This is a genomic window from Methanomethylovorans sp., from assembly GCF_041447285.1.
In the GTDB taxonomy this organism is placed as follows: Archaea; Halobacteriota; Methanosarcinia; order Methanosarcinales; family Methanosarcinaceae; genus Methanomethylovorans.
The window spans coordinates 1-57671 of record NZ_JBGMEB010000026.1 but is presented as its reverse complement, the minus strand read 5'-3'; the positions used below and the strand labels follow the sequence as shown (position 1 = coordinate 57671).

Genomic DNA, 57671 nt, shown 5'->3' with positions numbered 1-57671 from the left:
GTAGAGGTTAACAGCAATTGTCCTGCCTGCCACTTCATATAGACCAGCACTGCTGTAAAGCACTTTCTTTGTTATTTCCTTTCCATTGGGGGTGGTTATTTCCTGCTCCTTTGCCAGAGTTGAAACAGCTCCTGTCTTCAGGTTGTATTCAGAAATATCTCCGGAACCTCCCAGCCAGCCTACAAGTTTGAACCAGAACACAGGGAAATCAGGCAGGTTATGGAAATTGTTCCAGGAATTTTCTCCAAGCTGGTCACTGAATCCCACATACACAACAGTTCCTTCACCCACTGTTCCGTATGCGAGTATGGGTACATCTCCTTTCTCTGATACAATCAGAGTTGTTGTGTCTAGCCTTGCGGTTGCATTCAGATACTTATATACTGCTATCTCATCCAGGTCAAGATCATCAGTGAGCCTTGTGGACTGGTTCACTTTCATGCCAAGACCCTTTTCTGTTTTTGTTACGTTGGATGTCCTTACGGGTAACAGTTTCTGAAGTTCCAGGTCAGTACCCTGCGCAGCGAGGCTGTCACTTGCAATGAACACCGCCTTACCGCCACTGTTAATATAAGATGAAAGTAGTGAGATCTCGCTTGATGAAAGGGATTGGTTGGCTTTAGCAACAACTACTACACTGAACTGTGTCAGGTCTTGTGGCACTCCAGTAGCTGAAGTTGTCTGAATACCTGGCATAAGGGACACTGATGTCATCGATGGTAACAATGACTGGTCTGATACGAACAGGACACGTTTGTTAGAAACCTTTGGTACCGATACGTAAGCAATATTGTCCGCAGGTAAACTATCATCCCTGTTTATTTTGATAGTGGTGGTGCCTGTACTAAGATTTTGTAAAACGAACTGTTCTGTGGATTTTGCCTTTACTGTCAGGTCTATGCTATTGGTTTCACTATTACCATCAGTGTTAGTGATCTCTACGGGAATGTTCTGGTCACTATCTCCGTAGTTCTTGATCACGCAATTGTAATTATAACCGTTCTCTGTGGTCTCAAGCCGGCCCTGGATAATGCCTATGTTATCTGTGGTTTTGCCTATCTGCACAAACTCCACTTTTATGCTGTTTGATTCTGCAAGGTTCTTTGCAGATACCGGGTCTTCTCCTTCCCAGTTGGTAAAATCCGAGATCACCACGAGTCTGCCTCCGCCTTCAGACAGCAGCATTCTCATGCCTGTACCCATGGCAGCAGAAATATCTGCTACTGTAGCACCTGCTTTAAGAGAGGAAAGAGCTTCTTTGGTAGTAGTTGCATCCTGTCCTTCAAGCAATATCACAGGAATATTATGAGCAAGAACTATGCTGTTCTCCTTGCTTACATAGTCCCCTGCTTTGCTGGTGGCTTCCTGGAAACGGCTTTCTGTCTGCATGCTGGCAGACATATCTATCACGAGTACCGTATGCTCGTCGCTTAAGGGCTCGTTTGTGATTATATAAGGAGCGGCTGCGGCCAGTGCCAATAGAATAAGCACCAGCAATTGTATGAGGAACAAAGGATCTTTAATAAGTTTTGTAATAGAAGTGAAGAAACGCTTTTTTTCTTCCACCTGCATGAGGAACATCACAGATGGAATCTTCACCAGCAGAGGCTTTGGCCTTAGCAGATACAATATGATAAGAGGTATAACGCTTACCAAAGCGAGCAGGGCCAGAGGGGTTTCAAAGGGCATATCAGCGTCTCCTGCCTATTGTGTAAAGGAAAGCTTCAAAGATGGGTACATCTGTAGTAAAAGCATAATATTCCGCTCCCACATGGTAGCATGTATCTTTAATGCTGTTCATGTGGTCCATTAATTTGCGCTGATAATTATCCTTGAAGTTGTTGCCTACATACGTTTTAAGATCTGCATCAGTCTCAAGATCCTTGAACTTTGTATGTCCATGCACCTGAAGCTGAGCTTCTGTCCTGTCCAGCACCTGCACAAGAATAAGGTCATGATCCGAAAAACGATATATTGCGGATCTTATAGAATCCAGATCATCCATGAAATCCGATATGATGATCACAAGAGACCGTGAATGTATAGCGCGGCTGTATCTTATGATGCATTCATGTATGTCGGTCTTACCCTGAAGCTTTGTTGTTTCAAGCCGGTCAAGTGTTTGAAAAAGATACTTTTTTCCCCTGCGTGGTTCAGCTATATCCACATCCTGAGAAAAGGTGGAAATGGCGAACTTATCATTATCTTTTGTCACCATGTATGCAAAGCCCATTGCAAGCATCAGGCCATATTCAAATTTAGTGGTGTTTTTTTCAGGATAGTCCATACTCTTGCTGGCATCCAGCAGTATGTGTGCTGTGAGGGATTTATCTTCCTCGAATTGCCGAACATACAGTTTTTCGGACCTGGCATATACTTTCCAGTCAATGGATCTGGGTTCATCTCCAGGGTAGTATTCCCTGAACCCTACGGTATCTATGCCTTTGCCGCTGTTGACAGAGCGTCGGCTACCGGCATATACGCTGGATACTCTTTTCCTTACCATAAAGGAAAAACTGTCAAGCTGCCGGAAGAAATCCGCATTAATAGTATGTTTCCCGGGGTTCATGTCCTCATGGCCTTATTTTTTATTTGACCTGCGAAAGGATTCCCTTGATCATCTGATCTGCAGTAATGCCTTTTCTTTCTGATTCAAATGAAAGACCTATCCTGTGGCGAAGTATCGGATAAGCCATAACCTCGATATCTTCCTCACTTACGTAATTTCTGCCGTTGATCAGGGCGCGTGCCTTTGCTGCCAGGATCAGGCCTATAGAGGCCCTGGGGGATGCACCGTATTCTATGTGCTCGCTGTTCTGCCTTGTAGCCATAACTATTTTTACAGCTCTGGATTTTAACTGATCGGATATAGGCACTTCAGTGGTCAGTTTTTGCAGGTCGAGCAGTGTGTTCTTGTTCATGACTTTTCTGACCTGCGGAGAATCCATCTTAGTGTACCTTTCCACAATGCTGAGTTCCTGTTCATATGTAGGATAATCCAGCAATATTTTCAGGAGGAACCTGTCTAATTGCGCTTCAGGCAATGGGAAAGTTCCTTCCATCTCAATGGGGTTCTGTGTGGCCAGGATAAAGAAAGGCTTGTCAAGCAGATAGGTATCATTGGCGACAGTGATCTGTTTTTCCTGCATTGCTTCAAGCATTGAAGATTGTGTTTTTGGGGATGCACGGTTGATTTCATCGGCTAACACTATGTTAGCAAAGATTGGTCCTGCCTGGAATTTGAATGACTTGACTCCACCGTGCTCTTCTATGATGTTCGTTCCTGTGATGTCCGCAGGCATCAGGTCCGGTGTACACTGGATCCTGCTAAAGCGCAGGTCCATGACCTTTGCTATAGTAGAAATGGTCAATGTTTTCCCAAGACCGGGATTGCTCTCAACCAATGCATGCCCATTGCAGAGCATAGCGATGATCATCTGTTCCACATACTCTTGCTGTCCGACTACGACCTTACCGATCTCTGCGAATAATGCATTGAACATATCGCTGGCAATCCGGTATGTCTGTGACAGATTTCCTGCACTCATTTCACTGGAGTTCATCTCTGGTCTCCCTTACTTTCATGATAAATAGAATGTTCTGCATGGCATTATTTTCCTGCCATTTCTTCAAAATACTGTTTGATTATGCTTTCGTACCCTTCCGGCAACTCTTCGGAATATATAGACGAAGACATTACACCAATGTCGTATGCAGAAGAGGGTGTGAAATCCTCAGGTGTATTATTGGCCTGCTCTCCCTGTGTAAACCCTGTTCCTGAACCAGGTGGAAGAGTCAGATCAACTTGTTTTCCTTCCACCACTACAATTGCAGTTTTGCCGGTCAGATTCTCCTTAGTATTATCTGAATTATTTGTTGTCTGTTCCATTACAGCCAGATCAGAGCCATCGCCTTCGTTATGGGGTAATAATGGGCCTATGATATCCTGTGGTGTTGAAGATATACGGTATTCGCTTATACTTACATACGTAAGTAAGGAAATAGCAATCAACAAAGATAGGAAGCCAATATACATTCTTTTCTTGTTAAGGAAAACTGAAGGAATGACATTGGCAGATGCTTTTGCTACGTTTTCCTGCAGGTCTGCTACTACTATATTGTCCACTTCACGGTTATCGTAAGCAGTACTGAGTCTTTCTCGCAGCACAGGATATTTTTCTTCAACGAGATCTATTGTGCTTCTTTTATCATCTCTGATATGCAATATGAAAGTTAACAAAACTCCGCAAGCTACCGATATAATGAATAGAAAGATGGCAGGGTACGAAATACTTGCACCAAGGATACTTATCGATGCTGTGGAATATACCTCAAGTGCTGGGAATATTTCAAAGACCATTTCCATGTTAGTGATAAGCAAAATAGAATACACTAGAAATGTTATTGAAATAACATCAAGCAGCTTGTATAGCTTTCTGTATTTTGCAATAACTGTACTTATATCCCTGATGAAGTCTTCAACCTTCATGGCAATGCACTTGTCCTGTATACTGCTAGTCTCCTACTATTACATCATGACATAGGAGCCAAGCACTTTCATCATCCCTGCTTTCGGCAGAACGTTATTTAAAGCATCTTTTATAATAGTATCGCTTATATTTCCTGCAAAGTCAATGTAAAATACATAATCTCCCAGGATACGTTTTGATGGTCTGGATTCTATCCGGGTGAGATTGATCTTCCTGGTAGCGAATTCTCCCAACAGGTCATACAATGCTCCGGGTCTGTCCCTGTCAAGGTAGACTATTATAGATGTTCTGTGGGGTAAACTTGTTTTATCATTCTGTTCGATTGTATTTTTATCTCTATTCTTCCAGATAATGTCATCAATTTCCTGTTTCTTCCTGAAGACAATGAAACGTGTATGATTGTTATTGCAGTCCTGTATATCACAGAGCAGCACGTTCAGACCATACATACCGGCTGATTCTCTGGATGCTATAGCTGCCATTTCTTCAAACTCAGTGGCAAGCTTGGCTGCATGAGATGTACTGCCTGTGGTCCGTATCTCCGCATGGGGAAAGTGGCTTTTGATGAACTGTCTGCACTGTCCAAGTGCCTGGGGATGGGATAATATCACTCTGATATCTTCAATCTCCCCTTTAGACAGTAAACAGTGTTCAATAGGCACAACAACCTCTCCTATGATCTGGATATCATGTTCCAGGAGCAGGTCCAGGGTAACACCCACTGATCCTTCGATAGAATTTTCCACAGGTACAATACCTATGTCAGCTTCATTGTTCACTACTGAATCAAAAGTGTCAATGAAGTCGCCACAATACTTAAGGGATACATCTTTTGAGAAAGGGTGCTCTCTAGTAAGCCATAGTTGGGTAGCTTTATCCGAATATGACCCTCTGGGCCCAAGCACACCGATAATCATAATTGGCTAAATACAACACATGTTATATAATTGTGTAGGGGTATTTTGATAGGTATTCAGTTCATTTTGCCTTCACGGATATGTGCTGTTTCTATTCTCTGAAGAAGCCTATTTTGTTTTTTTTCAAGTTCGTTTGATTGTGCCATCGTACTTTCTATGGTTTTAATGATCTTATCTTTTTCCTGATCCTCTATATCTGCAGTGAAATCTGGCAGCTTTTTCAGGTCTTCCACTCCATGTTTTAAATTTTCTTCCTCTTCTCTGAGTGCATCAATTTCCATCATGAGTCTTTGTTTTCTGTTACCATCCAGAATGGTCTTGACTTTTTCTTCCATTGCTTTGTTCCGGTCATGAATACTTTCCATCGTATTTTTTATCTTATCCAGGTTCTCTGCCTCGATGGCGCGGTCGAAGATTATCTGCTCTGTGGTTTTTTCCAGTACACTTTTCTGGATATCTGCTTCGTAGGTACTTTCTTCTTCCGCAAGCGGTATGAATAGGTTATTTTCTTGAATCTGTCTCTGATTCATAAAAGTTGGAGAAACGATCTCAATGCTATCTCCATGAAGTGCATCCACTACATATTTCTTGAAATCTGAACTTGAGGTTATGAGGCTTCCAACATCTTTCTGAAGCCCACCGACTTTATATTTTATAGAAAAATCTCCCAGTTCTGTAATATGCACAAAGGGATTCTCAAGTTTTGCTTTTTCTGCTGCAAGAAGGAGGTTCTTTTCGATCTTTTTGCGCGGTACATTATAGCCAAGGGAAAGTTCTGTGCTGATAATGGTTCCTGATGTGCGGATGGTTTTAAGAGGATGAGACACAAGGGCAATATTGGGTATAGTTACAAGGTCTCTTTCTTGGGATTGTATCTGAGTATGCAGAAAATTTATTTCTGTGACCCTCCCGAATGTATCGTTTATCTTTATGTAATCGCCTATTCTGAAAGGCTTGATAAGCCGAAGCATAATACCTGCCATAGCATTGGATATAAAGGTCGAAGATGAGAATGCAATAGCTGCACCACTTACTATACCTAAAAGTGTGATCAGCAAATTCTTTGTGTCTATATCTAGAGGTAAAGTAAAAATAATAAATATGAGACCTACTACAAATATTGCAATCAATATCAATTGTTGAAATATTTTTTCCCGGTAGAAGAGCTGTTTCTCTCGAAAGAGATAGCTGAACACGATCAGGAGCAAGATGGTGATGATCAGCGAGAGAAAACTTAGAGTATATATAGTAAGATCAGCCATGCCTTTCTCCTCCCTTTTCAACGAGTAGCCTTTATATTATGGCATTAATATATAAAACTCATCTATTTTTGAATTATAAATTTGCTCCCATTTTCAATATATCTGCTGCTGATTTATAAGTTTCTGCCTTAGTGGGCACTTGCTTATATATTGCATTTTTATACGATAATCAGCACAATATTTATATAATTATTATGTAATATCCGTGGCAACATAGTTAGACAGGACAGTATCCATGGACAAAAAACAGAAAAAAGGAATTAATGAACTCATTTATGACAATGAGGCTTATGTTCCTTTTGCAATTATTGGCATATTCATCCTGTTGTTCTCATTACTGATGGCGGCAAATCTCACACGCATAGACTATCAGCTTGCTGAGGTGGTGTATTCCACTGATGCGTCGGATCCTCAGCATGATATGCTGGACATGGCATGTGCGGATATATCGCGATGCCTTAATTATGCAGGTATGGAGGCGTTAGAGTGGCAGGGAGAACATCCGATCATCCAGGCAGAATCAACATCCTTGGAGGCATGGAGTAATGATGGTTTTGTTGCCCGTCCTTTAAATAAAGACCTTGAACCGGGAGATACTTTGCAGGTACAAGTGGAGCTTCCGTCCAATGCCATAGGTGCAATAATTTCTCTGTTCAGCGATCAGGAAAGGGTGCTTACTGTATACGATGGCACTGGAAGTTTCAATATGAACTTCAACTATAACGAATCCCATAGCTTATGGGGAAGTTCTTCATTTGTGCAGGAAGTAAAGATACCCGAGGATGCATCATATTGTTTCGGATATGTTGTACTGAAGGTTGGAAATGATGTAGAGGCTACTGACTGGTTCCATGTGGGTACAAACCCCATCAAGGATATCGTTGCAGCACGTTTCAATGAGTTCATGGAAAACAATTACAGGCACGATGTTCATAAGGCAGGCAGATACATTCTGAATGTGAACGGGGACATCAGTCCTGACCAGATAATCATCGATAAGGTGAACGGGAGTTTGAGGCGAAGTATATCTCAGAGCCACGATGGCTATACTATTTATTATACACTTACTGTAAAGGACCTGAACTATACGTTAACTGATATCGAAACAGGCATAACAAACAATGGAAGTATGGATGTTTTTACGCCAGTGGATTCAAGAGAACCGCTGCTTGAACAGCTCACTACTGAATACGAGCAGGAACTTAATACGGGTGTATCACCGGATATTGTTCTTGGGCTGTCCAATATACGCTCTTTTACTTACGGACCTTGGCAGCATTATGCAGGCGGGCCACTGAATATTCTTACAGGTCCCTCCATAGCAGGGTCTGTGAATGCAGGCACAGTGTATGCCCAGAAACGTGTTTTTGATGCTGTGGATCCCTGGTCTTTGATGTACACAGGCTACTACAATGGAAAGACTATGTACTCTGATATAAAAAGAGATACATCAGGTTATGATTTGGAGAATGGTAATATTTCATCTTTCTATGATCATCTTGCTCAGAACGGTTCTTTTAACATGGATGTAGAAGAAAGTATGAGCAGTTCAATGGCAGATGCCGGTACGAGCCTGCAGCAAGTGGAAGATAATGCTTCAGTGACCATGGCGGTTTCCAATTACACAGAAGTTGTAAAAAACGGATGGATCTTTAATGACAGGATGTGGAGCCATGAAGAGCCAGATCTGATTCATAACGTGGCCAGTACAATATACAGTGCCAAGGTAATGCCGGAAATAATAAGAACTGGAGTAAATGACAGGCCTGCAATAAGGGATGTGCAGGTTGAGACGTTTTTTGATCCTGATACTGTAAGGCTCAGCAAGAGCTTTTCTTATTATCATCTGACATGGGATGCTGAATATGTTGTTTCATTATGGCATGATGGGGCCATTGTTCCGGGATATGCATTCGAGAACACAAGCAGAATAACCTACAGTGAGAGAATAATGAAACCCAGTTCAATTACTGATCTGGATATTGCCAACTGGCAGATAACAAATGCCCGCCTTAATCACCTTTCCACATCTCTGGAAAACCTCAAGGTCACACCAGTGATGATGTACGCAGGAAATGATGTTCTTCTTAACATGGAAAGGGAAGATGGTTACCTTAACAGTGAATCTCATTCCTTTGACTGGGACATCGAATATCTTGTGGAATTTGATGTATGTTCTCAGTGGGAGCTGGACTATGATTATGCCTATACGTACACAGGCGTGATAGACAACGGACACGATAATGAAAGGCTGGATAAGTATGACTCTGTACAGCAGTCGCATAAGGAACTTGAAACAGAGAACATTACTCTCGTTTATCACAAATGCTTCAGGACCAATACTTATGAGGGTCTTGAAGAGTATGTCCAGCCTATAGATTATGATTTCAGAAATACATCCGTGATAGTTGACGGAGCGGAACTGGCAGATACATGTTGCAGTGATGCTGCCGATAAGTACAGAGAATCTTATGTCAATCTCGTGCAGATAGAAACTGATTATCAAGAGTATCATAACGGCAATCATCTGCCCAGGCGGACTGTTGCATGCGATGTGCCAGAATGGCTTCCTGGTCTTATGACAGAGGAATTGCTCTCCATGCTGGATGAAATGGATGATACAGGCCCCTCACGTAAAGTCTCTCTTATGGGTGATAACCTGGGACGCAATCCTGCGGATCTCTTTTATGAAGCTGCACAGGACATGTCCTTTGAAATGGAAAACGAAAGGGAGGAATATGTGCAGGCTCAGGGTCATTTCAGTGGGAATAATTTCACTACCTGCAGCGATGCGGCCCGTATGATCGTAAGGAACGAGGCTTATGAGAATACAGTGCAGGAACTTGTGGGTAGCAATGCAAGAGTAAGAGACTCTTTAGACGGATATGTAAACGATGCTTTCCAGGAGGAAAAGGGATCTATGCTTTCAGATCTTCTGGGTGGTCTTTCGCCTTCTGAATTGCTTTTTGATAATCCTGCTTTGTCCATGGCAACAAATTCCCTTGCGCAGGATATGGGTGTGATGGATACCATGGAAGTGGTCGGCTGGCCTCACAGCAAATACAGCTGGACTGAGAACCTGACTCTGCTGGTGGATCAGTATCCTGACTATCTATACCATGATGAAGGATTTGACCTGCAGGAGCAGTTCGTATGGGAAGACGAGGTTACAGGGAAAACGATCTATCCTCTGGCAGTGCGTAACACATGTGTATTTTCCGGGGATGTAAGCGGTGAGGTTGCAGATATTATGCAAGGGTGCACTGATCCGGTAAAAACTGCTGTCTCAGAGCAGATGAGCAGCAGTATCTGTGAAGTGAACTCACAGGTGGACGAAGTGCTCATGCAGATGCAGGCTGAGGCTGTGAATCTGACACAGGCTGGAGTAAGCACAGATACTGCTCTGCTTCGGGACAATCAGACAAGGCTTGTGAATACCTATGCTGATCAGCTTCGGGTAGATATTCCGGTGCAGATAAGCAGACAGGTGGCTGCTGATCCTGTGCTATCTACATGTATAGATCCTGACCTGGTGGAAATCCTGACACAACAGTACCTGAATTCTTTAAGTAATGAAGAGCTGGTAGCTATGACCTCGGACGACACTCTGGCAAAGGATCTCTTTGGTATGCTCAAGGCTAACATGGATTTGAATAGTGTCACAAATCGCGGAGAGGTTGATATTGCTATGCTGCGCCTTGAAGCTGACATGCAGATGGGCGTGTCGGATGGAGTGTGTGCAGCTATCGATGTGTGCCATGAGACCATTGATGAATGTTTCTCTAACATCGATAATGAATTGCAAACAAAACTTGATGATTCAGCTAATAAACTGACTGGCAAAGCCGCAGAGAAAGTTGCAAAAAGAATTGAAACAGCTATGAGGTACGTGCCTGCTGGCCTGCCCTTGCTCCCACCAAACTGGGTATGCACGATAAATCTATGGGAATATGATGTGAAGGGCCGATACAAAACATTCCAAATCAGTGACATAGACAACGAATGTATCGTTGATCCGTTCCTTGGACACAAGGCACAGGCGTATGTGAGAGACAACCAAAGGGTAAAACATCCTACGCAAAAAAACATAGATGGAAGTTCCATATTCTTGGGAAGAAACTCCCCAATTTATTTTTCATTTAATGGTTACGCTGCAACAGTTGTAGGACCTGGACCAAAAGGAGTTGGAGACAAGATTGGTGGAAGGGAAGAAAAATCTCCAGGTTATGACAATTTTGAGCTACAATTTTGAGGTTAAAAAATGAATAACAAATTCATAGTTTTATTTTACATTCTATGTCTCTTAATTTTGCCTATCGTGGGATCAGCAGAAAGTCCCTACGGTAAAATTGATGTATATTTCAATGGAAAATTATATCCTGGTTCAGAAACCCCAAAGCCAGTTTTGAAGATTGGAGAGCCTTTCAAAGTTCGATTTGATGTTACTCCATATCAAAGATGTGAAATCTCTGCAATGCTGACAACTATTGATGAAAAAGATTTCAAAATAATTAATGGATCTACAAGTGAAATGAACAAATATACCGGTGGAATTATAGAAAAGAATGAAACAAAAACCTATGAATGGACTGTAGTTCCTACAGAAAATTGGGCTGGTGGCAGTGTACCACTAGATTTTGTCTACCAATTCGATGATTTGGATTCTTTTGATACACTAATCAGCGGCGAATTCACCGCCGCCTATGTAACCGTCAGCGAGGAGTACTACGATGGCGATTCAGTTGAATCATCAGCAGCAACTCCCTCAGAAGAGCCTGCAAAGACTCCTGGGTTCATTCTGTCTGTAGCTATCGGGATGTTGTTATTGGCTGGGATATGCAGAAGACAACTATGATCTTCTGCTCATCAATTGAAAATATTGGAACGTGCCGCCTGCGGCGGGGTTGTTGTTCTGGATAGGGAATTTGGTTTTAATACATTTGTTTGTCTGGTTTGTTTTCCCATTCCTTGAGCAGTTCCTGGCAGGCTTCTCTTTCAATGGTCATGAATTCTATTTCGGAGGGCTGTTCGCCTTTGAGGATGCGGTAGATGTTGCTATCATTAAAGCCGATGCTTGCAACTTCTTCAGTGGTGGTGCCGTAGTGGATGCGTTTGATCCCGGCCCAGCAGATAGCTGCCAGACACATGGGGCATGGTTGTGAAGTGGTGTAGATCTCGCAATCTGAGAGGTCGAATTGTTTTAGTTCCTGTGATGCCCTGCGGATAGCCAGTATTTCAGCATGGGCTGTGGGGTCTTTACTGCTAAGCACTTCATTATGGGCTGTGGCTATTATTTCCCCGTCTTTTACTATAACGGCTCCGAAGGGCCCTCCGTGATTGTTCTGCATACCTCTGCGAGCTTCATCAATAGCGATATGGATTAATCGGAACATTTTATATGATCATACTCCTTCCAGGATTGCAGTATGTATTTTAATATGGTTTGTAGATACAAAAATATATTCTTTTTAATGTTTTGTCCTTTATAAATGGGCGATGATTTAATAGACATATTTTTATAATATCAACTGTATATGTGAAGTGTCTTCATCCGATCGATGGCAAGGCCCTCCTTGTACTTACTCTTGCCATCATTCCCAATTCTAAGTTTCTGCTATTTTCACTTACTTTCCTCATTATTTTTCTTTATTTTAAGTAATATTCGGCGATATTTATCAGCGAAACCTACATATATTTAGATTAATATATTTACCTTGATTCATCGACATTGAAAAAGTGCTACAGGAGCCCGACATGTTAGTGAAGAAAAACGTAAAAGCATTGTGCATGGCATTTTTGAAAAACCCTCAAATCCGAACTACAATTTCAATAACATCGGAATGTGCTGATAACAATCAGATTTAATGTTTATGGAGAGAATATAATGACGACTAATATTATTACACTAAGACCTGACTCAATAAAGAACCTCAGAGGACTGGATGCAGAAACCAGGGGTAAAATAAAAGAAGGCCTCGGGGTTATTGAGCATGAGTCAGATAACAATAGCTGTATAAGATACGTTTGAAGTGGAATTATTTTCTGCTTCATCCGTAGCTTTATTAAAGCAGCTAAGATACTTTTTATTTTCACTCTTTTGTCTCTACTTCTACTTCAAGACCACCTATCCAGTTAGCTATGATATTGTAAGGTATGGCCATGATTATTCCTGAAATGAAGCCCATGATGCCGTAAAATATGGGTACGGTTATGATGACTCCTAGTCCCATCAGAAGGCCTGAAACTCCTCCTGCATATCCCATCATAGAACTAGGAACTACCATGAACAGACTCATCAGGAGTCCAAGTATTAAGCCAAAGAATGCATAGAGAAGGCCTAATATCTTAGCCAGTGATAATACATCGATGTTTGTTATTTTTACCATTTGCTTCATAGAAAACCCCTCTTGTATATTTTTATACAATTCTCTGAACCAGTTGTGGATCAAGCATCAAAAATAATTAAAGTGTATGATGCTTGGAAATCTCTAAGCTCAGCTTAATAGTCGACTTCGCTTTCAGGGATCCGCCTTAGCAGATTGTAATCTTTCTCAGTGATAGGTATTGCATTGAGCAGGATATTTCCTTCAGATGCCAGGCTTTGTGCTATTTCTCCAAGACTGCCCTTCTCTTCCCGGTTTTCAATGACGGGCTGTCCGTCTTCTATTTTTATCAATACTAATAGCCAGTATTTATTTTCCATCCTCTCGCTCCTTTATATCTCACTTCCTTGCAAGTAAGATAATTGCTGTATAACCACAGAAATTTCTAAGTAAGTACTTATTGTCTTCTTAATTTATATACGTGCAGCCTGGAACATATCTTCGCCAACTGTGGCAATGTTCCAGTTATAGGATGCTTGCTTTTACAACAAAATCAAAAAAGAATAAAAATACCGGAATGGCCAATAAGCCATTATTCAAAAATATCATCAAACGTATGATATTTCTCCGGCTGCGAAATCAACCAGTATTTTGCGGATATCTTCCTCTGTCAGGAGGGCATAGAGTTTATTGTTTACAGAATACCTGTTGGCTGCACTCAGGATCACAGGCACGTTTGACACATGGGCTTCACCCATACTAATGTATGGAATGTAATGCTCTAGTGAGTATTCTCCGCGTTCCACGCATACGCGGGTCTCTATAGGGACCTTGTAATATTCACTGGGTTCAGGTATCTGTTTTCCGCATTTGCATTTGCCTCCGGGTTTGCGCCATTCGGCTCTGCCGCATTTCGGACATGCTATTTTATATGCAGGTGCCACTTTAATTTCTTCAAATCGCCTTTGTGCAGTCTGCATTACCTGCTTTATCTGCATCATTATCTCATTATCAATTACCTGAAGCTTCCTGATGCGCAGAAGCTGGGGGCCACGGACTTCAATGATACCGTTGGGCTCCTGAAAAACCGCATTACCGTCGTAAATATAATCTTCCGAAATCTCACTTCTCAGTGGGACATTAATATCAACTAACTGGAATTTACCGTTTTGTAATTTGACAAATTCTATTTCGAACATTGCGAAAACCTCAAAACGATCATAAAATCATATCTCAATTACAGCGCATTTCATTTCCGCGCCAGACCTTTCTATCTCTTTATGTGATTACCGGACACTTGTAAGAATCAGCTTGCTTTATGTTCATTCAACTGGTCCAAATTTAATAGTTGCATGTTTTTGCTTATATTTAAGTATTCTTTAATTATCGGAAAAGGAACAAGCGAAATTTTGGAGCATGTAGATTTACTTTCAGAGAATAAACTGACAGATTAATGAAATTATTCTATCCTTGTTTTACTGGATAATTCTATAAATATTGAAATTTGACTATATTTGGGTAGCAGAGCCACAGTTTCAATCCTTGTTATGATGGATCTTGCTCTCGAATGCAAAAGAACCTATCTTGGCCAGTATCAGCTTACTGCATTTCAATCCTTGTTTTAGTGGATCTTGATTTCGAATTCAGAACCGTGGTAACCACTGCCTTCGATGCTGTGCGGTTTCAATCCTTGTTTTAGTGGATCTTGATTTCGAATAGACACAATTACGTATTATTTATGGGAAGATACTGAGGTTTCAATCCTTGTTTTAGTGGATCTTGATTTCGAATTCTCCGGGCATTACTTCTTCACCTTCTTTATGGTTACGTTTCAATCCTTGTTTTAGTGGATCTTGATTTCGAATTCTACATCCCTCCATCTGCTAACTATCACAAAGTAGTTTCAATCCTTGTTTTAGTGGATCTTGATTTCGAATGAGTGAAGTGCTTCGCGCCGCCTTGGACATTGGACGTTTCAATCCTTGTTTTAGTGGATCTTGATTTCGAATAGGATTATAATTCCCTTCAATATTTTACCCATATATAGTTTCAATCCTTGTTTTAGTGGATCTTGATTTCGAATAATCAACAATAAGGCGTCTGATGTAAGCACATTGAAGTTTCAATCCTTGTTTTAGTGGATCTTGATTTCGAATTGTACTGCCCGGATCGTGAGCACTTATACTATGTGTTTCAATCCTTGTTTTAGTGGATCTTGATTTCGAATTGAAGGACAGAGTCAATGTGTCAATAGATCAGTATCTGTTTCAATCCTTGTTTTAGTGGATCTTGATTTCGAATCATATGCTGCAGGCATTCCCATAGGTAAGAATAAAGAGGGTTTCAATCCTTGTTTTAGTGGATCTTGATTTCGAATAAACCAACCGCATCCAGTCCTTGTGCAACTGTGAATGTTTCAATCCTTGTTTTAGTGGATCTTGATTTCGAATAAATACTGTCCTAACTGTAAGCAAAATGTACAGCCGTTTCAATCCTTGTTTTAGTGGATCTTGATTTCGAATAGGACTGCAGACTATCTGATCAGTCGAGGCAAACGAAGTTTCAATCCTTGTTTTAGTGGATCTTGATTTCGAATTTCACACGGTCTTTTCTTTGCACAACTGATGCCATAGTTTCAATCCTTGTTTTAGTGGATCTTGATTTCGAATTGTTTATGTTTTGAGGAAGGAGTAATCATGACAATTGAGTTTCAATCCTTGTTTTAGTGGATCTTGATTTCGAATCTTATTCTAATGGTCCTAGCCGGGATCGGTGCAGTAGGGTTTCAATCCTTGTTTTAGTGGATCTTGATTTCGAATCCTGAACGGTTGCAGCGCCTGCTGTTGCGTCAACGGTGGTTTCAATCCTTGTTTTAGTGGATCTTGATTTCGAATGCCCAACTGAGCTTTGATGCTTATCAAATGGCAAGGTTTCAATCCTTGTTTTAGTGGATCTTGATTTCGAATCTATACTGCTCTGAGTACTACTCCTATCCTTCCTTGTTTCAATCCTTGTTTTAGTGGATCTTGATTTCGAATTCTGTGCAGAGCAAATGGGAGCTTGACCAGGTTGCCAGTTTCAATCCTTGTTTTAGTGGATCTTGATTTCGAATTCGGGTCAAATCTAGCAATGGAGCTACAGACAATCTGTTTCAATCCTTGTTTTAGTGGATCTTGATTTCGAATACAAAATACAGGGAGAGTTAGTCAATCTGAGGTAGTTTCAATCCTTGTTTTAGTGGATCTTGATTTCGAATTATAGTGTATCTGGGCTTGTTGTAAGGGCCATACTGTTTCAATCCTTGTTTTAGTGGATCTTGATTTCGAATTTGCGGTCCTCATCTGACCGAGAGGACCAAAACAGGGTTTCAATCCTTGTTTTAGTGGATCTTGATTTCGAATTGCAAAGGAGAGAAAACACCTAGTCGGGGACAAAGGTTTCAATCCTTGTTTTAGTGGATCTTGATTTCGAATAGATTATCGACAAAGACAACCTTAGACTTGCTCATCGTTTCAATCCTTGTTTTAGTGGATCTTGATTTCGAATGAATGGAATTGTCGATTGATCCGGAGTTCAGGAACTGGAGTTTCAATCCTTGTTTTAGTGGATCTTGATTTCGAATAGATGGAAACAGACAAAGACCATGTACATCTTTTGATGTTTCAATCCTTGTTTTAGTGGATCTTGATTTCGAATCATTTGTTCGCACCACAACCATTTATTCGCAGTTATGGTTTCAATCCTTGTTTTAGTGGATCTTGATTTCGAATACTTATGAACGGTTCCATCTGTAGAGAACTTTACAGTTTCAATCCTTGTTTTAGTGGATCTTGATTTCGAATTTGAAGTTAGGGAAGAAAGGGTTGCACATACACAAGTTTCAATCCTTGTTTTAGTGGATCTTGATTTCGAATTGCTTGAATTCAATTTGAACCCCGCTCCGGTTCTGGAGTTTCAATCCTTGTTTTAGTGGATCTTGATTTCGAATTGTATAGTGCAGCAGCAAATGTAGTACAGCAGGCCAGTTTCAATCCTTGTTTTAGTGGATCTTGATTTCGAATACTTTCAGATGTAAGAGCACTGGATCCAAGGTTAGATGTTTCAATCCTTGTTTTAGTGGATCTTGATTTCGAATTTTTTTGATACTCTTCATATGACGCATATGATATCAGTTTCAATCCTTGTTTTAGTGGATCTTGATTTCGAATAATGAACGATGGTGAAACAGAAACAACTGTCTGTAGTTTCAATCCTTGTTTTAGTGGATCTTGATTTCGAATACATATTGCAAAAGCTGTAGCGCAGGCTGTAGTCAAGTTTCAATCCTTGTTTTAGTGGATCTTGATTTCGAATCGTGAAGGATCCGCAAACAAAGTCATCTACCTTCACAGTTTCAATCCTTGTTTTAGTGGATCTTGATTTCGAATTGTAAATGGCACATACAGCAATTATGGATTACTGCGTTTCAATCCTTGTTTTAGTGGATCTTGATTTCGAATACTGTTTTTTTCTTCATGATATTTCTTCCCCATGAGAGTTTCAATCCTTGTTTTAGTGGATCTTGATTTCGAATGCTCGTTGTCCAGATCAAAGCAGACACTGGGAATCGTTTCAATCCTTGTTTTAGTGGATCTTGATTTCGAATTGGATGCAAAAGCTACTCCAGCTGCCAAAGAATCAGCGTTTCAATCCTTGTTTTAGTGGATCTTGATTTCGAATTGTAAATGGCACATACAGCAATTATGGATTACTGCGTTTCAATCCTTGTTTTAGTGGATCTTGATTTCGAATAATTGAATTTTTGATGGAGGTGTAAAGATGGGATGGGAGTTTCAATCCTTGTTTTAGTGGATCTTGATTTCGAATACGCTAGCATGTTTCAAAGCCTCTGCAAGTGATTTAATGTTTCAATCCTTGTTTTAGTGGATCTTGATTTCGAATTCTATAGCCACTGACTGTGGGTGATAGTTTTGCTGTTTCAATCCTTGTTTTAGTGGATCTTGATTTCGAATATCAAATTTGTCCTCAACTCTGGAGATCCACCCCTGTTTCAATCCTTGTTTTAGTGGATCTTGATTTCGAATCTGAGAACGCAGAAAAGATAATCGTTCGATCATATAGTTTCAATCCTTGTTTTAGTGGATCTTGATTTCGAATCTAATATTGACCATTGTACCTCTTCAGTTACATTGGTTTCAATCCTTGTTTTAGTGGATCTTGATTTCGAATTCCACCATCTGAGTTTTGTACCGGATTCTTGGAACTGTTTCAATCCTTGTTTTAGTGGATCTTGATTTCGAATCTATATCAATCCTGCTTATACAAGTCAGACTTGTAGGTTTCAATCCTTGTTTTAGTGGATCTTGATTTCGAATCTTAGGTATTAGTTTATGGTTTATTATTATACAAAGTTTCAATCCTTGTTTTAGTGGATCTTGATTTCGAATTATATATGGCTGTCTTACATTCTGTACAGAATAGTTTGTTTCAATCCTTGTTTTAGTGGATCTTGATTTCGAATAGTTGGTCCACAAGACCACAGATGAGGCTACACTGACGTTTCAATCCTTGTTTTAGTGGATCTTGATTTCGAATCTCAGGCTGGCTATCGCGTGAGGTGATTAAGTGAAGGTGTTTCAATCCTTGTTTTAGTGGATCTTGATTTCGAATAAAATCATGTACTATGTGCCGAGTATTGCAAGATATGTTTCAATCCTTGTTTTAGTGGATCTTGATTTCGAATAGGACACTGCCTTTAGTCAAGGTATATCCATTATGGTTTCAATCCTTGTTTTAGTGGATCTTGATTTCGAATACGGCTATGAAATTCCAGATAATGCAACCGTAGGTACAGTTGGTTTCAATCCTTGTTTTAGTGGATCTTGATTTCGAATGGTTGCACGGTGATGAGATCGGCAACGAGGCGAAGCTGTTTCAATCCTTGTTTTAGTGGATCTTGATTTCGAATCGTATGTTGAAAAGGCGGAGGATAGAGCCGCACCAATTGGTTTCAATCCTTGTTTTAGTGGATCTTGATTTCGAATGCTACCACGATGAGCAGGGCACTTTCTACCCAGAGGGTTTCAATCCTTGTTTTAGTGGATCTTGATTTCGAATAGATGCTGTTATCTATATGTCCTTCAATCCCATTGAGTTTCAATCCTTGTTTTAGTGGATCTTGATTTCGAATTAACGCCTGCATTGGAAGAGAGGTTACCATAAATGGGTTTCAATCCTTGTTTTAGTGGATCTTGATTTCGAATGCTTAACTTGCATCAAATCTCTCCTCGGTTCTCTCTGGTTTCAATCCTTGTTTTAGTGGATCTTGATTTCGAATGCTCAACCTTGCCCGTCATGTGGAGTTGGCGAATGGTTTCAATCCTTGTTTTAGTGGATCTTGATTTCGAATACTGAGGGGTAGAGGCGTTGCAATTGTCCTATATCCGGTTTCAATCCTTGTTTTAGTGGATCTTGATTTCGAATTTTTCATATGGCAGTGAGCAGTCTATAGCATATTGGGTTTCAATCCTTGTTTTAGTGGATCTTGATTTCGAATCGAGTTTTCATGATTATGGCTCCTTTATCCAAGTATTGTTTCAATCCTTGTTTTAGTGGATCTTGATTTCGAATAGATGTTGTCAGATGACAATGTTCCAGTGAGTGCTCTGTTTCAATCCTTGTTTTAGTGGATCTTGATTTCGAATGATGATGTGAACGGAAGAACCAAACAGTTTATAGAGTTTCAATCCTTGTTTTAGTGGATCTTGATTTCGAATTATATCATATAGCGAAAGTTTGGAAGTGGATATTGTTTCAATCCTTGTTTTAGTGGATCTTGATTTCGAATTGGACAGTGGAAATATGGAAGAAATTGAGATCAGGAAAGTTTCAATCCTTGTTTTAGTGGATCTTGATTTCGAATATCCGAGGAGTTGGGATTCGCATGAGCGATGCTACGTTTCAATCCTTGTTTTAGTGGATCTTGATTTCGAATATTAGAAGAGAATTTCAACAGATGGTTACAAGGTGAAGTTTCAATCCTTGTTTTAGTGGATCTTGATTTCGAATTCCCGTGAAGAATGCAGCTAGACCGAGCTTGCCGGGTTTCAATCCTTGTTTTAGTGGATCTTGATTTCGAATGAGATAAGGGCTAAGAAGGCTACTGCCACAGCCAAGTTTCAATCCTTGTTTTAGTGGATCTTGATTTCGAATTCTAGTGCTGGTACTAAGGTATCTGTAATGATAGGAACGTTTCAATCCTTGTTTTAGTGGATCTTGATTTCGAATATTATATGAGAAAACACGATCTTAAAAGGGGTGTACCAGTTTCAATCCTTGTTTTAGTGGATCTTGATTTCGAATCTGTGATGGTGTGAGTACAAAGGAGGTATCGGCGTATATAGTTTCAATCCTTGTTTTAGTGGATCTTGATTTCGAATGTTTATATTTTGAAAAAGTAATAACATAACGTGCCAGTTTCAATCCTTGTTTTAGTGGATCTTGATTTCGAATAACTTTCACACGTTTCAGGACGAATGCGAAATCTACCCCTAGTTTCAATCCTTGTTTTAGTGGATCTTGATTTCGAATACTCACTCGTAAGCACCTCGTGGAGTCCTATTTCTGTGTTTCAATCCTTGTTTTAGTGGATCTTGATTTCGAATAGCGCAATTTTTTCCGATTTTTGGCTCAAAACTGGCTATAAAGTCTCCTTTTGCAGCACTTAGATTCTTGCTGCATAATTATCAAATGGTTTAAAAATATAAGAAAATAGTGGCTATACGCAGATATTCCTGTAGCAACAATCTATGCACTTGTTTCCGGATCTTGTTGCTTTCGGGTATTTGCCTTTCTCTATGATTTCCAGGATATCTTCAACGATCTCAATTGCTTTACTGTAGTCAGAATGGGTGATTTCCAATTCTTTCACCAGGCTATTGCTACGAGTATAACAAACATATCCTCTGTTCACTTCTTTACCGTAGTTCTCCTTTATTAATAACCCCTGCAAGACTATTTGGTACTTGTAAGTAGAAAAGAGTTTTTCCTTGTACTCCGCAAACTTGTATTCTAAAGGTGCTGCTGTGCCATCTTCCAAAAAAAGCACTTCGTCAACTATGCCTTTGATATGATGTGTTTTCGACACAAGGTATACTTCAGAATCCTTCTGAACGCAATGCAGTTTTTTCCTTACATATTCCTTATTTGTAAGTTTTCGTTCCTCATGCACTTCTCGGCCTTTAATAACTTTGAATCTTTTTTCTTCATGCTGCGGTATATCCAAGCAGTGCATGAAGTAAATGAATCTAGGGCAGAACTGGTACTCAAGGACATCCGATATCGTTATTATTGTAGAGCTCTCAGCTATCGTCTCTTCCATATGCTGCCTCAGAAGAAAGTTGTCAATACTTCATCACTTACAAGGTCTTTATCAAATGCTTGACCTATCAACTTGACTTTTTTAAAAGACTCATCATCCATAGGAAAAATGTAGACAGAATCAATCTCTATGTCGATTATTTCCTCACATTCGATAGCAAGGGAGTCTCTCTGGTTTGTATTGAGGTCACCGAGGAATACGCTTTTCTGCACCCTGTAAAGGCCGTAATCCTTACACCTGTCACTTACCTTTTTTCGCGTCGAGTTCTCTGCTATATCGTATATTACCCACACTAGCATAAATCAAACCTCATTTTATCAAGCTGTTAGCGATTTTGTGACAGTCGTGTTCCAATATGTTCCGGATCTTTACATTCCTTCCATTGTAATCCATACTCTGGTCCAGAGTTTCATTCAGTGACTGGATTAAGAGGGCTTTACCATCTTTATTCAGGCTCAAACCATTGGGTATGCTGTCAAAATACTCCTCCTTAACCTGCCGTTTGGAGAACAGGTTAACTACAGTCCTGTCTGCATGGATGCGATACATCTCTATGAGGTCAAAAACAAGTGACTTCTTGTTATAATTATCAGTGTGCATGAAACCCACGTAAGGGTCAAGTCCGGAGATGATGCAAGCCTTTTCCACCATGGAATATAGCACACCATAGCCGTAATTCAGAAGGCAATTGAATCCATCTACGGCAGGATTGCGGCTTCTGCTTTGGAATTTCCACTTTTCAGGCATGATAAAACTCAGTGCTTCAAAATAGTATCTGGAAGCCATGCCTTCTATACCCATAATAGAACCTCTTTTCTCTTCCAGTGTACCATCAAGTTCAAGAAGTTGAACTTTCATTCTTTCGATGTTTTCAATATATGCATCCAATTCAGCACGCTGCTCAGGCCTATTCTTCTTGAGATCTTTAAGGAAATCGATCTGATTGTTCATTTTGGTTTCTATCCAGCCTCTTGCCAGTTCAAATCCTTTCTTCTGTTCGGCGACCTCGAGCTGTCGTCTTCGAATAAGTGTAGTGCTTCCAAGCTTGGAATGCCATACTCTTCCATAAGGGTCGCCGAAATGATCCAGAAAAACTATATCGATATTGCTCTCCACTGCAAATTTGATAGCATCCGTGGTTATGGTTGCTGATGTGGTGATGAGAATGCTTTCAACTTTATCTGCGGATACCTCAAAAACTTTATCTTCGTTTTTGATCAGAAAGCAGTTGTGGTTCTTTTTAAGGAAAGAACCATGGGAGTTTATCACAAGCTGCATTTTTTCACCGTCCCAAAACCTCTCGATACGGATTTACCAAGGCCTAAATAATCAGGTATCTGGAAATTTGTAACAAAAGAACCGCGGAATACAATGATCTCATTTCCCTTCAGGCTCGAACTGCGCTCCTTCAGCTCAGTATGGCACTTTATCCTTTCAGGTACCTGATAATCCAGGGATTTAGACATGGATAACATGTTACCTACAAGATTCCTGTTGAGCAATTCTGCCTGTTGTTCTTTATCCAAAGAAAGATATTTTCTGTAGTTGTCCTGGTTAAGTGCAAACCACGGTGTCACAAACTCATATTTGATCAATTTCTCAGAGATTCCAAAATCTTCTTTTTTGTAAGTTATCCCTCGTTCCACTATCTCATACTCATTGCCATTGAGTGTAATCTTATCATATTCATCATATATTTCCTTTAAAACCTCAGCACCTTCATTTATTCCAATTACAGTAGGTGTTTTGTCTATCTTTTTATACTGGACCATTGGATAGCGATAAATGAACTTGTCAGCATTGTGCTGATGCAGAAGGTTGTATTCATTGAATTTTGTGGAAAAGAATCCTCTAAGCTGTGCACCGGATTCCTGAATGGGACGAGTGGAGGTGAGGGTTAAGGTGAAAACGAGAAGATTCATATTATCAAACTCGAAACTTCAGTGTTATTTCTAAATTGTGCACCGATTTCGAAATCATAATCCATTTCACAAAAGGTAATACCTCCGATTTCTTGTTTGTTTTTCAATACGTACCAGTAAGGCATTTTAATTTCAAATAAACGGCGTCTTGAAGGAGGAAGCTTTAATACTTCATTTTTGAAAAGAAGTGGGATTACAGGAATTTGCAAGTAGTCTATTTTTCTTGTAACTTCATTAGTTTCTTCCCTATTAGGATTATCAAAAACTCCAGATAACCTTTTTTGTGTTTGTTCATATTGATCACTTGCATCAAGGAAATTCTTTGAATCTTCTATCTTAATATGGGAATATACCTGTTCTACTATTCTAATGAGATCAGCTTCTGTTAAATTTTCGGGAGAACTTGAAAAAGACTGGAGCGAACTGGTCAATAACCCAGTTGAATCTGGGTCATAAATCCTTTTAGAGATGTCTGAAGCTTTAAATATGAATATTTGACTATCTGCTTTACTCCTTCTTCTATTTACTCTTCCAGCCCTTTGAACAATTGCATCTGGAGGCGCGCATTCACAGAACATAACATCAAAATCTATATCTAACGATACTTCAACGACTTGGGTAGCAATTAGGAGGTTGGTGTTTTCGATGAAACTTTCTTTTTTTATTCTGTCTTCTAATGTAAACTTGGAATGGTAACAAACCGGACTCAGAAAACTTAGTTTCTCATACAACTCTTGGCATTTTGCAACGTTATTAACCACAACAAGTGTTTTTTTCCCATCAATCACTGATTTTTCGATGTCTGCAATTGCATCATCAATGTATTTGTCAAATGTGGTATATCTATTTCTGCATGAATTAAGCAACAAATCGTCTTTTATTATTTTTACAGATGCAAATGCCTTCGACAAAATTTCTATTAGATAACTAGGCATGGTTGCACTCATCAACATGAACCTAGCTCCTAACTTAGAAAAATGTTCAATAGATTTTATGATGAGTCCCAATGTCCATGAATCATAAGAATGGATTTCATCAATTACTATTACAGCATTGGCGGCGTTTGCTTCAATAAGTGTCCATTTTCCATGATTGAATCCGGTTACAAGCAATTGATCAATTGTGGCTACAGTTGCAGGTTTAATGAAAGATTTATCGAAGAGCACATTTCTTCTTTCTTCTTGATTCTCTTCTTCATCCTGGAACATGAAAGAAGCTGTAGAATGTGTTAGTCCCACATTTCCCTTCCCAAAATAGTCTTCAAGTCGCAAAAATATGCTGTTTGCTGTAACCATCGTTGGCAATAAATAGAGTAACTTCCCTCCATCCATATTTTCTAGATTATTTAATGCCCACAATAGTGATGCTTCGGTTTTCCCACTACCTGTAGGTGCAATTGCAATCACATTATCTAAAGTGCTGGCACAGTTTTTCTGGAATTCTGTCAAACCGACAAAATGAATATTTTTCAGTTCACATCTCTTTTCAATTTCTGAAACCAACTCTAGAGACTTTGTTTGCAAATGATAATTAACATCTAAACCTGAAGAACCATGCCAGTCAGAATAATGTAATATCGCTTTTAAGAGTAGGTAAGTAGGCCTTATTGCTTCATTGTTGCTGTCTTCTTGATACATTTTGGCAACATAATTGTTTAAAAAGCTACAAGCTCTGTTATATGGATTATCTTTTATGATCAATTTCAAAAGATCATTTGGAAAAGTATATCCTTCTTCATCAAAAATTTGTTGTGCTAGAATCAACGCCTGTTTTATTCCATCTTCTATCAAAGATGGTATTTCATTTGTTCTTTCTTTTTCGAAAAATGACATGCTTGGATTGATTGCTTTATGGTGACCTAAAACAGCAAGAGCTTCAAGTGGAAGCTTTCCAACCAATGGACCTTCTTGTTGCATTAAAACAGCACTTCCATAAGCTGCATACATGAAAGATACAAGTTCATGTCTGTAATTTTCATGATAGTCAAAGTGCTCTCCTTTTTGCTTTGCAACCATCATTTTCTGAAAGATATCTGTACATTTTCCAATATCATGTAAAACTACACTTAAAAGAGAACTCATTAAAAAACGTCTTTCATCAAATCCGAATTCTTGACTGAATTTTCTTATCTGATTTCTTTTTGCTTCAATAGTCTGTTTCCATGCTCTATAAGAAGCAGTAATGTGTTCTTCATAGGATTGATCAGGTTTAGCCCAAATAACAGTGTTCATAGCAACACAACATTTTTTCCGTTTACAGTGTATCCATCCATCTCTTTTTTTAATTTAACAGGAGTGCTTATGAAGGTAAACTTCTGACGTTCACTTACTCTTCTTTCGTCTCCTTCAAAAATGAATTTTGTAGGCAAGAGAAATACTTGAGGTGTGTTTACGGTTTGAACTACTGGGATCTGGCTAAAATCAATGTCATTATTATAAAGTTCTGATAAATCTCCAGGTAGAACAGTATACTCAAACTTACTGAGTTTGCATTTTTCCTCTTTAATTATATCTCCAATTTTACATGTTTTAAACAAGTCGTCACTATTTCCTACTGTCAGTGGATATGTTGGTGATATAAATGCAGATCTTAATTGCTCTAATTTTTCCAGTTCATTTGATCCAAAATAGAATGTGAATTCATTTTCGAACAAATACTCTCTGATTAGGATACTATATTGCCTACGATTTTTAATATCATCAGCTGTGTATTTCTTTTCTTTACCCGTGAGTTTCCTATAATTCCAAAGGTCACGCATTAATCCTTTATTAAAACCATAAACTCCTACTAGGAAACCTTGGTCTGTAACGAATTTATGTACCTCTTCTAAACTCAATCCCAGAGCAGCCCCCATCATCCCAATTATTGTTGTTTTTGGGGGCAGTGGAAGTGTTTTATGAAATGTATGAGTTTCTGGAGATCGAAAAGAAGCAGTTATTGATACCCCTTCTATCGAAAAGATATACATAGTTATCACTGCTTATAATATTCATCTATCCATTTTTCCATCTCTTCAAATGCTTCTCCCAAAGGTTTCGCATTTTCAATTTCAGTAGTGAAGAATCCTTTTCTCATTCCAATTACTGAAGAAATTGTTTCAGGTTTATAATCCTTGAGAGTTTCTTCTATTATCGGAACATTAATTCCGTTTTCTTCAAGTTTCACACTTTCGAGAAAAATCGGGTTTTTTGTGCTAAGCATTGCTGCAACTACAAACTTTGGAGCAATGTCTGCAAGGAATCGTGTTTGTCTACCGGAAGCCCATAGATTTTTAATTGCTTTAAGTAGATCTTTAACTCTTGCTGCCTTTTCAGTGTTAGAAATCTCATTTTTGAATCCATCACCTTTTCCCACTCTATCAAGCTCGATTAATATGGTTCCTCTATAAAGGCCAGAATGGATCTCAGTTTCAAAGATATTGGGATCACCGCCAGCTTTTACACCCATGTAGTTAGTCCCAAAATCCAGATCTCCTTGATATGGATTCAATGCAATCAAAGGCGAAACCCTTACTACAGAAGTTCTTTTAGTAGACCCACCTTTGGTGTTTCCATCTCCACTTTCTGTTCCCATGTATCCAAATAGATCATCATCAATATATTTTTCCGGTTCTTGCTTTGTAGTCGCAGCTCCCTTTGCTTGAGAAGCAGCCACTCCTTCCGAGAGTTCTCTGCCTAGTACCTCAAGCTGATTTCTCAATGCTCTTCGAATGGCCTGAGATGAAACGTAAGGATATTGTTCGACACCTACTGATATTTTTTTAATATTAGACATATTGTCTGCTTCTTTGTCTGATCCATTCAGAGAAGCAAATGATACTGGTGTTAAGTATGTCAAAGTTAATGCTTTAGCTGATTTCATTTATTGTTCCTCCATTATGTTTATTAGATTAGTTTTGATTTTTTGCGTTAAATGTGTTAAGTGCAGCAATCATGCAAAACTGTTTGAACTCTAAGAAATTTTTCTCAAATTCTTCTCCATTTCCATACAAATCAGATGTAACCAAGGCCCCATATTTCATTTGAATGCGATTAATCTCATTTAAAAAATCTTCGGGTTTCCTTGTTTTTCGCAATCTGAAAAGATCACCTTTACCTTTGCGACCGGCAGAAGCAACACTAAATCCAATTGTCTTTCCCAAACTAACTGCTGTATCAATAATTGCTTGATCCACTTTGTCGTTACCCTCCTTTACTATTTTCTCGTATTGAATCACAAAATCGTGTATTGGCTTTATGTTTTGCTTTTTTGATTTATTAATGCGAAATACATGCTGTTCAATTAACTCAATTGTACTGCCTTTCTTCAGAATACGCTCACAAACTGCGTTTCTTATAATGGTTTTATTTTCATTTTTAGTTTGATCGTAGTCAATAAGATTTGCCATCACTTCTTTTATATCGATTTTATTTCTCTCTAACTTGTCAAATATTCTAAAAAGATATACTGAATCGTTAAAAGGCCAAATCATTTTTCCCATTTGGGTATCTCCCAAAGAAGTAGTATTGATAGTATAGAACTCTAAGGGAGCTTTTGAAATGACAACATCAAAGAGTTTCTCAAAATCGAGTTCATGGTGATCTCCATCAGTTGTTTTTTTGGATAAAACTGTCAAGTATAAAGAATAGAGAAATGTGAATAATTGTTCAAATGGACGCTGAAAGAAACCGCCCAGCCTGTTCTCAAAGTTTTTGAGGAGATTTGGATCATCAATTTTTAAAGCCTGAAAATCCTCATAAACTTCACTCATTTTTACCAAGCTTGAAGAGTATGGGAAATAGATATTGTAACTCTCATTGTTGTATACATAAAAGCCATTTGCTGGAACAAATTTTCCCAGGAAATCACATTTCCAACAAACCTTTTCAGGTTTTCCACCATTTGAATTGAAAGATAATACTCCAGATGATCCAGTAATCATTGGATAAACAGTACCGCCAATTTCTGTTAATGAATGGGATGCTTCACCGCAAATGAAGCACTTTCCCTTAATTTTACCTTTCTTTACTTTAATTTCAACTTGAGGTTGAATTGCATTTGGTCCACCAATTAGAAGATTATTACTAGATATTTTTAAGCCAGTTTCATTAAGAAAAATGTCCAATCTATTCTGTAAATGAGAATATTCCTTTGGTAGAACCTTTTTTGTAATTTTTTTACCAACTTCATTTACTTCAACAGTTTCATATTTAACTTGTTCTACTGTCATTCTTGGTGCTTTGTTAAAAATCAATCCTGCAATACCCATAGCTTTTACCTTAGGGAATCGTACAAATTTGTCTTCTTTGGAATCGTAATAGAAACCTGCATTTTCCTGTCTCTGTTTTTCAGTTGATTTACTGTAATACTGATCTAAAAGTGACTCATAAGCTTTATTGAACAATAAGGTCAAATTAGCTTCAGTTCCTTTGAAAACAACACCATCGTCACTTAGACGCATTTCTACTCCCATTTCCGATGGATGTTCTTCTTTTGCTATTTTGTATAAGCCAATTAATCCAGAATCCATCCAGAAATGGCTAAGTTTTGAAAACTGAACTTCGATCAAACTGGTGGTCATTTTATCATTTCATATAAATTTTAGTATATCTTCATGAAGTATTAATCTCAGTAACTCTTTTATCTATTTTTATATATCAAGTTATCGGAGTTCTATAATATTTTATTTATGTATTAATTTTAGTAAAGACTGATATCATGGTTTAAATGCACAAATAAATGTAAACAGTATAATCTTTCTTTTTAATCCATAATTCTTATCCCCTAAACATATTTATCCCATCGTGTGTTTCATTCATTTAAGAAGGTAGAAGAACATGGAGCTAAAAGTACAGCCAATTGACATCAAGGTCGGTAAATACAAGGTCATTCTGAACACCATCGATGCCAAGGAGCTTGGCGTGAATGAGGGCGACAGAGTAAGGATAAAGGACCACGTCACACTTACTGCTATTGTTGATTTCACTGAGGATATGATCTCTCCGGGTATGATCGGTCTCTATCATGAGGTGCAGGAGCAGCTTCAAAGGCAGTGGACCGAGACTGTGGAAGTTGAGGCTGCAGAGAAGCCCAAGTCCACACGCATCATAAGGAAGGTAATGGATGGCGAAAAATTAACAAAGGACGAGATCAAAGAGCTTGTAAAGGATATAACGGAAGAAACCCTCAGTGATATAGAAATTGCTGCTTTTCTCACAGCCTCCTATATCAAGGATATGACCGAGGAAGAAACCGAATGGCTGACAAGAGCCATGATAGAATCCGGGGAAAGGATCGAATTCGATGTTCACCCCATCATGGACAAACATTCTATCGGCGGTGTACCCGGAAACAAGATATCCCTGCTTGTAGTTCCTATAGTGGCTGCTAACGGCCTGCTCATTCCAAAAACCAGCTCCAGAGCAATAACAGGTGCAGGAGGAACTGCTGATCTCATGGAGATACTGGCACCTGTGGAATTCACTGCAGCCCAGATAAAAGATATGACCCAGAAAGTAGGAGGTGTCATCGTATGGGGAGGAGCCACTAACATCGCTCCTGCAGATGATAAGCTCATTAAGGTGGAATACCCGCTTTCCATAGACCCGCACTGCCAGCTTCTGGCCTCCATCATGGCCAAAAAAGGTGCTGTGGGAGCTGATAAAGTAGTCATTGACATTCCCACAGGCACTGGCACCAAAATACCTGATATCAAAGCCGGGCGTAAACTTGCACGCGATCTCATAAGTCTCGGAGAGCGTTTAGGCATGGATGTGGACTGTGCTCTTACCTACGGCTCATCACCTGTGGGAAGGACAGTAGGTCCTGCTCTGGAAGTAAAAGAAGCTCTTGAGGTGCTGGAAACTACGCAAGGTCCAAACAGCCTCATCGAAAAAAGCGCAGCTCTTGCAGGTATGCTTCTGGAAATGGGAGGTGCTGCAGCCCGGGGACAGGGACACGACCTTGCTCTTGAAACCCTGAAGAATGGTAATGCATTGGCAAAGCTTAAGGAAATCATAGCCATTCAGGGTGGCAATCCGGATGTCACCAGTAAAGACATAAAGGTCGGTGAATTCACTGCTGACCTTAAGGCGCCTCACAACGGATATATTATAGAGTTATACAACAAACGCCTGGTCCAGATAGCAAGGCTTGCCGGTGCTCCCAACGATAAAGGGGCAGGAGTCTATATTCACAAGAAAAGAGGCGAATCTGTAAAGCAGGGCGAAACTGTGCTCACCATATATGCAGAAAAGGAAGTAAAGCTTCAGGCGGCTCTCAAGAGTGCCAGACAGGATTCACCTATACTCGTGGAAGGCATGCTTCTGGAAAAAGTGGGAGATGTAAGAGAATTTTAATAACGGTGCTGAAAAAAATGGGAAGAATAGTTATTTTACGCATTGGTCACAGGGCCTTCAGGGATAAACGTATAACCACTCATGTAGGTCTCACAGCCAGAGCACTAGGTGCTGAAGGCATGCTGCTTGCTTCTGATGATCCCAGCATCAAGCAGAACATTGAAGATGTAGCCACCCGCTGGGGAGGCGACTTTTATGTTACCAATGATGTCAACTGGAAGCATGAAGTTAAAAAATGGAAAGACGCAGGCGGCAAGGTCTGCCACCTCTCCATGTATGGCGTAAACCTTCCGAATGCTGTGGATGATCTTAAGCAATGCGAACAGCTTATGATTGTTGTCGGTGCCGAGAAAGTCCCTCCGGAAATATATGATCTTGCCGACTGGAATATTGCAGTGGGTAATCAGCCCCATTCTGAAGTTGCGGCCATTGCTATAACTCTGGATCGTATAGCTACAGCTGATCCTTTAAGACAGTCATTACCAGGTGGACAATTAACTATAGTACCCATGGAAAAGGGAAAAAAGGTCATTGAAAGACAGTGATTCTCACCTCTTCTTTCCTTGTTTTCTTTTTTGTGCAAATAGTTGAAAACCATTCACAAATGGCATAGAACTGATTCCTGAAAAATCTGCAATGACAGATCGATCTTCCAATCGCTAAAGATCCTGTAGTAAAATAAGGACAGATAAAAAAAGTGAAAAGATGCAATAGAGATTGCATCTACCTGTTGTTGCAAATCTTTTGCTTGCAACAATGGTTTTAGTGATATATTTAGATTGTCTCGTTTACGGTTTCGTTGACAGCTGCTGCAGTTGCATTCACTGTTTCTTCAGCGCCAGCGACGACTACAGTAGAAACATTTTCGGTTGCATTGGTAACTGCCTGCTCTGTTGCATTCATAGCCTGGCCTGCAGTATCATTCATGGTGTCATTAGCCTGTTCTACAGCGTTGTCTGCACAACCGGAAATGGCTACTATACCCATAACCAGAAGTCCTAATATCAAGAAATTGAGCATTTTCTTCAAAGTAATCACCTAGCCTTTCGTACCTACTTATGAATTGTCGATTTAGAACTACTAGATTTATTTTCAGTGTGTTATCTGATATTCAAAAACCTACTAGCTGTAAATTCGAACATTTGACTATTTTCTATAGGGTATATAGTCCCTATATAGTCGATGATTAGCATAAGATCAATCTGCTATAAATCTTTCGTTTTTGTTATTGACCATTAATTCGATTTTCTTAAATTACATTTCTTTTTACGGTTATTTTTGAAAAATCTGACAAATGATAAATGTACTGAAATAATAGATAGTTTCTAAATATAATCATTTACAAGTACAGAAACATGAACAATACTTCACACTCCAACCTTATTATCCGCAATGCTGATGTTGAAGACGTGCCTTTGCTTTTAAATTTCGTAAAAGGAATTGCAGAATTTGAACATCTAAGTCATATGGTATCGGCTACCGAGGAGTCGCTTACAAAGGCTTTTTTTGGGGACAGGCCATATGCTGAAGCACTCATAGCTGAACTTGATGCTGAACCCGTGGGTTTTGTAGTATTTTTCCACAATTTTTCGACCTTTGTAGGAAAGCCCGGTCTTTACCTGGAAGACATATATGTGCTTCCTGAGCATCGTGGAAAAGGGATTGGAGCCGCTTTATTTAAAAAGTGTGTCCAGATAGCCAGGGAACGTGATTGCGGGCGTATGGAATGGAGTGCATTGCAGTGGAATCCTGCACGTAAGTTCTACGAAAGTTTCGGTGCTCACCTACTTGATGACTGGGTAATATACCGCCTGGATGAGAAAATGATTTCAGATATATGTTCTAAAATAGTTTAAAGAACTTTGCTCAGAAAAGCAATGGTTCTCTCGCTTTTTGCATGGCTGAATATGTCTTGAGGTGTCCCTTCTTCTACTATTCTGCCGTCGTCAATGAAAAGTACTCTGTCGCTGACTTCCCGCGCAAACCCTATTTCATGAGTGACTACTACCATCGTCATCCCCATCTTTGCCAGGTCTTTCATGACATTCAATACTTCCCCTACCATTTCAGGATCCAGGGCGGAAGTTGGTTCATCGAAAAGCATAACCTTCGGACGCATCGCTAAAGCACGTGCTATTGCCACGCGCTGTTTTTGTCCGCCGGAGAGGGCTGCAGGATATACATGAGCTTTATCTTCCAGTCCAACTTTTCTCAAAATCTCCAGTGCTCTTCTTTCAGCCTCTTCTTTAGGAAGCTTTCGGACTTTGATAAGAGCAAGAGATACATTCTCAAGTGTAGTTTTATGGGGAAAGAGATTGAAATGCTGGAAAACCATACCCGCTTCTTCCCTTATTTTATTGATATTTATCTGCGGATCTGTTATTTTCTCTCCATCGATCCAGATATCTCCTGAAGTAGGCGTTTCCAGAAGGTTGATGCAGCGCAGAAAAGTGCTCTTTCCGGACCCTGATGGCCCTATTACACACACCACCTCGCTATCCTTCACCTGAACTGATATGCCTTTGAGGACCTGGAGGTCTCCAAAGCTTTTATAGAGATCTTTAATTACTATCACTGACACCAAGCCTCCTCTCTGAATATGCAACAAGCCTGGATATTGCAATGGTCATTATAAGATACATAAGGGCTATAGCTATGTACACTGGAAAAGATGCAAAGGTCCTTGAAATGTAAAGTTGGCCATTCTTTAGTAATTCGTGTACTCCGATGACAGCTAAAAGAGATGAGTCCTTAAGAAGTGCTATAAATTCATTACCAAGAGGTGGCACTATTCTCCTGAATGCCTGAGGAAGAATGATCTCTTTCATAGCCATTCTTTCTGTCATTCCTAATGAGCGAGCTGCTTCCATCTGACCTCTGTCAATAGACTGAACACCTGCACGCACGATTTCTGCAATGTAGGCACCACTATTTATACTGCACACTATGATACCTGCAAGAATAGGATCAATAGACAGAGGTCTGCCTGTTACATTTGAGAAAAGTCCTGGAATGCCGTAGTAAAACAGCAGTATCTGTACCAGAAGAGGTGTTCCTCTGATAAAATCTACATAAGCAATAGATGGAAAACGTAAAAATTTGTTTCTGGATATTTTTCCAAGTCCTGCTATAGTTCCCAGTATCAGACCAAAAAATACGCCAAGGCTTGTGACCTCTATTGTCACCATAGATCCTAGAAGAAGGTCAGGGAAGACTTTTACGATGTGACTAAGATATGTATCCAACAGAGACAACTTTACTACCTCGGCATGTATTGGAAAATTATTGAAAAACTGCTTTTATAGCCAATACCTGGCTAAATATAAACATAGCGATGAAGGCTACTCAGATATACATTCAAACATCTCGTATTTGATAAAAACAATGACATGCAACATTTGTTGCATGCCACTAAGATGTTCAGAAGTATTTATCCATTATCTGATCATATGTTCCATCTTTCTTGACGTTCTCAAGACCCTGGTTCAACATGGTCAGAAGTTCAGTGTTACCAGTTTTCACAGCGAATCCATAGGCATCACTTGTAATTTCATCATCCACGATCTTTATGACACCAGGATTCTGACTCATATAAGCCTGGGTGACTGGCAGATCATTGATTGTAAAGTCTGCACGGCCGTTCTGGATGTTTAGAATTATATCATTCACATGTGCAAGGTAGATTATATCTCCGATCTTGCCTTCGGCTTTCAGTTTTTCAGCTTCCAGGGAACCGGTTGAACCTTGCTGTACAGCAGCTACCTTGCCTTTCAGATCATCAACACTTTTTATTTCCTCATTGTCAGCAGCTACTGCAAGGGCCAAACCTGCGTTGATATAAGGTTCTGTAAAGTCTACAGCGTCTTCACGTTCGGCTGTTATGGTCATACCTGAAACGATTATATCGATCTGGCCAGACTGCAGCGCTGGAATCAGAGCATCGAATTCAAGGTCTTTCCATTCTACCTTAAATCCCTGATCTGCAGCTATGGCGTTCATGAGGTCAACATCAAAACCAATTATCTCGCTGCTGACATTTGCATCAGCATATTCGAATGGTGGGAAATATGGTTCTGTTCCAATCACGTAAACTTTCTCATTAACTGTTCCGGCAGATGCTACTGCCTGTCCTGCAGTCTGGTTTGTGTTCTCATTTGCAGTTTTGTCGGCACATCCGGAAATCGCTACCAAAGACACGACGAGCAGTGCCAGTAATATAAAGTTGAATATTTTTTTCAAAATAGATCACCTAGCCTTTAGTTATGGATAAGTTAGCATAAATTCCAAACATTAAATAAGGCTTTCGTTTTTATAATAAGCAGCAATTTTTTGGAAGCTGTATACTGTTTTTCAGCAATCTATCTTTTATATATCTTTAAAATGAATATTATATCAAATGTGTGCTTCTATTTTACTCTCACATAATATTTGATTATGGTAGTGAGATGTGCAAATACTAATATTATCCATAATCATAATCTGAACTATGTGAACTCATGAATTATAAATGGATTAATGGAAAAGAAGGATTTGAAGAAGCCTTCAAAGTAAGGAAGGTAGTGTTTGTCGAGGAACAAAAGGTTCCAGGATCAATGGAAAGGGATGAATTCGACGAACAAGCACACCATTTACTGGTATTTGATAACAACATACCAATAGCTACGGGCAGGTTATTCTATAATGGAAAATACTTCAAACTGGGCAGAATATGCGTTCTTAAACAATACAGAGGAATGGATATTGGAAGATATTTGATGAAAAGGTTATTAGAAAAAGCTGAATCAGAGGGCATTAAAAGATTAGATCTTGATTCCCAGGTCAGTGCAATTGGATTCTATAGAATATTTGGGTTTAGTGAATTTGGTGATGTGTTTGATGGTGCAGGGATTGAACATGTTTCAATGGTAAAACTGTACGATTGATCACATTCTGATATGTTCTAAAATATCAATCCTGTTTTCTTCCATTCATTCTGTTTTCTCCATACGCACGTTCACTATAAAAAATGAAATCAAAGGGAAAGGTTTATGCTTTTTCATTTTCAATCTCCTTTGTTATTCGGTATAAGGAGTGTTATATATGCAGGAGTTTACAGTTGAAGAGATTGCCCGTTACAACGGAAAAGATGGAGAAAAGGCTTATGTCGTGTACAATGGAAAAGTATACGATGTAACTGAGAGTGTTTTCTGGTCAGAAGGAGAGCACATGGGATTGCATGAAGCTGGCAATGATCTCACTGAAGCTCTTGACACAGAAGCTCCACATGAGTCATTTGCCTTGGATGCATGCCCTGTTGTAGGCACAATCAAAAAATGAGTTTAATGCTTTTGTGTTTTTGACACATGCAAGACTTCACTTGCACGGAAGTTTACGCCGTTAACAAGTGGAAATCTATAAATAAAGACCCGATGGATATAACTTCGCTCTCTCAAGGGGGACATATATGCTGGAGATACAAGACCTTACCGTAGAAATTGGGGGCCGTCGAATCCTTAATGGTATTAACCTTAATGTCGAGGACGGCTATAAAAATGTACTTTTTGGACCGAACGGTGCAGGTAAATCAGCTTTGCTGATGACCCTGATGGGATTCTCAGGTTATAAAGTAGTTAAAGGAAAGATCATTTTCAAAGGTGAAGACATCACAAATATGTCCGTCTACGAACGGGCAAAAATGGGGCTTGGGATAATGACCCAGAGGCCGCCAAACATGAGCGGAGTAAAACTGCGTAGTCTTTTAGACGTAGTTTCTAAAAGTGGCAGTGAATATGATGAGATTGCTGAGACACTGGACATGGTGCGTTTCCTTGACAGGGACATAAATGTAGGTTTCTCAGGCGGAGAGATCAAAAGATCAGAGCTATTGCAGTTGTCAGTACAGAATCCTGATATGGTGTTGCTTGATGAGCCTGAATCCGGAGTAGATCTCGTGAGCATTGAGCAACTTGGCATCACTATCAAGAACCTTTTGAGTGGCCGTGGTAAATGTGCGGGAGAAAGATGTAAACATGGTAAATCGGCCCTTATCATCACCCATACCGGTCAGGTACTGGACTATGTGGAAGCAGATAGAGGATTTATACTATGCAATGGAACAGTGATGTGTTCCGGTAACCCGCACGAGATGCTGCAGGACATTAAATCACAGGGGTATGAGGAGTGTATCAAATGCAAGATGAACTTTCGCTGAAGAAAAAGGCAGAAGATGCGCTTAAGAAGAGTGCTGCCTATGGTGAGGATTTAAACCTTGATGATTATCAGCTAGCCAGCAAAGAGGTAGAGGTTACAGAGGATCTTCTGACTCTCAGTGCAGATGATCAGAAAACGCTCTTAAATGTGGGTGTTGTACCCAGTGAGGAAAACCGCAGTGGCACTTTCATCATGCTTAACAATGCAGTCTCGCATGCATCTGTCAAACAGGACGATGAAGTTGAGCTCATGTCCCTTCAGGACGCTATTAAGAAATACGACTGGGTGAAGGATTATTTCTGGAAGCTTGTGAAACCTGATGCAGACAAATATACTGCTATGACCTACTTGCAGGACGCAGATGGCTATTTTATCCGCGCTCCCGCAGGAAAAAAATCCAAAATGCCCGTCCAGACATGCCTGCTAATTGGTTCCAAACAAGTTTCGCAAACTGTGCATAATATAATAGTTGTAGAAGAAGGTGCACAGCTTGATGTAATTACGGGATGTTCCACCAGAAAGGGTGTGGAAAAGGGATTACATCTCGGAATTTCAGAAATGTATGTGAAAAAGGGAGCTACCCTTAACTTTACTATGATACATAACTGGGCTGAACAAATAGGTGTCAGACCCCGTACTGTGGTGCATGTTGAAGAAGGCGGCACTTACATCAACAATTATATTACTCTCAAACCGGTTAAGTCAGTCCAGATGTATCCGACAGTCCACCTTAAAGGAAAAGGAGCGTTTACACGACTGAACAGCATAGGTGTGGCTCACCCCGGCTCCGAGCTGGATCTCGGAAGCAGGGTAATATTTGATGCTCCTGATACGAAGGCAGAGCTGATCTCAAGGACTATCACCACCGGTGGAACAGTCATTGCAAGGGGTGAAATGATAGGCAATGCCGATGGAGCAAAAGGACACCTTGAATGTCATGGTCTTGTGCTTTCGAAGGAAGGTACTCAGAGGGCTATACCCATCCTAGAAGCAAATGTTGAAGATATTGAGCTTTCCCATGAAGCTGCTGTGGGCAGGATTGCCAGGGAGCAAATAGAATACCTTATGGCTCGTGGTCTTACTGAGGAAGAAGCTGTCGGAATGATTGTGAGAGGTTTCCTTGATGTGGGTATTCAGGGTATACCTGATGAACTGAAGGCAAGTATAGATGAGACAATTGCCAAGATTGGTGAGAAAGCTATTTAATTATATATGATGATGCGGAGAATCTAAATCTCTGCATACCTTTTTCTTTTCTGATATTTATGTATAAAATATTGTTAAGTAAAGGTTTTTATTATTTTATGCCATTAGATAAAGCCGAGAGGATAATGAATGAATAAACAGAGCGCTATTTCTATTTTTCTCGTTGTTATTATGTTAGGGTCTGTAGTTGCTGTCTTCGTTTCGGGTGAGTCCAAGAACAACAAAACTACTACAAGTGATACAACAGGTATTGAGGCACCTAGCATAGATACCATTGCCGGTGAACATATTGATCATCAGCTTGATTCCATTGCAGATGGAATTGCAATGAGTCCAGATGGTATTACATCTGCTCAATTTGTTGATTTTACTAAGGTTTACAATAGCCAGTTACAAATGTTCGAGCCAAATGCGACTCAAATGGCAGCAATATATAATGTATGGGTGACTAAAGAGTTCAGTGCTGTCGACAATAATATCGATAAAAGTTCGGATTCAGTATTCCAGCTTCACTCCATTTATCCGGAAGTTGTTAACTTCCAGTATGTACAATCAGCAGAACCATATAATGGATATTATTTGCTGTCAAGGGGCAATAATTATTCTAACGTAGTTGGTTCACCAATGTTATTAGGTAGTGAAACAAGGGTCAAGACTGTACTGGATGTCCTTTCCGGTAATGCTGAGGCTTCGCATGATTTCGACTACTTGCTTAGTAAAACCGAGCCAGGAGCAGCGATCCAGATCATAAGTTCTGACAAGAAGCTGACTGCTGATCAATACTACCTAGAGTTTAAAGCTATAGATAACGAAACATATGCCAGGGAAACTATCTACCTGGACCTGAACCAAAGCGTTCTGACAAAACTCAATTCGCTTGCAGAGAACAGTTCAAGCCGTGGACTTGATTATGATATTGCAGAAGATGGTAATATCACCACCGTGGTTGTAAAGGCAAATGAATCTAATCTTTTAGGCCTTGCATTTGAGCCTTTCGTCTAAGGCTCTTTTTCATTTTTCGACGGAAAGGCTTTTGTTCTAATAAATCCTTCTGCGCAGGCTACGTTAGTATTTTGCCGTAAGGTATATAAATAAATGCAACGATTGATAGCCAACGCTTGATGTAAGTTTCTTTAAAGGCACTAACGCAGGCAGTTGAAGATCATTAAGCCAATCTGTTCCGGCTTGATTTATTCCGGAGCTACAATGAATGATGAAAGACTATGAAATATATTCATGGTTTTGAAGGAGATAAATAACATGGCAAAAAAATTCGATATTCCAGTAGAGCTCGCTGACAAAGCCCTCGAGAGCGTTGAACTTGCAAGAGACACAGGTAAACTCAAGAAAGGTACCAACGAAGTAACAAAAGCAATTGAGAGAGGTATCGTAAAGCTTGCAGTCATCGCAGAGGACATTCAGCCAGAAGAGATCATTGCTCACATCCCTGTTCTATGTGAAGAGAAGAATGCACCATATATCTTTGTAAAGCAGCAGAAGGAACTTGGAGCTGCATGCGGTATTGGCGTAAACTGTGCAACAGTGGCCATCATAGATGCAGGAAAGGGTGCAGAGCTTATTGACGACATAGTCCAGAAGGTTAACGCCCTGAAGTAATCCCCTTGGGAGGTATAGACAATGGCAGATGATGATACAGGATATGCGGCAGAGGTCATCGATGTTATCGGAAATACCGGTATGCACGGTGAAGCCAGCCAGATCCAGTGCAGAGTTCTGGAAGGCCGCGACAAAGGTCGTATAATTACCCGTAACAGTGTAGGCCCTGTAAGGATCGGGGACGTCTTCATGCTTATGGAGACCTCAAGGGAAGCAAAGAAGCTTACTACAAGGTGATGTAAAATGGAGCAGAGAAAGTGTTCTTTCTGCGGTGAGTTACTCGAGCCAGGTACTGGAAAGTTGTTCGCCAAGAAAGACGGATCTACATATTATTTCTGTTCATCCAAGTGCGAGAACAACTTTATGCTTGGAAGGCTTCCAAGGCGTACCATTTGGACAGAGCAGGGCAGAGTCTACCTCAAAAAAGCCTAAGTCGGTGTCAAAATGGAACAGACTTATGTGATGATAAAGCCAGACGCTGTACAGAGAGGTCTGATAGGCGAGGTCATCTTAAGGATTGAGAGAAAAGGGCTCAAGATAGCAGCCATGCGTATGAATGTCATGGATAAGGACAGTGCTAAGGAGCATTACAAGGAGCACTCCGAAAAGCCCTTCTTCCCTTCTCTTATAGATTATGTCACCTCCGGCCCATCTGTATCCATGGTCATCGAAGGTAAGAATTCCATCGCGATCATGAGGAGCATCAATGGAGCAACCAATCCGGTGAATGCATTGCCTGGTACTATCCGCGGCGATTTTGCAGTTGAGACCGGAAGGAACATTGTGCATGCTTCCGATTCACCTGAGGCCGCAAAGCGTGAGATCTCCATTCATTTTAAGGATAATGAGATCACAGGTTACAAGAAGATAGATGAAGCATGGTTATATGAGTAAGCTGGGATAGAATGGTTTTCACCTACAGGATCATTTTTGTGATCAGTATGGAGAATAACCTGCTCCCTATATTCCACACATCTTAAGAACAATAATCGAGGGGTTTCTCATGGTAGATAAAAAGAATTTACGAACTCCAATTGTATCTGTGATGGGGCACGTAGACCACGGGAAGACCACGCTGCTTGATAGGATACGGGGAAGTTCGGTAGCTGCCGGTGAAGCAGGCGCAATTACCCAGCATATTGGTGCTACTGAAGTGCCTATAGATGTAATTGTTGAGAAATGTGGTAATCCTTCCTTAAGGGAAAGGTTTCTAGTGCCGGGGTTGCTGTTCATCGATACGCCTGGTCATCACGCGTTCACATCTCTGCGCAGTCGCGGAGGAGCGCTCGCTGATCTTGCTATTGTTGTCGTTGACATCAATGAAGGTTTCAAGCCACAGACCATAGAAAGCCTGCAGATCCTAAAGCGCTTCAAAACTCCTTTTGTGGTCGTAGCCAATAAGATCGACAGGATACATGGTTGGAACTCCACACCAAATGCTCCTTTCCTTGTAAGCTATAATAAACAGGCTGAACATGTGAAAGGGTATCTTGACAATAAATTCTATGAGGTCATAGGTGAACTTTATAATGTCGGGTTCAATGCTGACCGTTATGACAGGATAAAGGATTTCCAGCGCACAATAGGCGTTATTCCTATTAGTGGCCAGACCGGAGAAGGAATAGCTGATGTATTGATGGTATTGCTTGGGCTTGCACAGAAATTCCTGGAAGCAAATCTGCAGTATGATGCAACTGGTCCTGGAGTAGGAACCGTACTTGAAGTGAAGGAAGAACGTGGTCTCGGTACCACTGTTGATCTGATACTTTATGACGGTATGCTGCAAAAAGGCGATACTATTGTAATTGGAAGCCTCGGTGAGCCGATACAGACAAAAGTGAGGGCTATCCTAAAGCCCAGGCCATTGTCTGAGATCAAATCCGAAGAAAAGTTCCAGCAGATCGATAAGGTAATTGCAGCTGCTGGTATAAAGATCTCGGCCCCTAATCTGGATGGAGCCCTTGCAGGTACTCCTTTAAGAGTTGCCACTCCGGAAACCCTTGACAAGATCGTTCAGGATATTAAGCAGGAAGTAGATGCGGTACACATTGACACCGATGCAATGGGTATCACTATCAAAGCCGATACCATTGGATCCCTCGAAGCTCTTGTTAATGAGCTTCAAAAAGAGGAGATCCCTATAAGGAAAGCTGATGTCGGCGACATTACGCATCGTGATATAGTTGAAGTCTCAGCTATAGAGGACCCGCAATACTCAGTGCTTGTGGGATTCAACGTAAAGATACTACCGGATGCCAGAGAAAAAGCTCAGCTGTCTAACATCAAGTTGTTTGTGAATGATGTTATATACAGGCTCATTGACGACTATAAGGATTGGATAGAAGAGCAGAAAGAACTCTCTGAAAAGAATATTTCAGAGACTATTATCAAACCCGCTGTCTTCCAGATAATGCGTGACTGTATTTTCAGACAGAGTAAGCCCGCAGTTGTCGGAGTAAAGATCAGATCTGGTATCGTGAGGACAAATGTTGACCTCACTAATGCTGATGGTGTGGTCATTGGCAAGGTCAAAGGTTTGCAATTAAGAGGCGAAAACATAGGTTCTGCAAGAACAGGAATGGAAGTAGCCATGGCAATTGAAGGACCTACGGTCGGACGCCAGATAAAAGAGGAAGATATTCTTTACGTGAATGTGCCTGAAAGGCATGCAAAGATACTCGAGCATGAAATATGTGATTCTCTTTCTGCGGATGAAGTGGAAGCTTTAGATGCATTCTTGGAGCTTAAGAGGAAAGAAAACCCATTTTGGGCAAAGTGAAGAACAGATATCATATTGCATAAATTACAAGGATTTATAACAATTCGGAGGAATAAAGTTGGCAGATTTTAAAGTAGTCGTTTCAGATCCAAAAACAAAGAGCTATCAATTCGATGTGAAGGGTCCTGAAGCAAATAAGTTCATCGGAAAGGCAATAGGCCAGGATATTGATGGCTCTGTAGTTGGTCTTGCAGGATACAAGCTCTTGATCACCGGTGGAAGTGACAAGAGTGGAATGGTCATGAGACCAGACCTTCCAGGACCAAAGAGAAAGAGAATTCTTGTTGCTACTGGTGTGGGTTATGTGCCTAAGGCCAATGGCATGCGCCGCAGAAAGATGATGCACGGAAAGGAAATCTCTCCTGATATCATCCAGATCAACACCAAGGTTGTTGAGTACGGCGAAAAGTCCATCGAAGAGATCGTCGGTGGCGGCAAGACCGAAGAGTGATCCTGCTAGGATCATTCACTTTTATATTTTCTATTTCTTATTCTTGATTCTATTCAAAGTTCATCCGTGATATCATTCTTGAAACTGTAGTTTCAATCCTTTTTTGATGCTGATATGGAAAGAGCATATTTGTGTTCTCCAAATCCTACATCCACAAGCGCTCCTGCCTTTAAAAGCTTCTTAAAATACTCTGCAGTGCTTTTCTGTTCCATTCCCAGTTCCTTTGAAGCTTCAACAATGCTTATAGCTCCATATTGTTCAAGTATTTCAAGAAGCTGGTCATACAATTTGGAAGTTTCCTTATCCATATTGTGCCAGAAAGCAAATCTTTCTGATTGTTTCAGCTCTTTGTTAAAACAAAAAACACCTGTTGCAAGATCATAAATGAAAAGCGACATTCGCAGATGAAAGAAAGATGCTGCCCATTTTATAATGTCTTCTGGCCACTCAACACCCACTACACAGAGGCTGAGATATTGCCCGGATGGTACCCTGTCCGCTTCTTTCTGCATGAACTCAGTTATTTGTTTAAGGCTCTCAAAAGGCTTGAATACAGTATAAAAAGTAATAGTTTTACTGAAAAGGCTATCGTATATGTATCCTCTTATGTATCTCTCCCCTTTTTCAAATTCCCATCTCTTGTCCCCAATGTACACATCATTTGCTGATATTTCAGGATGGTTGGTTGAATACTTCTGTTCCAGTAAGTTAAAATAACTATATAGGCTGGCAAGCAGATGAGGTGGAAGTTCTCTGCCATCCGGCTCTATAGTCACATTATATGAACTGCTGGCCATAGGTATGCCCATGCTCTGACCAGTAGGAGAAGTTCTTGTATCTATTGGTGTTTCCCTGTGGATGCCGAATATCTCCATAGTAGAGGGGCCTGAAGATATTTCTGCATTTGTTGGAACTTCTCTACAGATCCCGAAAGCTTTTACAGTAGCAGAGGTCTCTTTGACCGGCTCGCTAACAACACTGATGCCTGCCCTAATCTTGAAATCCTTTACCACGTCATCAGAAACAGGTATTATCTCCCTGAAATTTCTCTGTATTGCTGTGAGCAGCTGCTGCAATTTAAAAACATCTATGTCCTCAGAAGAGGAAGTTACAGTTTGGTAGAATCTTTCTGAACTCTCAATGAAGCGTTTCTCTGAAGCATAAAAATCGTCTAAGTTACCTTTCCTGCTGTGGAATGTATCAAGGCCGGAAGATCTGATCTCCGGAAGCAGGTTATTGATATTAGACCTCAGGTCCCTTAGAAGGGATGTTGTTTCCATATCATGCCTGCTATAACTTTTTCTGATCAATCCGTCTACAGCAGCATATGCTTGCTCCAGATGTTCCTGAACAGTTTTCCTGTTCCTTGCCTGTAGCTCCGCTGGCTCTTCAACTGCTGTCATATCTCCACTCCCCGTTTATCTTATTGTCTAATCTGATCTTTTAGTAACTATTCACCTTGCATCCAGTTCTCTTTTAAGAATATCCTCAAAAGCATCTGTTTCTCCGGTGTCCATGATCTGATCCTTTGCCTCAATGTACCAGCTGAGAATGGAAGGTTTCCTCTGCTTTATCGCCTGCAGGAAATCCTGCATCTTTATTTTGCGTGGTTTTCCTCCTCTTAATGCCTCACCCAGAGGAATATCCGCAGCTTCTTTGCAGATGGCAGAGATATCCGCACCTGAATAAGATCCTGTGACGCGTGCAAGTTCCTGCACGTTCACATCCTCTGCAATAGGACGCTTCTTAAGCTGTATGCCGAAAATAGCCATCCTTGCTTCCATATCAGGTTCGGGAATGAATACCAGTTTACTGAAGCGTCCCGGCCTTCGCAAAGCCGGATCTATAGCCCAGGGTTCGTTTGTCGCAGCAAGCACAAGCAGATTGTCATGTGAAGTATCCACTCCATCCATCTGCGCCAGCAACTCATTAACCACACGTTTTGCATAATCCTCACTTTCACTACGCCGCACTGCAATGGAATCTATCTCGTCGAAAAATATTATAGCTCTTTCACTGCCTCTGGCGGTATCAAATACCTGCTTTATATTCTTCTCTGAAGCTCCCACCCATTTGCTTACTATACTGCTGGTCTTGACACTTATGAAATCAGCACCACATTCTTTTGCAGCAGCCTTAGCCATCATGGTCTTTCCACAACCTGGAGGGCCATATAGTAATATGCCTTCTCCTGCCTTCTGCCCGTACAACTTGTACAGCTCTTTATGAGTGAAGGGATATATGATAGACTTTCTGATTTCTTCCTTTACGTTCTCCAGGCCGCCTATATCAGCAAAGCCCACATCCGGGATCTGTTTGAGAAAAAGGTCCTCTTTAGAGAGAGAACTTTCATCACCATTTCCTTTTCCTCTTTCTTTGCCAGAATGCTGTACTTCTGTCTGTCTTATAGACTGTGCTCTTTCCAGCAGATGTTCAGCCAGATCTCTCTGGATGTTTCTGTCTGTAGCATCATCTGTTGTTTTAGACGCTTCATTGTACAGCTTCGCAGCTTTGAGATACAAAGTACGTGCCCGTTCCAGCTCTCCGGAGTCTTCCAGCTCCTTTGCCACTCTGGCGTATCCCCGAGCCTCTGCCGCCATGGAACTTGATGCAGCCAAGTTAGCACCTCAAGTTAACAAAATAAATTTATTTGCTTTCAGATAGCTCCGACTCTATCTTCTTTGAAAGCTTATCCTCTGATGCCTTTTCACCACTAAGCTCTGCAAGGAGTTCAGACCGCAGAGCATCCTGCATTTCACTCAGTTCAGTATTTCCGCTCATCGCAACATCCATCGAAGAGGTCATCATGCTCGTAGCCGTGTTGACCTTTTCCATAGAGGTACGAATGTTCGTGATGGCACTTTCCATCTTATTCGTGTCAAATCCCAATTGTTTCTGCCATTTGCCCAGGTCCTGGCCGATCTCTACGACTTCTTTAAGACCAGTTTGCATTTCTATAACATCGGTCATGGACTGCGCCATTTCCACCATGCTGCCAATGGTATTTACCTGCCCGTCCACCAGAGAATAGCGCCTTGAAGCCACTCTGAATTCTCTGTCGTTGCCTTCAGAAAGTGCATTCTTTGCTTCTTCACGTGCTTTATTTTTCTTTTTGACCAGTTCTTTCTCTCTGGCTGAGAGCCTTTGTTCCGAAATGGCAAGTTTGGTTTTGAGCTCATCAGGTGACACTTTCTTGAAAGGGTTGTTGATCTCCACTTATATGACCTCCTCCATCTTCATCTGCTTGGCATATCTGATGCACAGCTTTACAGCCTCAGATTTATTGATAGCCTGTCCGGAATTCACCAGTTTTTCAAGATACTGGTTGATATCCTCAGAAACCCTCGCGCTCACAGGATATGATCTGTTCATGTTAACTCCCTTTGGAAGTTGTCATTTCCCACAAATGTTTACCATTTAATACTTTGGCAAAACCATATATATAATCTTTACCGATTAATAATTATAGAATAGTGTGGGGGAACACAAATGGCCTTCAAATGGAAAAGACAGCCAGATGAATTAGCTAGGGTAGTTCCAAAGAAGAACGTGGATGGGTTTTTCAGAAAATCTGTGATCCTCTCTCCAAACGAAAAAGGTGTGCTGATCAAGGAAGGGGAGATAGAGGAAGTTATCGAAAGTGGGAAACTAAGTGTGGGTGGTTTGCTAAGTCCCGGCACTATCCGCAAGGATGTGGATGTTGCCCTTATAGATACATCACCTAAAGACCTGCAATGGAAATGTTCAAAACTCTGGACAGCAGACAACCAGAGCTTATCGTGTAGTGGCGTGCTCAGGTTCAGGGTCATGGAGATAAAACGTTTGTTCCAGATGATCTTCGCCTACACGACATCTGATAAAGATGGAGAGCGGAGTTTAAGTGTGCAGGATGTCTACAAACGCCTGGAAAGCGAGGTCATCACGCTTGTACTTGAGCCGGAGGTCAGGACCGAGAACATAGAGAACATCTATGGTAATAGGGAACTGCGGATGCGTCTGGAGAACGAACTGGAAATGAAGCTGCGTTCTACGTTGGAAATGTGGGGGCTGGAAATGCTCAGGTATACAATACAATGGGACCTGGGATCATACGGCAGGGTTATGGAGGCAACTAACCAGTTCCAGACTGAAGAAGAACTTGCTGAGCTTAAGACACTTGGAGAAGAAGGAAAATACGAGCGCTTTGGGCGGGTAGATGTAGCACAGGTACGGGCATCACAAGCTCCAACAGCCGTAAGAAGTGAATTTGTCCGTGAGGAACGCCTGAAAGAAGAAGAAGCCCGGTTGGAACTTGAAAGGCTGCGCCATGAAACAGATATGAAAGAAGCCTTAGATGCCATAGCACTTAAAGATCAACTGCATATCTCAAAGGCAAAAGGAATGCGTGCGGAACTTGAAGTAGAACAGGATATGAAGGACCGGGAGCATTACAGGGACATGGATTACATCAGTGCTGTTACTAGTACCGGCGGTGCTGATGTTGCCAAGACCATAAGTGAAGGCAGAGAGTACGCAAAACTGTCATCAGAGCAGTTAGAAGCCCTTGCCAAAGTAAAACAGAGTGAGGTTATGGCAAAGGAAGATAAGGTTTCCTTTATGATGGATGTCGAAGACCGGGAGCGCGCTGATGCCTACAGAAGACATGAACTGGATGCGGGTTTGATGGGTGCTGCAAGTTCAAAAGGTGGCTCTGCTGTAAAGCGGTGTTCCGGGTGTGGCTCCACAATTCCTGCAGAGGCGAGTTTCTGCAGCCAGTGCGGAAAAAAGCTTGAGTGATTGGAAAGGATGTGGCATATGCTGATCCACAAGTCCTATACCTATGCATTATTTCTCTTGCTGTCTATATTTGCCATCCCCTTGGCAAGTTCAGCTGACGGTATAATTCCCCTCAGTGACTACACTTACTATGACGATAGCATTCCTCTGATGGAATACAGTTTCATTGAAGTGGACAATGGCTATTACTTGAATGTATACTCAGTGGACACTTACAGCAATACTGTGGAACTTTCGATTACTTATGGCTCAGTTGTGCTCATTGACCAGATTTACAGTCCCGGAACGCATTTCTCATACTATGATGACAAGATCAGTATTGATTTTGACATTGACAGCCTGTACACTGACGCTTATTATATTAATTATGTGTTGATCTCTAATGTAGAGGTTAGTTCAGAAGAAACGTACACTACTGATACTGCCTCTACCACATCTACTACTTCCACCACCTCCACTACTGGTTCCATTGCCATAACTACCACACCTCCGGGAGTGGAAGTATATCTGGATGGTTACTATATGGGTACGACCGGCTCTGACTATTTTTGGATATATGATGTGCAGGCAGGCACCCACACTATAGGACTCTCCAAAGTAGGATACCAGAGTCTGGAAGAGAGCGTCTATGTTTATGCCGGGGTGGTATACTATCATCCACGCACGCTTTCAACGATCACTGACATTTCCGGTACGGGATATAGTGACTCTACCCAGACTGATGATGCAATATATGGTGTCCTGGGCCTGTTAATGATTCTTGTTGTGGTGGTGTTCCTTCTGCTATTCTTAGTACTCCTTCTCAAAGGTAAGAAAAAGGGCACTAAGCAAAAAAAGACAGTGGAACCAGTTGTTATAAATAAAGTTAGCAAAGCTCCACCAGTAGTTGTTGAGTCCACTCCTGTAATGTCACCACCCCTGCCCACTGAAAAGCCACAGAAAAAGATAACTGAATCTGTTAATACACCTCCTGTAACCGGGAAGAACGGAATTCCTATTGTGGTAAAATCAGCATTCCAATATGCAGGTGCCTCTATCCAGTATAAGGTAAAAGTTGAGAACCTTTCCAAAGACCCGATAGGTGACATAAAAGTGGATTTGTTCGTTCCTGATGTATTCTATATGCAGGAGAAGGAAAAGACCATCTCCATGCTGGAACCAGGTGAAAGTAAAACAGCGACATTCGAGATACGTCCCACAGGCGAATGCGGTGATTGTGCGATCTCAGGTTCCATTACATATTATGACTATAGCCTGAGGAAAAGAAGAAAAGGCGATATTGTAAGCAAGATGGTAAGCATTATCTGCCCTGTGCTAAGAAGACGGGAAATCCATGAAGATGCCTGGAGGCAAAAGGTTAACAAGATGCTTGTGGCAGAAGAAGAAAGCCTTGACCTCGATATTCCTGCAGAGAATCTTTTTGATATCTCTTCAAGAGTGCTCAGGGACTTGAACCTGTACATGCTAAATCCGGAAACGACTTCTACGCCGCAGCTTTTCACAGGTGTTGCAAGGTTCTTCGCTGAAGGTGTTTCAGGTATGGAATATGCAGCCTATGTGGAAGTAGTTGGGAAACGTAAATCTCGCCTGATACTTAAAGCCTGGGCTCAGAAAGAAGAAGCACTTACAGGTTTCTATCATAAGATGCTTGAAGAGATCCAAAAAAGAACAGATGTAAATCTCTTTGTGGACACGGCCACTACTCAATACAACATTACCAGCACCACTACCATTCAGGATAGTGTTATACAGCGCTCGAATATCGGTGCAGGGAAGAAGAAATGTCCAAAATGCGGTAGAGATGCGGAAGAAGGAGAAAAATTCTGTATGCAATGTGGCGAAAAGCTTGAATGACAAACGTTTCTTTTTCTGTGTTTCTCTTTTTTCCTTTTCTTTTCCTTCTACGTAGAACTATAAAGTGCTATATGTGCAACTATTTATCATTATTTTTAGTTGTTATTTTAATAACAACAAAGTCGTATTTTTATAGGAAACTATAAATATAAGTCTCTTCTATAAGGCACATATCCTGACAAAAAGCTGTAACAGTTGAGGTGTGTAATTATAAAAGGCATATTTGAAAAACTTGGAGTCTTCATCGAGGACAACTCAGTAGCTATCGGACTGATTGCGCTGCTGTTAATAGTCCTCTCCCTGCAGGGAGCCCAGCTCATTGAAATGAAATCAGGGACTGATACTTTTGTTGAAAAGACCTCCAAGCTGTATCAGGATTTTGACCATCTTTATCTTAATCTTTTCAGCACCCAGTCAATAGTTGTGATGGTCGAGGGTCAGGATATCACAAATCCGGAACTTCTCAAAGCCTTGGACAGGGCCCAGCTTTCAGCTGCTAATATACCAGGTGTAATTGAAGTGACTTCTCCTTCCACCGTTATAAAAGAAGTTAACTACAAAATGACCGGGAATGCAGAAATACCCGATGATGAAGCAACTATAAAGGGTATAGTGGCTTCATACATGCCTTCTGCTCTTATGCCTGATGACACCCACGCTTTCATGTCTGTTGTAATAGAAGGAACTACCACGGACCAGATGCAGGAAGAGATATTGGAACAGACAGAGTCAGCTGTTGCGTTTGCCAAGTTTCCGCCGGACTACAATGTGATAGTAACCGGTGATCCTGCTTTTAATGTTGCACTTAACTACGAGATGAACTCAAGCATGGGGCCGTTGCTTGGGATATCAGCCATACTGATGCTAGTAGTACTTTATATGGTATTCAAGCATGTTCGGTGGAGACTACTTCCGTTACCAATTGTACTTCTGGGTATCATATTAACTTTCGGTGCAATGGGTTTCATGAACATACCCATGACAATGGTATCAATGGCCGCTTTTCCGGTACTTATCGGGCTTGGGATCGATTATGCTATCCAGTTCCATAACCGCATAGAGGAAGAACTTGCAAAAGGAGAAGATGCTGCTGAAGCAGTGGTGCAAACTATTAAGCACATCGGACCTGCAGTGCTTATAGCTCTGATCATCACAGCTCTGGGTTTCTTTTCTCTGTTTACATCTGCAGTGCCCATGATACAGGATTTTGGAAAACTTCTGCTCATAGGAATAGTCATGTGTTTTATTGTTTCCCTCTTTGTAGGTGTCACAGTCATCTATACTCTGCATCGCCTGGAGGATAGAAAGAACTCGAAAAAAGGTATCAATAAAAAGAATGATCATCCAAGCAACACAACACAACCTGATATATTAGATCGATTGATCGGGAAGATGACTTCTTTCACATTAAAATATCCATGGATTATCCTAATTATTGCAAGCTTGTCCTGTCTTGGTGGCATGTACGTGGATTCTATGGTTCCCCTGCAGACAGATGTCCAGACTTTTGTCCCACAGGACATGCCTGCTTTATTGGACCTCAAACATCTTGGAAGCATACTGGGTGGTACCGATCAGCTAAATCTTGTAATTAAAACAGACGACAATGCCAATCCTGACCTGCTTAAATGGATTGACGAGTTCTCACAGCACGAAGTTGAGGGCAGATCTCACATATATGGGTCCAATAGTATTGTGTCTCTTGTAAAAGAAATGAACCGCGGTGAGATCCCGGATACTGCCGAAGAAGTAGAACATATATATGCACAGATACCAGATAGCCAGAAACAATGGTACCTCCATGGCGGGAATATCATGGTGCTGAACCTTAACATCGGCAACGCTATGGGGGAACTTGGACTTGAAGGTATATCTGAACTTTCGGATACCGTCGAAGAAGACATTAAATGGTTTGTTCCGCCTCCTGGCACCACTGTTACTATCACCGGAAATTCTGTAGTTTTCTTTGAGGTGATCGGTGCGCTTACTTCAGGGCGTATGTTGATGACAATGCTTGGTATAGTCATGGTCTTCATAGGACTGATGGCAATTTACAGAGATCACCTTAAAGCTCTGACTCCTGTCATTACAATGCTGATAGTAGTAGGATGGTCCGGAGGTATCATGTATTATACAGGTCTCGAATACACTCCCATGACAGCAACTCTTGGTGCACTTATTCTTGGAGTGGGTTCCGAATATGCTATCCTTATGATGGAGAGATATTTCGAAGAGAAAGATAAAGGCGCCACGCCTGATGAGGCTATGCATGAGGCAGGTCTCAAGATGGGGAAAGCCATTATCAGTTCCGGACTTACTACCGTTTTTGGTTTTGCTGCATTGATCGCTTCTCCCTTTAGTATGACCAGCAATTTTGGCTTCATTACGGTAATTGATGTTACGTTGGCACTGTTTGCTACATTTGTAGTATTCCCTCCCGTGTTGGTCTTATTGGACAAGCACAGGGAACAAAGGATCTCGAAAAAGAAAATGAAAACCATGAATACTAACCATGCCAAGGCAACGGAGGTTAGCACCATATGAACAATAGATATTATAAACGAATTACAGCGTGCTTTTCCATCATTCTGGTAGTTGTGATTATGCTTAGCATGCTTTCAGCTGTGGGAGTATGTCCTGCTTCTGCAAAGGAGTTCTTGCCAGCTACATATCAGCAGACTACAAACTTTTACACAAGCTACGGAGAACCGGACCTTTATGCTTCAGTGCTTGGAGATGCTGAAGTTAAAAGAGGGGAAACAAGAGATCTAAAGATCGTTATTTCCAACAGGGGAGTGCTCTATGGGGCTAAGAGTGCACAAGGTGTCGGTACTTCTGAAACTAAACAGGCTCTTTCCATCAAAGAGCTGAACTATGAATCTCTCCGTACTGTTGCTTATGGTGTGAAAGCGACCTTGGTTACCAATTCAGAATATATAGATGTTGACCCGACCACTAACAGCCAGACCTTGGAAGAAGTTTTTCCGGGACAATTGCCCGATCCTCTTGTATTTACTCTGACAATCTCAGAAAATGCACCTGCTGGTGTCTATATGCTGGTTCTTCCTCTTGCATATGAATATCAAAAAGATATACGAATGACTGCGGGAAGCACAGCTGTTCAGGGTATGCCTTCAAAGGATCATGAAACCTTTTATCAGACAGCAAATAAAACCTTAACAATTCCGATAGTTATAGAGCCTGAGCCCAGGTTAGAAGTTACTGAAGTGTCGGGACAGCTTTCAGCAGGTAGCACTAGTACCATAAATGTCACCTATACTAACACCGGGGAGCTTCCGGCAACAGATGCTACTGCAAGGATCGTTGCAATGAAACCTCTCTCTTGTGGTGGGTCTACACAACCCCTTGGCACTATTGAACCGGGTTCAAGCAAAACTGCATCATTTGTGATCGCTTCAGAACGTACAGCTGTGGCGAAGACATATGGATTGGACAGTGAGATCAAATACATCGATACAGACGGTGAGATTGCATATTCAAGCAATATGAAAGTGGATGTCCCGGTCACACCTACTGAAGATAAATTGAATATCACCGGCATTGCCATCATCGGCATAATCATTACTTTGATAGTAATAATATCTAAGAACATATTGAGGAGCATGAACCAAAAGAACAGAGGGATTGAATGAACAGCCTGAAAAATGTGACTAATGTATTAGCATTCTTATTTCTGGTAATTTCCATTACAGCACCTGCATGTGCACAGTTACCTGAATTCTTTAACTTTGATGACAATTACTATTCCGTCTACGGAGGACCTAATGTAACTGCAACTTTGATCGGGGATAATGAGTATTCCCGTGGGGACACAGTAACAATAGACCTCAATCTGATGAACAAAGGTGTTATCAGCGGCTTTGAGGACGAAGCTGATAAAGACGACCTTGATGAACTTGAACAGAAGTTGCAGATGACAGAGATGAATTATGAAGCACAGAGAACTACTGCTATTGGTATTGTAGCTATTCTCAACTCTTCAAGTCCATACGTAATAGTCAAATCCGGACCACAAGAGGCTGGATCTCTTTCCTCCGGACAGCAAACTGAAGATCCTGTGCAGTTTAGCATAGAGATATCCAAGAATGCTCCCGCAGGCACTTATCCCTTGAACCTGCAACTGTATTATGGGTATCAGCAGGATGTTCAGATCAATGGTGATGATGAAACTGATCTGGGTATCACCAATATGGAAGTGGGACTGTGGTATGCTGTGGGTCAGCAGAACCAGACTATCAACATAAAGGTAGATAATGAGGCTGATTTTGAGGTGGTGAATGCTACAGGTACGCTATATGCAAATTCAGATGGGATGCTGCGTGTCACCTATAAGAACACAGGAGAGATGACGGCAAAAGACGCTACAGTCAGAATTAGCCCCGATGATCCTTTCAGTACTACGGACGATCAGGCTTTCTTAGGAACCTTGGAGCCAGGGCAGACAGCAGATGCTTTATTTAAGCTGAAAGTTGATGAAATGGCAGTGGCAAAGGCATATTCCATCAATAGTGAGATCAAATACGAGGATCAAGATGGGCATAGCCAGATATCAGATACTATTAAGATAAAGACTGAAACATTGCCTGCAAGGTCTTTTGGTGAGTCATTGTCAACTTATACTGGATTGTTTGCGATCATTTTAATAGTGATCGTTGCTGCAGGTGGTTTTTTCATCTACAATAAACAGAAAAAAGGATAGACGGGTAAAGAATAAACCCCTCTCTCCTTAATTTAAAGGAAAAAAGTTTCATGTTTTCACTTATTGATTCTCTTAAGAATTTAGGACTTACCGAGTATGAGGCCAAGGTCTTTGTGGCATTGAACAGGTATGGGAGCGGCACAGCCACAGACCTTCATATGTTCTCAGGCATACCAAGGCCTGCTGTATACGGAGTCCTAAAAAAGCTTGCTGAACGTGGTCTTATTGAAGTGCAGCATACAAAGCCCATGCGATACAAATGCATCTGCCCTCAGGAAGCCATTGAAAAGATCAAAAAGGATTTTGAGCAGGAAACTGAATTAGCTCTTGAAAAACTTGAAGAGGTATACTCAAGTGAGGATAATGAAATTCAGGAAGAGGTTGTCTGGACTATAAACGGCCTGAAAAATGTAACTGACAGGATAATCCAGGTTATTTGCAATGCAAGATCCGAAATAATTGCAGAAACCCCTCATCCAGGTTTCAGGGATCTTGAAAATATGTACCCGCTGGTAGAAAAGCACCATCAGGAACTTGCTGAGGTATTAAATCGCAAGATCAGCGAAGGTGTTAAAGTGCGTATAATCGTCTATTCGCCAGCGGAATTGCAGGATATAGCAAAACAAATTCCAGCAGCAGAACTTAGATTGTATACTCTCAAAGACGAAGAATTCAGAAAAGGTGGAGTTATTTTAGTAGATAGCTCTGAGGTGTTGATAAATCTCAGGAAAGATGCAGGTTCAAGAGAAGAGCTCGCAGCTATCTGGTCCAATGGAAAAGAGTTTGTTTTCTTTGTGAAACACTTACTTGAAGCCGAGTGGGAAGTTGCTCAAATTTATTTGGATTAAAAAAGGAATAATTCGGAGCAATTTCAGAGCAGCCTTTTGCCTGCATCAGGGCCTGATATGCACTCGTATACTTCTGTGATCTTCAATACCACAAGGCTTCTGGCTGGGAATCTGTCTCCCATGGACTTGACCATCTTGTACATCTTTTCGTAATCTTCACCACTTGTTTTGATCTCTATGGGGCCTTTTATCTGGAAACAGCCCTGTGTCTCAGGTCCCCATACATACAGGGCAACCATGGGATTTTCCTTGAGGTTTTCAAGTGTTTTCAGGAAAAAGTTATCGGCTATCCAGACCGTTTCATCGTCTTCCTGCAATTTACAGAAGCCGATGGGTATGACATTTGGAACGCCTTCTTTTGAAGCGGTTGCCAGTGGAAATATCCTCATTTTGGAAAATGCGTCTTTCATAGATGAATTAAGCTTTACCATTGCATCACCTGTTCGATAATAGATCTCAGATAGCATAGTATAAAAGATAAACCTTCATTATTCGTTTTCATTGAGTATCTTTATATACATGTTTTACATAATGTAAAGTAAACAGTACATTATGTTAATTTAAATTTACTTAATGTAGTTTATAATACATATGAGGCTCAATATGAAGAAAAATCAATTCAGCGTTTTCTCGTTTATTATTGTAGTGGCTGTCGGAGCAATTGTAGGATTTGCATCTTCTATAGGGAATCCGGTACTCGTAGGCGGGGGTATGTTTGCAGGCATGGTGGTGCTATATCTTGCCAAAAAAACAGTTAATGGGGTTGTGGAAGATGAAATGAACTTTCACATAGGTCATCTTGCTTCCACCCTCACAATTAAAATTGTTGCTATATGCTTTGCTGTAGTTGGCTCCATTCTCATATCAATGAGAAACATATATCCTCAATATATGGATCTTGGCTTTTTCCTTGCCTATGCAAGCTGTCTTATTATATTGCTTTATGCAATCCTTTACTCGTACTACAACAGGAAATACGAGGCATAGGATGAAGAACAAAATAAAAGTTCACAGAGCTATTCACGACCTTACCCAGGAAGCTCTGGCGGACAAACTGCATGTAACAAGGCAGACGATAAATGCAATTGAAAAGGGAAAATACGATCCTTCTCTTGAACTTGCATTCAAACTATCTCAGCTGTTCGAGGTTCCTATTGAGGAACTATTTGTCTATGAAGTAAAAGAGCCTGTTCAGGAAACACAGACTTAATTCTTTTATATTCAAAGCCAATATTTCAAAATCTCCTTTCTTGTATCAAGTTCAATCATATAACAATTCCATAGGCTGGGCATGTAGCTAAATATCCATCAGAGAAAATAATGGTCTCACGCACCAGTTCTTCATCTATCTCTTTATGGTTTCCGATAGCTGCCAGAAAATTCGCTTTAACCAGGAATTCTCCGGCAATTTTATTTAATAAATGGACTCCCTGATCAACAATTGAGTCATATGCTCCTGAGTTTATTGCATTCAAATAAACCATTCCTGTAAAATGGTCATGGTGTGCGATATTCAACAAATATTGGCGCATGTATTTGATTGCAGCAGCAGAGCAGGCTCTTGGTCTGATCCCTGAATAATCTGTTACTCTAGTGGTTTCAGTTTCACCGTTTCTTTTGAGTATCAGTTCCTTTATCTGGTTTTCTTCCAGCTTAAAGACCATCCATTTCAGATCTTTAGATAAATAAGTGGGCAGATCCATGAAGTTGTCAGATGATAACTGTGATTCAAAGTCTGTGATGCATTCCTCTGATAATTTGAAGGGATCGATCACAATGGAGGAGGCGCATTCTATAAGTTTTTTCTGCAATGCTTCAGGAGGAATGTAATTTTCCAGTACCTGCGGCAAAGATGAATACATTTCATCTGCTTTAGATATTCTTTGCAGTATGATTTCAGAGGGCGTCTCTGAAATAACCTGTTCTCCCGTTTGAAGTAGTTTGGAAGAACCAGGCGCTTCAATAACTCCTCTGCATGTCATAGTGACATATAACTGTATACGCCAGCCGAAAAATATCTTGATTGGATAGTTCCTGCAAATAATTGAACGTATAGGGTAGATGCCACATCTGTTATCTTCCCTGAGGTAAATGCAGGCACCGATATCATTCTGTTGTTTCATAGTGAATACATTACAGAATTGAGGGTCAGTTGTCTCCCACTTTTTTAAGGCAGCAGGTTCCATATCTTTAATCCGGAAAAAACTATCCTCAGATTCCATTACTTCTGCAGGATAACTGCAACAGAACCCGCATCCTTCCAGACAACTAAAATTCATTCCTTTGAGCGGTGTAAGGTCTATCTGTGTCACGGTGAACTTCCGCTTCATGTAATCTTAATTATGCTTATCTTATATGTTCTTGGAAAATATAAGTTGCAGTCGTCTATTCTGTCGAGTCAAACATTTTGATGCAAAATTTAATATATAATAAATACTCATTGTCCCCTTTCTTTATTATACAGGAATACTCTTAGAGGCCATCAAATTAGCTCCTTAGATTTCTATTCTAATTTGATGTACTTTTTTAGAATAGCCTTCCAAACGAATTCCTGAGTTTAACTTTATTTTGCAATTCAGTAAGTACCAATAGTTGATAAG

General features: G+C 40.6%; 53 protein-coding genes and 1 CRISPR repeat array (1 of these 54 running past the window's edge). Of the genes, 25 read left to right on the top strand and 28 right to left on the bottom strand.

Annotated features, from left to right (window positions below; translation table 11 throughout):
* The 6 genes in view from ACC612_RS13755 to ACC612_RS13730 are tightly spaced (at most 56 nt apart) and all read right to left on the bottom strand, a layout consistent with a single transcriptional unit that may run on beyond the window.
* Positions 1 to 1689 carry the 5' portion of a BatA domain-containing protein gene (locus ACC612_RS13755; RefSeq protein WP_371855167.1) on the bottom strand. Its footprint begins 192 nt before the window's first position, so only the first 1689 of its 1881 coding nucleotides appear in the window; its start codon is at positions 1687 to 1689; its stop codon lies off the left edge, out of view.
* A gap of 1 nt (position 1690) precedes the next feature.
* The gene (locus tag ACC612_RS13750) at positions 1691 to 2569 is read right to left on the bottom strand and encodes a DUF58 domain-containing protein (RefSeq protein WP_371855166.1); all 879 of its coding nucleotides are present in this window, start codon (positions 2567 to 2569) and stop codon (positions 1691 to 1693) included.
* Between the two features lie 19 nt (positions 2570 to 2588).
* A complete protein-coding gene (locus tag ACC612_RS13745) occupies positions 2589 to 3563 on the bottom strand; it encodes an AAA family ATPase (RefSeq protein ID WP_371855165.1) in 975 nt (324 codons plus the stop codon).
* 47 nt (positions 3564 to 3610) lie between these two features.
* Positions 3611 to 4489, bottom strand: coding sequence for a hypothetical protein (locus ACC612_RS13740; RefSeq protein WP_371855164.1), 879 nt, complete (start codon positions 4487 to 4489; stop codon positions 3611 to 3613).
* 39 nt (positions 4490 to 4528) lie between these two features.
* Entirely contained in the window at positions 4529 to 5407 is an 879-nt protein-coding gene (gene pheA / locus ACC612_RS13735; RefSeq protein WP_371855163.1) for a prephenate dehydratase, read from the bottom strand.
* Between the two features lie 56 nt (positions 5408 to 5463).
* The gene (locus ACC612_RS13730; RefSeq protein WP_371855162.1) at positions 5464 to 6669 is read right to left on the bottom strand and encodes a mechanosensitive ion channel domain-containing protein; all 1206 of its coding nucleotides are present in this window, start codon (positions 6667 to 6669) and stop codon (positions 5464 to 5466) included.
* A gap of 235 nt (positions 6670 to 6904) precedes the next feature.
* Here ACC612_RS13730 and ACC612_RS13725 point away from each other — a divergent pair, with 235 nt between their 5' ends.
* Both ACC612_RS13725 and ACC612_RS13720 read left to right on the top strand, forming a co-directional pair.
* The gene (locus tag ACC612_RS13725; RefSeq protein ID WP_371855161.1) at positions 6905 to 10921 is read left to right on the top strand and encodes a hypothetical protein; all 4017 of its coding nucleotides are present in this window, start codon (positions 6905 to 6907) and stop codon (positions 10919 to 10921) included.
* A 9-nt stretch (positions 10922 to 10930) separates the two neighbouring features.
* A complete protein-coding gene (locus ACC612_RS13720) occupies positions 10931 to 11524 on the top strand; it encodes a sarcinarray family MAST domain-containing protein (protein ID WP_371855159.1) in 594 nt (197 codons plus the stop codon).
* 76 nt (positions 11525 to 11600) lie between these two features.
* Here ACC612_RS13720 and ACC612_RS13715 read toward each other — a convergent pair whose 3' ends face one another.
* Positions 11601 to 12062 (bottom strand): nucleoside deaminase, encoded by a 462-nt coding sequence (locus tag ACC612_RS13715; protein WP_371855158.1) that lies wholly within the window; start codon positions 12060 to 12062, stop codon positions 11601 to 11603.
* A gap of 491 nt (positions 12063 to 12553) precedes the next feature.
* On the opposite strand from ACC612_RS13715, the gene ACC612_RS13710 reads away from it, so the two are divergent.
* Positions 12554 to 12697 carry a hypothetical protein gene (locus tag ACC612_RS13710; protein ID WP_371855157.1) on the top strand — a complete coding sequence of 48 codons (144 nt, stop codon included), beginning with the start codon at positions 12554 to 12556 and terminating at the stop codon, positions 12695 to 12697.
* Positions 12698 to 12758: 61 nt separating this feature from the next.
* On the opposite strand, the gene ACC612_RS13705 is transcribed toward ACC612_RS13710, so the two are convergent.
* The 11 genes from ACC612_RS13705 to ACC612_RS13655 form a co-directional block, all read right to left on the bottom strand.
* Positions 12759 to 13064: a hypothetical protein gene (locus ACC612_RS13705; RefSeq protein ID WP_371855156.1), complete on the bottom strand. Its 306-nt coding sequence runs from the start codon at positions 13062 to 13064 to the stop codon at positions 12759 to 12761.
* Positions 13065 to 13168: 104 nt separating this feature from the next.
* Positions 13169 to 13372: a hypothetical protein gene (locus ACC612_RS13700; protein ID WP_371855155.1), complete on the bottom strand. Its 204-nt coding sequence runs from the start codon at positions 13370 to 13372 to the stop codon at positions 13169 to 13171.
* Between the two features lie 228 nt (positions 13373 to 13600).
* On the bottom strand, positions 13601 to 14191 hold the full coding sequence (locus tag ACC612_RS13695) for a hypothetical protein (protein ID WP_371855154.1): 591 nt from the start codon (positions 14189 to 14191) through the stop codon (positions 13601 to 13603).
* Positions 14192 to 14524: 333 nt separating this feature from the next.
* Positions 14525 to 20657: direct repeats of the CRISPR family, unit length 37 nt; unit sequence GTTTCAATCCTTGTTTTAGTGGATCTTGATTTCGAAT.
* 112 nt (positions 20658 to 20769) lie between these two features.
* Positions 20770 to 21372: a CRISPR-associated protein Cas4 gene (cas4, locus tag ACC612_RS13690; protein WP_371855153.1), complete on the bottom strand. Its 603-nt coding sequence runs from the start codon at positions 21370 to 21372 to the stop codon at positions 20770 to 20772.
* Positions 21373 to 21380: 8 nt separating this feature from the next.
* Positions 21381 to 21671 carry a CRISPR-associated endonuclease Cas2 gene (gene cas2, locus ACC612_RS13685; protein ID WP_371855152.1) on the bottom strand — a complete coding sequence of 97 codons (291 nt, stop codon included), beginning with the start codon at positions 21669 to 21671 and terminating at the stop codon, positions 21381 to 21383.
* A 10-nt stretch (positions 21672 to 21681) separates the two neighbouring features.
* Positions 21682 to 22650, bottom strand: a complete 969-nt coding sequence (gene cas1 / locus ACC612_RS13680) for a CRISPR-associated endonuclease Cas1 (protein WP_371855151.1) — start codon at positions 22648 to 22650, stop codon at positions 21682 to 21684.
* Positions 22638 to 23294 carry a CRISPR-associated endonuclease Cas6 gene (locus ACC612_RS13675; RefSeq protein ID WP_371855150.1) on the bottom strand — a complete coding sequence of 219 codons (657 nt, stop codon included), beginning with the start codon at positions 23292 to 23294 and terminating at the stop codon, positions 22638 to 22640. Before ACC612_RS13675 ends, cas1 begins: the two co-directional genes overlap by 13 nt.
* Entirely contained in the window at positions 23291 to 25525 is a 2235-nt protein-coding gene (cas3, locus tag ACC612_RS13670) for a CRISPR-associated helicase Cas3' (RefSeq protein WP_371855149.1), read from the bottom strand. Before cas3 ends, ACC612_RS13675 begins: the two co-directional genes overlap by 4 nt.
* A complete protein-coding gene (cas5, locus tag ACC612_RS13665) occupies positions 25522 to 26262 on the bottom strand; it encodes a CRISPR-associated protein Cas5 (RefSeq protein WP_371855148.1) in 741 nt (246 codons plus the stop codon). Before cas5 ends, cas3 begins: the two co-directional genes overlap by 4 nt.
* 5 nt (positions 26263 to 26267) lie before the next feature.
* Positions 26268 to 27155 (bottom strand): type I-B CRISPR-associated protein Cas7/Cst2/DevR, encoded by an 888-nt coding sequence (gene cas7i / locus ACC612_RS13660; RefSeq protein WP_371855147.1) that lies wholly within the window; start codon positions 27153 to 27155, stop codon positions 26268 to 26270.
* A 28-nt stretch (positions 27156 to 27183) separates the two neighbouring features.
* Complete coding sequence (locus ACC612_RS13655) at positions 27184 to 28854, bottom strand: hypothetical protein (protein ID WP_371855146.1); 1671 nt, start codon at positions 28852 to 28854, stop codon at positions 27184 to 27186.
* A 256-nt stretch (positions 28855 to 29110) separates the two neighbouring features.
* On the opposite strand from ACC612_RS13655, the gene ACC612_RS13650 reads away from it, so the two are divergent.
* Both ACC612_RS13650 and ACC612_RS13645 read left to right on the top strand, forming a co-directional pair.
* On the top strand, positions 29111 to 30631 hold the full coding sequence (locus ACC612_RS13650; protein WP_371855145.1) for an AMP phosphorylase: 1521 nt from the start codon (positions 29111 to 29113) through the stop codon (positions 30629 to 30631).
* A 17-nt stretch (positions 30632 to 30648) separates the two neighbouring features.
* Positions 30649 to 31176, top strand: a complete 528-nt coding sequence (locus tag ACC612_RS13645) for a tRNA (cytidine(56)-2'-O)-methyltransferase (RefSeq protein WP_371855144.1) — start codon at positions 30649 to 30651, stop codon at positions 31174 to 31176.
* Between the two features lie 229 nt (positions 31177 to 31405).
* On the opposite strand, the gene ACC612_RS13640 is transcribed toward ACC612_RS13645, so the two are convergent.
* Positions 31406 to 31660, bottom strand: coding sequence for a hypothetical protein (locus ACC612_RS13640; RefSeq protein WP_371855142.1), 255 nt, complete (start codon positions 31658 to 31660; stop codon positions 31406 to 31408).
* A 326-nt stretch (positions 31661 to 31986) separates the two neighbouring features.
* Here ACC612_RS13640 and ACC612_RS13635 point away from each other — a divergent pair, with 326 nt between their 5' ends.
* Positions 31987 to 32487 carry an N-acetyltransferase family protein gene (locus ACC612_RS13635; RefSeq protein WP_371855141.1) on the top strand — a complete coding sequence of 167 codons (501 nt, stop codon included), beginning with the start codon at positions 31987 to 31989 and terminating at the stop codon, positions 32485 to 32487.
* On the opposite strand, the gene ACC612_RS13630 is transcribed toward ACC612_RS13635, so the two are convergent.
* From ACC612_RS13630 to ACC612_RS13620, 3 genes are all read right to left on the bottom strand, one after another.
* Positions 32484 to 33206, bottom strand: coding sequence for an amino acid ABC transporter ATP-binding protein (locus ACC612_RS13630; RefSeq protein ID WP_371855180.1), 723 nt, complete (start codon positions 33204 to 33206; stop codon positions 32484 to 32486). The genes ACC612_RS13635 and ACC612_RS13630 overlap by 4 nt on opposite strands.
* Positions 33193 to 33876, bottom strand: a complete 684-nt coding sequence (locus ACC612_RS13625; RefSeq protein ID WP_371855139.1) for an amino acid ABC transporter permease — start codon at positions 33874 to 33876, stop codon at positions 33193 to 33195. Before ACC612_RS13625 ends, ACC612_RS13630 begins: the two co-directional genes overlap by 14 nt.
* 175 nt (positions 33877 to 34051) lie before the next feature.
* The gene (locus ACC612_RS13620; RefSeq protein WP_371855138.1) at positions 34052 to 34870 is read right to left on the bottom strand and encodes a basic amino acid ABC transporter substrate-binding protein; all 819 of its coding nucleotides are present in this window, start codon (positions 34868 to 34870) and stop codon (positions 34052 to 34054) included.
* Between the two features lie 257 nt (positions 34871 to 35127).
* Between ACC612_RS13620 and ACC612_RS13615 the strand changes: the two genes are divergently transcribed.
* From ACC612_RS13615 to ACC612_RS13565, 11 genes are all read left to right on the top strand, one after another.
* Positions 35128 to 35553, top strand: coding sequence for a GNAT family N-acetyltransferase (locus ACC612_RS13615; protein ID WP_371855137.1), 426 nt, complete (start codon positions 35128 to 35130; stop codon positions 35551 to 35553).
* 157 nt (positions 35554 to 35710) lie between these two features.
* On the top strand, positions 35711 to 35947 hold the full coding sequence (locus ACC612_RS13610) for a cytochrome b5 domain-containing protein (protein ID WP_371855136.1): 237 nt from the start codon (positions 35711 to 35713) through the stop codon (positions 35945 to 35947).
* Positions 35948 to 36074: 127 nt separating this feature from the next.
* Positions 36075 to 36821, top strand: coding sequence for an ABC transporter ATP-binding protein (locus ACC612_RS13605; protein ID WP_371855135.1), 747 nt, complete (start codon positions 36075 to 36077; stop codon positions 36819 to 36821).
* The gene (locus tag ACC612_RS13600) at positions 36800 to 38026 is read left to right on the top strand and encodes a SufD family Fe-S cluster assembly protein (RefSeq protein WP_371855133.1); all 1227 of its coding nucleotides are present in this window, start codon (positions 36800 to 36802) and stop codon (positions 38024 to 38026) included. Before ACC612_RS13605 ends, ACC612_RS13600 begins: the two co-directional genes overlap by 22 nt.
* A gap of 129 nt (positions 38027 to 38155) precedes the next feature.
* A complete protein-coding gene (locus ACC612_RS13595; RefSeq protein ID WP_371855132.1) occupies positions 38156 to 39028 on the top strand; it encodes a hypothetical protein in 873 nt (290 codons plus the stop codon).
* Between the two features lie 258 nt (positions 39029 to 39286).
* Positions 39287 to 39643: a 50S ribosomal protein L7Ae gene (gene rpl7ae / locus ACC612_RS13590; RefSeq protein ID WP_371855130.1), complete on the top strand. Its 357-nt coding sequence runs from the start codon at positions 39287 to 39289 to the stop codon at positions 39641 to 39643.
* 21 nt (positions 39644 to 39664) lie between these two features.
* The gene (locus ACC612_RS13585; protein WP_015324884.1) at positions 39665 to 39880 is read left to right on the top strand and encodes a 30S ribosomal protein S28e; all 216 of its coding nucleotides are present in this window, start codon (positions 39665 to 39667) and stop codon (positions 39878 to 39880) included.
* 6 nt (positions 39881 to 39886) lie between these two features.
* Positions 39887 to 40075 carry a 50S ribosomal protein L24e gene (locus ACC612_RS13580; RefSeq protein ID WP_321417638.1) on the top strand — a complete coding sequence of 63 codons (189 nt, stop codon included), beginning with the start codon at positions 39887 to 39889 and terminating at the stop codon, positions 40073 to 40075.
* 12 nt (positions 40076 to 40087) lie between these two features.
* Entirely contained in the window at positions 40088 to 40537 is a 450-nt protein-coding gene (ndk, locus tag ACC612_RS13575) for a nucleoside-diphosphate kinase (RefSeq protein ID WP_371855129.1), read from the top strand.
* A gap of 109 nt (positions 40538 to 40646) precedes the next feature.
* A complete protein-coding gene (infB, locus tag ACC612_RS13570) occupies positions 40647 to 42422 on the top strand; it encodes a translation initiation factor IF-2 (protein ID WP_371855128.1) in 1776 nt (591 codons plus the stop codon).
* A 58-nt stretch (positions 42423 to 42480) separates the two neighbouring features.
* Positions 42481 to 42873 carry a 30S ribosomal protein S6e gene (locus tag ACC612_RS13565; protein ID WP_371855126.1) on the top strand — a complete coding sequence of 131 codons (393 nt, stop codon included), beginning with the start codon at positions 42481 to 42483 and terminating at the stop codon, positions 42871 to 42873.
* A 92-nt stretch (positions 42874 to 42965) separates the two neighbouring features.
* Here ACC612_RS13565 and ACC612_RS13560 read toward each other — a convergent pair whose 3' ends face one another.
* Genes ACC612_RS13560 through ACC612_RS13545 form a run of 4 tightly spaced genes read right to left on the bottom strand, consistent with a single transcriptional unit; the run spans position 42966 to position 46245 of the window.
* Positions 42966 to 44276 carry a hypothetical protein gene (locus ACC612_RS13560; RefSeq protein ID WP_371855125.1) on the bottom strand — a complete coding sequence of 437 codons (1311 nt, stop codon included), beginning with the start codon at positions 44274 to 44276 and terminating at the stop codon, positions 42966 to 42968.
* Between the two features lie 51 nt (positions 44277 to 44327).
* Entirely contained in the window at positions 44328 to 45491 is a 1164-nt protein-coding gene (locus ACC612_RS13555) for a 26S protease regulatory subunit (protein ID WP_371855124.1), read from the bottom strand.
* 28 nt (positions 45492 to 45519) lie between these two features.
* Positions 45520 to 46089, bottom strand: coding sequence for a hypothetical protein (locus tag ACC612_RS13550; protein WP_371855123.1), 570 nt, complete (start codon positions 46087 to 46089; stop codon positions 45520 to 45522).
* The gene (locus ACC612_RS13545; protein WP_371855122.1) at positions 46090 to 46245 is read right to left on the bottom strand and encodes a hypothetical protein; all 156 of its coding nucleotides are present in this window, start codon (positions 46243 to 46245) and stop codon (positions 46090 to 46092) included. It abuts the gene before it with no gap.
* Between the two features lie 117 nt (positions 46246 to 46362).
* On the opposite strand from ACC612_RS13545, the gene ACC612_RS13540 reads away from it, so the two are divergent.
* The 6 genes from ACC612_RS13540 to ACC612_RS13515 all read left to right on the top strand — a co-directional run bounded on the left by ACC612_RS13540 (position 46363) and on the right by ACC612_RS13515 (position 55071).
* Entirely contained in the window at positions 46363 to 47649 is a 1287-nt protein-coding gene (locus ACC612_RS13540) for an SPFH domain-containing protein (RefSeq protein ID WP_371855121.1), read from the top strand.
* An 18-nt stretch (positions 47650 to 47667) separates the two neighbouring features.
* On the top strand, positions 47668 to 49503 hold the full coding sequence (locus tag ACC612_RS13535; protein ID WP_371855120.1) for a PEGA domain-containing protein: 1836 nt from the start codon (positions 47668 to 47670) through the stop codon (positions 49501 to 49503).
* A gap of 195 nt (positions 49504 to 49698) precedes the next feature.
* The gene (locus ACC612_RS13530; protein WP_371855119.1) at positions 49699 to 52047 is read left to right on the top strand and encodes a hydrophobe/amphiphile efflux-3 (HAE3) family transporter; all 2349 of its coding nucleotides are present in this window, start codon (positions 49699 to 49701) and stop codon (positions 52045 to 52047) included.
* Positions 52044 to 53156: a COG1361 S-layer family protein gene (locus ACC612_RS13525; protein WP_371855118.1), complete on the top strand. Its 1113-nt coding sequence runs from the start codon at positions 52044 to 52046 to the stop codon at positions 53154 to 53156. The genes ACC612_RS13530 and ACC612_RS13525 overlap by 4 nt, the downstream gene beginning before the upstream one ends.
* On the top strand, positions 53153 to 54223 hold the full coding sequence (locus ACC612_RS13520) for a COG1361 S-layer family protein (protein ID WP_371855117.1): 1071 nt from the start codon (positions 53153 to 53155) through the stop codon (positions 54221 to 54223). The genes ACC612_RS13525 and ACC612_RS13520 overlap by 4 nt, the downstream gene beginning before the upstream one ends.
* Positions 54224 to 54273: 50 nt before the next feature.
* Positions 54274 to 55071: a TrmB family transcriptional regulator gene (locus ACC612_RS13515; protein WP_371855116.1), complete on the top strand. Its 798-nt coding sequence runs from the start codon at positions 54274 to 54276 to the stop codon at positions 55069 to 55071.
* A gap of 23 nt (positions 55072 to 55094) precedes the next feature.
* On the opposite strand, the gene ACC612_RS13510 is transcribed toward ACC612_RS13515, so the two are convergent.
* The gene (locus ACC612_RS13510) at positions 55095 to 55502 is read right to left on the bottom strand and encodes a pyridoxamine 5'-phosphate oxidase family protein (RefSeq protein ID WP_371855115.1); all 408 of its coding nucleotides are present in this window, start codon (positions 55500 to 55502) and stop codon (positions 55095 to 55097) included.
* A gap of 172 nt (positions 55503 to 55674) precedes the next feature.
* On the opposite strand from ACC612_RS13510, the gene ACC612_RS13505 reads away from it, so the two are divergent.
* Positions 55675 to 56058 (top strand): DUF2178 domain-containing protein, encoded by a 384-nt coding sequence (locus tag ACC612_RS13505; protein WP_371855114.1) that lies wholly within the window; start codon positions 55675 to 55677, stop codon positions 56056 to 56058.
* Position 56059: 1 nt separating this feature from the next.
* Positions 56060 to 56281: a helix-turn-helix transcriptional regulator gene (locus ACC612_RS13500; RefSeq protein ID WP_371855113.1), complete on the top strand. Its 222-nt coding sequence runs from the start codon at positions 56060 to 56062 to the stop codon at positions 56279 to 56281.
* Between the two features lie 55 nt (positions 56282 to 56336).
* Here the strand turns inward: ACC612_RS13500 and ACC612_RS13495 are convergent, their stop codons facing one another.
* Positions 56337 to 57401 carry a YkgJ family cysteine cluster protein gene (locus ACC612_RS13495; protein ID WP_371855112.1) on the bottom strand — a complete coding sequence of 355 codons (1065 nt, stop codon included), beginning with the start codon at positions 57399 to 57401 and terminating at the stop codon, positions 56337 to 56339.
* Positions 57402 to 57671: the final 270 nt, after the last annotated feature.

What these genes read in the sequence shown, in the direction of transcription:
- ACC612_RS13650 (WP_371855145.1), top strand. Translation starts at nt 29,111, where the DNA reads ATGGAGCTAAAAGTACAGCCAATTGACATCAAGGTCGGTAAATACAAG.
- ACC612_RS13510 (WP_371855115.1), bottom strand. Translation starts at nt 55,502, where the DNA reads ATGGTAAAGCTTAATTCATCTATGAAAGACGCATTTTCCAAAATGAGG.
- ACC612_RS13745 (WP_371855165.1), bottom strand. Translation starts at nt 3,563, where the DNA reads ATGAACTCCAGTGAAATGAGTGCAGGAAATCTGTCACAGACATACCGG.
- ACC612_RS13655 (WP_371855146.1), bottom strand. Translation starts at nt 28,854, where the DNA reads ATGACCACCAGTTTGATCGAAGTTCAGTTTTCAAAACTTAGCCATTTC.
- ACC612_RS13730 (WP_371855162.1), bottom strand. Translation starts at nt 6,669, where the DNA reads ATGGCTGATCTTACTATATATACTCTAAGTTTTCTCTCGCTGATCATC.
- ACC612_RS13705 (WP_371855156.1), bottom strand. Translation starts at nt 13,064, where the DNA reads ATGAAGCAAATGGTAAAAATAACAAACATCGATGTATTATCACTGGCT.
- rpl7ae (WP_371855130.1), top strand. Translation starts at nt 39,287, where the DNA reads ATGGCAAAAAAATTCGATATTCCAGTAGAGCTCGCTGACAAAGCCCTC.
- ACC612_RS13635 (WP_371855141.1), top strand. Translation starts at nt 31,987, where the DNA reads ATGAACAATACTTCACACTCCAACCTTATTATCCGCAATGCTGATGTT.
- ACC612_RS13545 (WP_371855122.1), bottom strand. Translation starts at nt 46,245, where the DNA reads ATGAACAGATCATATCCTGTGAGCGCGAGGGTTTCTGAGGATATCAAC.
- pheA (WP_371855163.1), bottom strand. Translation starts at nt 5,407, where the DNA reads ATGATTATCGGTGTGCTTGGGCCCAGAGGGTCATATTCGGATAAAGCT.
- ACC612_RS13675 (WP_371855150.1), bottom strand. Translation starts at nt 23,294, where the DNA reads ATGAATCTTCTCGTTTTCACCTTAACCCTCACCTCCACTCGTCCCATT.
- ndk (WP_371855129.1), top strand. Translation starts at nt 40,088, where the DNA reads ATGGAACAGACTTATGTGATGATAAAGCCAGACGCTGTACAGAGAGGT.
- ACC612_RS13695 (WP_371855154.1), bottom strand. Translation starts at nt 14,191, where the DNA reads ATGTTCGAAATAGAATTTGTCAAATTACAAAACGGTAAATTCCAGTTA.
- cas5 (WP_371855148.1), bottom strand. Translation starts at nt 26,262, where the DNA reads ATGTATATCTTTTCGATAGAAGGGGTATCAATAACTGCTTCTTTTCGA.
- ACC612_RS13615 (WP_371855137.1), top strand. Translation starts at nt 35,128, where the DNA reads ATGAATTATAAATGGATTAATGGAAAAGAAGGATTTGAAGAAGCCTTC.
- cas3 (WP_371855149.1), bottom strand. Translation starts at nt 25,525, where the DNA reads ATGAACACTGTTATTTGGGCTAAACCTGATCAATCCTATGAAGAACAC.
- ACC612_RS13495 (WP_371855112.1), bottom strand. Translation starts at nt 57,401, where the DNA reads ATGAAGCGGAAGTTCACCGTGACACAGATAGACCTTACACCGCTCAAA.
- ACC612_RS13725 (WP_371855161.1), top strand. Translation starts at nt 6,905, where the DNA reads ATGGACAAAAAACAGAAAAAAGGAATTAATGAACTCATTTATGACAAT.
- ACC612_RS13515 (WP_371855116.1), top strand. Translation starts at nt 54,274, where the DNA reads ATGTTTTCACTTATTGATTCTCTTAAGAATTTAGGACTTACCGAGTAT.
- ACC612_RS13710 (WP_371855157.1), top strand. Translation starts at nt 12,554, where the DNA reads ATGACGACTAATATTATTACACTAAGACCTGACTCAATAAAGAACCTC.
- ACC612_RS13535 (WP_371855120.1), top strand. Translation starts at nt 47,668, where the DNA reads ATGCTGATCCACAAGTCCTATACCTATGCATTATTTCTCTTGCTGTCT.
- ACC612_RS13750 (WP_371855166.1), bottom strand. Translation starts at nt 2,569, where the DNA reads ATGAACCCCGGGAAACATACTATTAATGCGGATTTCTTCCGGCAGCTT.
- cas4 (WP_371855153.1), bottom strand. Translation starts at nt 21,372, where the DNA reads ATGGAAGAGACGATAGCTGAGAGCTCTACAATAATAACGATATCGGAT.
- cas2 (WP_371855152.1), bottom strand. Translation starts at nt 21,671, where the DNA reads ATGCTAGTGTGGGTAATATACGATATAGCAGAGAACTCGACGCGAAAA.
- ACC612_RS13595 (WP_371855132.1), top strand. Translation starts at nt 38,156, where the DNA reads ATGAATAAACAGAGCGCTATTTCTATTTTTCTCGTTGTTATTATGTTA.
- infB (WP_371855128.1), top strand. Translation starts at nt 40,647, where the DNA reads ATGGTAGATAAAAAGAATTTACGAACTCCAATTGTATCTGTGATGGGG.
- cas1 (WP_371855151.1), bottom strand. Translation starts at nt 22,650, where the DNA reads ATGCAGCTTGTGATAAACTCCCATGGTTCTTTCCTTAAAAAGAACCAC.
- ACC612_RS13580 (WP_321417638.1), top strand. Translation starts at nt 39,887, where the DNA reads ATGGAGCAGAGAAAGTGTTCTTTCTGCGGTGAGTTACTCGAGCCAGGT.
- ACC612_RS13560 (WP_371855125.1), bottom strand. Translation starts at nt 44,276, where the DNA reads ATGACAGCAGTTGAAGAGCCAGCGGAGCTACAGGCAAGGAACAGGAAA.
- ACC612_RS13715 (WP_371855158.1), bottom strand. Translation starts at nt 12,062, where the DNA reads ATGTTCCGATTAATCCATATCGCTATTGATGAAGCTCGCAGAGGTATG.
- ACC612_RS13520 (WP_371855117.1), top strand. Translation starts at nt 53,153, where the DNA reads ATGAACAGCCTGAAAAATGTGACTAATGTATTAGCATTCTTATTTCTG.
- ACC612_RS13525 (WP_371855118.1), top strand. Translation starts at nt 52,044, where the DNA reads ATGAACAATAGATATTATAAACGAATTACAGCGTGCTTTTCCATCATT.
- ACC612_RS13540 (WP_371855121.1), top strand. Translation starts at nt 46,363, where the DNA reads ATGGCCTTCAAATGGAAAAGACAGCCAGATGAATTAGCTAGGGTAGTT.
- ACC612_RS13505 (WP_371855114.1), top strand. Translation starts at nt 55,675, where the DNA reads ATGAAGAAAAATCAATTCAGCGTTTTCTCGTTTATTATTGTAGTGGCT.
- ACC612_RS13740 (WP_371855164.1), bottom strand. Translation starts at nt 4,489, where the DNA reads ATGAAGGTTGAAGACTTCATCAGGGATATAAGTACAGTTATTGCAAAA.
- ACC612_RS13610 (WP_371855136.1), top strand. Translation starts at nt 35,711, where the DNA reads ATGCAGGAGTTTACAGTTGAAGAGATTGCCCGTTACAACGGAAAAGAT.
- ACC612_RS13700 (WP_371855155.1), bottom strand. Translation starts at nt 13,372, where the DNA reads ATGGAAAATAAATACTGGCTATTAGTATTGATAAAAATAGAAGACGGA.
- ACC612_RS13500 (WP_371855113.1), top strand. Translation starts at nt 56,060, where the DNA reads ATGAAGAACAAAATAAAAGTTCACAGAGCTATTCACGACCTTACCCAG.
- cas7i (WP_371855147.1), bottom strand. Translation starts at nt 27,155, where the DNA reads ATGAAATCAGCTAAAGCATTAACTTTGACATACTTAACACCAGTATCA.
- ACC612_RS13585 (WP_015324884.1), top strand. Translation starts at nt 39,665, where the DNA reads ATGGCAGATGATGATACAGGATATGCGGCAGAGGTCATCGATGTTATC.
- ACC612_RS13600 (WP_371855133.1), top strand. Translation starts at nt 36,800, where the DNA reads ATGCAAGATGAACTTTCGCTGAAGAAAAAGGCAGAAGATGCGCTTAAG.
- ACC612_RS13720 (WP_371855159.1), top strand. Translation starts at nt 10,931, where the DNA reads ATGAATAACAAATTCATAGTTTTATTTTACATTCTATGTCTCTTAATT.
- ACC612_RS13605 (WP_371855135.1), top strand. Translation starts at nt 36,075, where the DNA reads ATGCTGGAGATACAAGACCTTACCGTAGAAATTGGGGGCCGTCGAATC.
- ACC612_RS13645 (WP_371855144.1), top strand. Translation starts at nt 30,649, where the DNA reads ATGGGAAGAATAGTTATTTTACGCATTGGTCACAGGGCCTTCAGGGAT.